Source organism: Aquamicrobium sp. (assembly GCF_023954335.1).
Lineage (GTDB): Bacteria > Pseudomonadota > Alphaproteobacteria > Rhizobiales > Rhizobiaceae > Aerobium.
In genome coordinates, this window is record NZ_JAMLIE010000005.1 from 113,683 (window position 1) to 157,905 (window position 44,223).

41 protein-coding genes, 1 pseudogene and 1 riboswitch (1 of these 43 only partly in view) are annotated in these 44,223 nt (G+C 69.8%); of the genes and pseudogenes, 23 read left to right on the forward strand and 19 right to left on the reverse strand.

Annotation, left to right across the window (positions count from 1 at the left end):
* Together M9945_RS21095 and M9945_RS21100 are read right to left on the reverse strand one after the other, a co-directional pair.
* Positions 1-552 carry the 5' portion of a LysR substrate-binding domain-containing protein gene (locus M9945_RS21095; protein ID WP_367946111.1) on the reverse strand. It extends 417 nt beyond the left edge of the window, so only the first 552 of its 969 coding nucleotides appear in the window; its start codon is at positions 550-552; its stop codon lies off the left edge, out of view.
* Positions 553-668: 116 nt separating this feature from the next.
* The gene (locus M9945_RS21100) at positions 669-1,805 is read right to left on the reverse strand and encodes a CaiB/BaiF CoA transferase family protein (RefSeq protein WP_367946112.1); all 1,137 of its coding nucleotides are present in this window, start codon (positions 1,803-1,805) and stop codon (positions 669-671) included.
* Between the two features lie 263 nt (positions 1,806-2,068).
* Between M9945_RS21100 and M9945_RS21105 the strand changes: the two genes are divergently transcribed.
* The 7 genes and pseudogenes from M9945_RS21105 (at position 2,069) to M9945_RS21135 (ending at position 9,304) form a co-directional block, all read left to right on the forward strand.
* Positions 2,069-2,905 carry a CoA ester lyase gene (locus M9945_RS21105; protein WP_367946113.1) on the forward strand — a complete coding sequence of 279 codons (837 nt, stop codon included), beginning with the start codon at positions 2,069-2,071 and terminating at the stop codon, positions 2,903-2,905.
* Positions 2,906-2,922: 17 nt separating this feature from the next.
* Entirely contained in the window at positions 2,923-4,299 is a 1,377-nt protein-coding gene (locus tag M9945_RS21110) for an MmgE/PrpD family protein (RefSeq protein WP_367946114.1), read from the forward strand.
* Between the two features lie 35 nt (positions 4,300-4,334).
* Positions 4,335-5,504 carry an acyl-CoA dehydrogenase family protein gene (locus M9945_RS21115; protein WP_367928270.1) on the forward strand — a complete coding sequence of 390 codons (1,170 nt, stop codon included), beginning with the start codon at positions 4,335-4,337 and terminating at the stop codon, positions 5,502-5,504.
* 11 nt (positions 5,505-5,515) lie between these two features.
* Complete coding sequence (locus tag M9945_RS21120; protein ID WP_367946115.1) at positions 5,516-6,364, forward strand: MaoC family dehydratase N-terminal domain-containing protein; 849 nt, start codon at positions 5,516-5,518, stop codon at positions 6,362-6,364.
* A gap of 141 nt (positions 6,365-6,505) precedes the next feature.
* Positions 6,506-6,721, forward strand: a pseudogene (locus M9945_RS21125) (hypothetical protein); the annotation flags it as partial.
* The gene (locus tag M9945_RS21130) at positions 6,714-7,814 is read left to right on the forward strand and encodes a hypothetical protein (RefSeq protein ID WP_367928272.1); all 1,101 of its coding nucleotides are present in this window, start codon (positions 6,714-6,716) and stop codon (positions 7,812-7,814) included. The pseudogene M9945_RS21125 and the gene M9945_RS21130, both read left to right, overlap by 8 nt.
* Positions 7,811-9,304: a sugar ABC transporter ATP-binding protein gene (locus tag M9945_RS21135; protein ID WP_367928273.1), complete on the forward strand. Its 1,494-nt coding sequence runs from the start codon at positions 7,811-7,813 to the stop codon at positions 9,302-9,304. The genes M9945_RS21130 and M9945_RS21135 overlap by 4 nt, the downstream gene beginning before the upstream one ends.
* A gap of 252 nt (positions 9,305-9,556) precedes the next feature.
* On the opposite strand, the gene M9945_RS21140 is transcribed toward M9945_RS21135, so the two are convergent.
* Genes M9945_RS21140 through M9945_RS21175 form a run of 8 tightly spaced genes read right to left on the reverse strand, consistent with a single transcriptional unit; the run spans position 9,557 to position 17,895 of the window.
* Positions 9,557-10,225, reverse strand: a complete 669-nt coding sequence (locus M9945_RS21140; protein WP_367946116.1) for a TetR/AcrR family transcriptional regulator — start codon at positions 10,223-10,225, stop codon at positions 9,557-9,559.
* 7 nt (positions 10,226-10,232) lie between these two features.
* A complete protein-coding gene (locus M9945_RS21145; RefSeq protein ID WP_367946117.1) occupies positions 10,233-11,765 on the reverse strand; it encodes an AMP-binding protein in 1,533 nt (510 codons plus the stop codon).
* A 26-nt stretch (positions 11,766-11,791) separates the two neighbouring features.
* Entirely contained in the window at positions 11,792-12,964 is a 1,173-nt protein-coding gene (locus M9945_RS21150) for an acyl-CoA dehydrogenase family protein (RefSeq protein ID WP_367946118.1), read from the reverse strand.
* Positions 12,965-12,980: 16 nt separating this feature from the next.
* Positions 12,981-14,210 (reverse strand): dihydrolipoamide acetyltransferase family protein, encoded by a 1,230-nt coding sequence (locus M9945_RS21155; RefSeq protein ID WP_367946119.1) that lies wholly within the window; start codon positions 14,208-14,210, stop codon positions 12,981-12,983.
* A gap of 1 nt (position 14,211) precedes the next feature.
* A complete protein-coding gene (locus M9945_RS21160) occupies positions 14,212-15,006 on the reverse strand; it encodes an enoyl-CoA hydratase/isomerase family protein (protein ID WP_367946120.1) in 795 nt (264 codons plus the stop codon).
* An 11-nt stretch (positions 15,007-15,017) separates the two neighbouring features.
* Positions 15,018-15,992 (reverse strand): alpha-ketoacid dehydrogenase subunit beta, encoded by a 975-nt coding sequence (locus M9945_RS21165; protein ID WP_367928279.1) that lies wholly within the window; start codon positions 15,990-15,992, stop codon positions 15,018-15,020.
* Positions 15,985-16,992, reverse strand: coding sequence for a thiamine pyrophosphate-dependent dehydrogenase E1 component subunit alpha (locus tag M9945_RS21170; RefSeq protein WP_367946121.1), 1,008 nt, complete (start codon positions 16,990-16,992; stop codon positions 15,985-15,987). The genes M9945_RS21165 and M9945_RS21170 overlap by 8 nt, the downstream gene beginning before the upstream one ends.
* Before the next feature lie 45 nt (positions 16,993-17,037).
* Positions 17,038-17,895, reverse strand: coding sequence for an SDR family NAD(P)-dependent oxidoreductase (locus M9945_RS21175; RefSeq protein WP_367946122.1), 858 nt, complete (start codon positions 17,893-17,895; stop codon positions 17,038-17,040).
* Positions 17,896-18,082: 187 nt separating this feature from the next.
* Here M9945_RS21175 and M9945_RS21180 point away from each other — a divergent pair, with 187 nt between their 5' ends.
* The 7 genes from M9945_RS21180 to M9945_RS21210 all read left to right on the forward strand — a co-directional run bounded on the left by M9945_RS21180 (position 18,083) and on the right by M9945_RS21210 (position 23,998).
* Positions 18,083-19,450 (forward strand): MmgE/PrpD family protein, encoded by a 1,368-nt coding sequence (locus tag M9945_RS21180; RefSeq protein ID WP_367946123.1) that lies wholly within the window; start codon positions 18,083-18,085, stop codon positions 19,448-19,450.
* A gap of 27 nt (positions 19,451-19,477) precedes the next feature.
* Positions 19,478-20,224, forward strand: coding sequence for an SDR family NAD(P)-dependent oxidoreductase (locus M9945_RS21185; RefSeq protein ID WP_367946124.1), 747 nt, complete (start codon positions 19,478-19,480; stop codon positions 20,222-20,224).
* A gap of 134 nt (positions 20,225-20,358) precedes the next feature.
* A complete protein-coding gene (locus M9945_RS21190; protein ID WP_367928284.1) occupies positions 20,359-20,781 on the forward strand; it encodes a YbaN family protein in 423 nt (140 codons plus the stop codon).
* Between the two features lie 47 nt (positions 20,782-20,828).
* Positions 20,829-20,925, forward strand: a riboswitch (TPP riboswitch).
* A 52-nt stretch (positions 20,926-20,977) separates the two neighbouring features.
* Positions 20,978-21,784 (forward strand): hydroxyethylthiazole kinase, encoded by an 807-nt coding sequence (gene thiM, locus M9945_RS21195; protein WP_367946125.1) that lies wholly within the window; start codon positions 20,978-20,980, stop codon positions 21,782-21,784.
* Positions 21,781-22,419 (forward strand): thiamine phosphate synthase, encoded by a 639-nt coding sequence (gene thiE / locus M9945_RS21200; RefSeq protein ID WP_367928286.1) that lies wholly within the window; start codon positions 21,781-21,783, stop codon positions 22,417-22,419. Before thiM ends, thiE begins: the two co-directional genes overlap by 4 nt.
* Positions 22,416-23,216 (forward strand): bifunctional hydroxymethylpyrimidine kinase/phosphomethylpyrimidine kinase, encoded by an 801-nt coding sequence (gene thiD, locus M9945_RS21205; RefSeq protein WP_367946126.1) that lies wholly within the window; start codon positions 22,416-22,418, stop codon positions 23,214-23,216. Before thiE ends, thiD begins: the two co-directional genes overlap by 4 nt.
* Before the next feature lie 17 nt (positions 23,217-23,233).
* A complete protein-coding gene (locus tag M9945_RS21210) occupies positions 23,234-23,998 on the forward strand; it encodes a 3-oxoacyl-ACP reductase (RefSeq protein ID WP_367946127.1) in 765 nt (254 codons plus the stop codon).
* A gap of 24 nt (positions 23,999-24,022) precedes the next feature.
* Here M9945_RS21210 and M9945_RS21215 read toward each other — a convergent pair whose 3' ends face one another.
* Positions 24,023-24,733, reverse strand: a complete 711-nt coding sequence (locus M9945_RS21215; protein WP_367928289.1) for a FadR/GntR family transcriptional regulator — start codon at positions 24,731-24,733, stop codon at positions 24,023-24,025.
* A gap of 41 nt (positions 24,734-24,774) precedes the next feature.
* Positions 24,775-25,611 (reverse strand): sulfite exporter TauE/SafE family protein, encoded by an 837-nt coding sequence (locus tag M9945_RS21220; RefSeq protein ID WP_367946128.1) that lies wholly within the window; start codon positions 25,609-25,611, stop codon positions 24,775-24,777.
* Positions 25,612-25,917: 306 nt separating this feature from the next.
* Here M9945_RS21220 and M9945_RS21225 point away from each other — a divergent pair, with 306 nt between their 5' ends.
* The 6 genes from M9945_RS21225 (at position 25,918) to M9945_RS21250 (ending at position 32,990) form a co-directional block, all read left to right on the forward strand.
* A complete protein-coding gene (locus M9945_RS21225; RefSeq protein WP_367946129.1) occupies positions 25,918-26,982 on the forward strand; it encodes a PotD/PotF family extracellular solute-binding protein in 1,065 nt (354 codons plus the stop codon).
* Positions 26,983-27,066: 84 nt separating this feature from the next.
* Complete coding sequence (locus M9945_RS21230; protein WP_367946130.1) at positions 27,067-28,464, forward strand: hypothetical protein; 1,398 nt, start codon at positions 27,067-27,069, stop codon at positions 28,462-28,464.
* Positions 28,464-29,537: an ABC transporter ATP-binding protein gene (locus M9945_RS21235; protein ID WP_367946131.1), complete on the forward strand. Its 1,074-nt coding sequence runs from the start codon at positions 28,464-28,466 to the stop codon at positions 29,535-29,537. Before M9945_RS21230 ends, M9945_RS21235 begins: the two co-directional genes overlap by 1 nt.
* A gap of 4 nt (positions 29,538-29,541) precedes the next feature.
* A complete protein-coding gene (locus tag M9945_RS21240) occupies positions 29,542-30,405 on the forward strand; it encodes an ABC transporter permease (protein ID WP_367928294.1) in 864 nt (287 codons plus the stop codon).
* Entirely contained in the window at positions 30,405-31,193 is a 789-nt protein-coding gene (locus M9945_RS21245) for an ABC transporter permease (protein WP_367946132.1), read from the forward strand. Before M9945_RS21240 ends, M9945_RS21245 begins: the two co-directional genes overlap by 1 nt.
* 6 nt (positions 31,194-31,199) lie before the next feature.
* Positions 31,200-32,990 (forward strand): gamma-glutamyltransferase family protein, encoded by a 1,791-nt coding sequence (locus M9945_RS21250; protein WP_367946133.1) that lies wholly within the window; start codon positions 31,200-31,202, stop codon positions 32,988-32,990.
* A 275-nt stretch (positions 32,991-33,265) separates the two neighbouring features.
* Here the strand turns inward: M9945_RS21250 and M9945_RS21255 are convergent, their stop codons facing one another.
* From M9945_RS21255 to M9945_RS21285, 7 genes are all read right to left on the reverse strand, one after another.
* Positions 33,266-34,765 carry a malonyl-CoA synthase gene (locus M9945_RS21255; protein ID WP_367946134.1) on the reverse strand — a complete coding sequence of 500 codons (1,500 nt, stop codon included), beginning with the start codon at positions 34,763-34,765 and terminating at the stop codon, positions 33,266-33,268.
* A 105-nt stretch (positions 34,766-34,870) separates the two neighbouring features.
* The gene (locus M9945_RS21260; RefSeq protein ID WP_367946135.1) at positions 34,871-35,755 is read right to left on the reverse strand and encodes an MBL fold metallo-hydrolase; all 885 of its coding nucleotides are present in this window, start codon (positions 35,753-35,755) and stop codon (positions 34,871-34,873) included.
* A gap of 32 nt (positions 35,756-35,787) precedes the next feature.
* Complete coding sequence (locus M9945_RS21265) at positions 35,788-37,248, reverse strand: hypothetical protein (RefSeq protein WP_367946136.1); 1,461 nt, start codon at positions 37,246-37,248, stop codon at positions 35,788-35,790.
* A gap of 7 nt (positions 37,249-37,255) precedes the next feature.
* Positions 37,256-38,323 (reverse strand): DUF1963 domain-containing protein, encoded by a 1,068-nt coding sequence (locus tag M9945_RS21270; RefSeq protein ID WP_367946137.1) that lies wholly within the window; start codon positions 38,321-38,323, stop codon positions 37,256-37,258.
* A gap of 119 nt (positions 38,324-38,442) precedes the next feature.
* Positions 38,443-39,951, reverse strand: a complete 1,509-nt coding sequence (locus M9945_RS21275) for an aspartate ammonia-lyase (RefSeq protein WP_367928301.1) — start codon at positions 39,949-39,951, stop codon at positions 38,443-38,445.
* Positions 39,952-39,988: 37 nt separating this feature from the next.
* Positions 39,989-40,588: a flavin reductase family protein gene (locus M9945_RS21280; RefSeq protein ID WP_367928302.1), complete on the reverse strand. Its 600-nt coding sequence runs from the start codon at positions 40,586-40,588 to the stop codon at positions 39,989-39,991.
* A 68-nt stretch (positions 40,589-40,656) separates the two neighbouring features.
* Positions 40,657-41,370: an aspartate/glutamate racemase family protein gene (locus tag M9945_RS21285; protein WP_367928303.1), complete on the reverse strand. Its 714-nt coding sequence runs from the start codon at positions 41,368-41,370 to the stop codon at positions 40,657-40,659.
* Positions 41,371-41,646: 276 nt separating this feature from the next.
* On the opposite strand from M9945_RS21285, the gene M9945_RS21290 reads away from it, so the two are divergent.
* The 3 genes from M9945_RS21290 to M9945_RS21300 form a co-directional block, all read left to right on the forward strand.
* Complete coding sequence (locus M9945_RS21290; RefSeq protein ID WP_367928304.1) at positions 41,647-42,663, forward strand: ABC transporter substrate-binding protein; 1,017 nt, start codon at positions 41,647-41,649, stop codon at positions 42,661-42,663.
* Positions 42,664-42,697: 34 nt separating this feature from the next.
* The gene (locus M9945_RS21295) at positions 42,698-43,456 is read left to right on the forward strand and encodes an ABC transporter ATP-binding protein (RefSeq protein WP_367928305.1); all 759 of its coding nucleotides are present in this window, start codon (positions 42,698-42,700) and stop codon (positions 43,454-43,456) included.
* 12 nt (positions 43,457-43,468) lie between these two features.
* On the forward strand, positions 43,469-44,223 hold a 755-nt coding region (locus M9945_RS21300), incomplete at its 3' end, for an ABC transporter permease (protein WP_367946138.1).

The window sequence follows — 44,223 nt, forward strand, 5'->3', positions numbered from 1 at the left end:
CTCGCCCGGCGGCGGCAGGTCGGGCTCGTCGGCGTCCACGGCCGGGCCGAGGAAGCACAGCTCCTCCTCCAGGAGGCGCACGGTCTCGATGCCGTGATCGTTGACGTCGCGATAGAGGATAGCGAGGTCGATGCGCGCCTCGCGCATCCATTCCAGCACGAAGCCGCTCATCGCCTCGGCGATGCGGATCTTGATCTTGGGATAGCGCTGGTGCGTCGCGGTGATCAGCGGCACCGACAGCACCTCGCTGACCGTGCCGGGCAGGCCGAGCCGCACCTCGCCGGCCGGGTCGCTCTCATGGCCGCGGATCTCCTCCTCGGCGACGGCGAGCTGGTCGAGGATGATGCGCGCGTTGCGCAGCAGGATCGCGCCCGCCTCGGTCGGCACCACGCCCTTGGGGCTGCGGTGGAGCAGCTGCACCTTGAGGTCCGTCTCCATGTTGCGCACGTGCAGCGAAAGCGCCGGCTGCGCGACGTGGAGCTGAGCGGCCGCGCGCGAGAACGAGCCCTGCTCGGCGATGGCGACGAAATAGCGGAGCTGGCGGATATCCATAAGGGCATTCTATTCTGCGAGGCGGGCTTATATCCGCAGAGTATAGCATTTCGCGGCCGGACGGAACGTCCGGCGTCGCAGAATGCGGCTGGAGAAACAGCCCGGCGGGGCAGGGCTCACGTGTCGGCGGTTGCGAATTCCTCGAGCACGGCGCGCGTGTGCTGGCCGAGCGCCGGCACCGGGCCGGGCTCGTTCGCGGCCCCGTCGAACAGGATGCCCGAGCCGAGCATGGTGACGGGCCCGGCCGGGGTGGCGACCTCGGCGTAGCGGTTCTGCGGGTGGCGGGACAGATCCTCGATCGAGGAGATGCGGCCATAGGCGATGCGCGCCGCCTCCAGCCGCGCGACGATCTCCTCGCGCGACAGCGGCGCGAAGACGGCGGCGATGGCGGCGTCGAGCGCCGGCCGGTTGGCGACGCGGCGGCTGTTGGTGGCAAAAAGCGGGTCGCCCGCGAGTTCCGGCCGGCGCAGCACCTCGGCGCAGAAATTCGCCCATTCGCGCTCGTTCTGGATCGCCAGCAGCACGGCGCGGCCGTCGCCTCCTTCATAGGCGCCGTAGGGCGCGATGGTCGGGTGGCTGAGGCCGGGGCGCGCCGGCTCCTTGCCGCCATAGACATATTGCAGGTAGGGCACGTTCATCCAGTCGGCGAGCGCGTGGAACAGCGAAACCGCGACATGCCGGCCCTCGCCGGTGCGCTCGCGGGCGAACAGCGCCTGCAGCACCGCCTGGTGCGCGGTCATGCCGGCGGCGATGTCGCAGACCGAGACGCCGACGCGCGCCATGCCGTCAGGCGTGCCGGTGACGGCGGAAAGCCCGCTCTCGCCCTGCACGAGCAGGTCGTAGGCCTTGAGGTCGCGATAGGGGCCGTCCTCGCCATAGCCGGAGATCGAGACGGTGATCAGCCGCTTGTGCCGGGCGCGCAGATCGGCCGGGGCGAAGCCGAGCCGGTCGATGGCCCCCGGCGCGAGGTTCTGGATGAAGACGTCGGCACGGGCGATCATCGCGCCGAGCGCGGCGCGGGCTCGTGGCTCGCGCAGGTCGAGGCAGACCGATTCCTTGCCCCGGTTCAGCCAGACGAAATAGGCGCTCTCGCCCTTGACCAGATGGTCGTAGCCGCGGGCGAAGTCGCCCTCCGGCCGCTCGATCTTGATGACCCGCGCCCCGGCCTCGGCCAGCCGCGACGACAGATAGGGCGCGGCGACGGCCTGCTCGACCGAGACGACCAGAATGCCATCGAGATCCCTGCACTTCACCCTGACGTCTCCCGAATCCCGCCGCCCGGATGCGGCCCCGGCTTGGCACCAAGGCGGCCTGATCCCGCGAATTCGGGCGAGGATCGGCCAAAACCGCCATCGCTTCAAATAACTCCTTCATCCATCCTCTATAACGGCGACATATGGCTCGCCGCGTGGGACCGCGCTTCCGCCATCGCATTCGTGTATTGCTGATCGAGTAAATCTCTATTTCTCATTATGGCCGAATTGGCCGATGCTGGCGCGATCAACCGGAACACGCCATGCCGACCGCCAGCCCGGGCGCTGCCCCCGTCGACACCGTCGACCTTCCCCTTTTCGTTCCCGCCGACCGGCCGGAGCGGCTGGCCAAGGCCGTCGCCGCCGGGCCGGACGCGATGATCGTCGATCTCGAGGACGCGGTCGCGCCCGACGCGCGGGACGCCGCGCGCGCGGGGCTCGCCGGGGCGTTCGCCGCGCTGGCGACCGGCATGCCGCTGCTGCTGCGCGTCAACGCCCGCGGCACGGCCTGGCACGCGCACGACCTCGCGGCGGCGGCGGCCCTGCCGCTCGCGGGCGTCGTCCTGCCCAAGGCCGAGAGCGGCAACGACATCTTGCGCGTCGCCGGCGAGACGGGCCTGCCGGTCATCGCGCTGATCGAGACCGCGCGCGGCATCGCCGCGCTCGACGAGATCGCGGCCGCTGCGGCCCGGCTCGCCTTCGGCTCCATCGACTATGCGGCGGACCTTGCCATCGGCCACACGCGCACGGCGCTCGCTGACGCCCGCGCGCGGCTGACGCTGGCGTCCCGCCTCGCCGGGCTGCCCGCGCCCATCGACGGCGTCACCGCGTCCGTCCACGACACGGACCTGCTCGCCGCCGACTGCGCGCATGCGCGCGAGATGGGCTTCGCCGGCAAGCTCCTGATCCACCCGGCGCAGATCGCGCCGGCGCGCGCCGCTTTCCGGCCTTCCGACGGGGAGATCGACTGGGCGCGGCGGGTGCTGGAGGCCGCGCCGGAAAAGGGCGCGTTCATGCTCGACGGCGCCATGGTCGACGCCCCGGTGCTGGCGCGGGCGCGCCAGATCCTCGCCCGCGCGCCGCAGGCCGAAACGGCATGAAGCCCGGAGACGCCGCCATGCCGCCCAGCGAAACGCCCGTCACCGCCACCCTCGCCGCCTTCGCCGCCGGGACGGCGACGGAAGGTGTGCCGCCGCAGGTCTCGGAACGGGCGCTGGCGCTGGCGAGCGACCTCGTCGGCTCGATCGTGCGCGCGGCTGGCGAAGCGGAATCGACGCCGGCGGTGCTGGCCATGCTGCGCCGCATGGGGCTCGACAGCGACGGCCCCTGCACCGTCTTCGGCCTGAACCGCCGCTACGGCGCGGCCGCCGCCGCGCTGCTCAACGGCACGCTCGGCCACTCGCTCGATTTCGACGACACACACGCCGATTCGTCGCTCCATCCCAGCGCGCCGGTCGTGCCGGCCGCATTCGCCGCGGCCGAGCTCACCGACGCCTCGGGCGCCGAGCTTCTCGCCGCCATCGTCGTCGGCTTCGAGGTCGCCTGCCGCCTCGGCATGGCGCTCGACCCGACCGCGCATTACGCGCGCGGCTTCCACCCGACCGCCACCGCCGGCACTTTCGGCGCGGCGGCGGCGGCCGGCCGGCTGTTCGGGCTCAATGCTGCGCAGATGGAATCGGCCTTCGGCGTCGCCGCGAGCCAGGCCTCCGGCTCGCTCCAGTTCCTCGAGAACGGCGCGTGGAACAAGCGCTACCAGGTCGGCGAGGCGGCGATGAAGGGGCTGATGGCGGCGAGCCTCGCCGCCGAGGGTTTTCACGGCGCGTCGCAAGCGCTGGAAGGGCGGCACGGCTTCCTCAGGGGCTACAGCGACGGGGCCGATCTTTCCCGCGCGGTCGCCGGCCTCGGCGAGACGTGGGAGACGCTGCGCATCGGGGTGAAACCCTATCCGGCCTGCCGCTACACCCACGCCGCCGTCGACGGGCTCCTGACGTTGCGCGCGCGCCATAACCTTGCCGCCGCCGACGTGACGCGCATCTCGGTCGGCCTTCACCGCAACGGCATGGCGCTGGTCGGCGACCCGGCCGCCGCCAAGCGCCGCGCCCGCTCCATCGTCGACGGCCAGTTCTCCATGCCTTTCGCCGCGGCGATCGCGCTGACGCGCGGCCGCTTCGGCTGGGACGATTACGACCTGCTCGGCCGGCCGGAGATCGACGCGCTCTGCGACCGCGTCGAGACGTTCCGCGACGAAAGCCTCGAGGGCCTGAGCCATCCCTTCGGCGCGACGCTTGCCGTGGAAGCGTGCGGCGAGCGCCTTTCCCTGCGCATCCCCGACCCCTCGGGCGAGCCCGACACCTTCCCCGACGCCGCCGCGCGCGCCGCCAAGTTCGACGCGCTCGCCTCGCCGGTGCTGAATGCCGGCAGCGCAGCGCTTCAGGCGCGGCTCGCGGCGCTCGCCGGCGCGCCCTCCGTGCGCGCTCATTTCGCCAGACCCTGAAACCCGCCCCTGAAACCCGCATTGCAGGCCGTGCCGTGACCGATTTCACCGACCCCAAGGAAGCCTATCCCGACATCCGCGAGGGCGTGCGCGCGCTGTGCGCGAACTTCCCGCCCGAATATCACCGCAGGATAGACGAGGCGCGCGGCTATCCGGAGGAGTTCGTTGAGGCGCTGACGAAGGAAGGGTGGATGGCCGCCCTGATCCCGGAGGAGTATGGCGGCTCCGGCCTCGGCCTCGCCGAAGCCTCGGTCATCATGGAGGAGATCAACCGCGCCGGCGGCAATTCGGGCGCCTGCCACGGCCAGATGTACAACATGAACACGCTGATCCGCCACGGCTCGGAGGAGCAGCGCCGAAAGTACCTGCCGAAGATCGCCAGCGGCGAATTGCGCCTCCAGTCGATGGGCGTCACCGAGCCGACCACCGGCACCGACACCACGAACTTGAAGACCACCGCCGTGAAGAAGGGCGACCGCTACGTCGTCAACGGCCAGAAGGTGTGGATCAGCCGCGTCCAGCATTCCGACCTGATGATCCTGCTCGCCCGCACCACGCCGGTCGACCAGGTCGCCAAGCGCTCGCAGGGCCTGTCGATCTTCCTCGTCGACGTCAACGAGGCGGTGAAGAAGGGCATGGAGGTCCGGCCCATCCTCAACATGGTCAACCACGAGACCAACGAGCTGTTCTTCGACGACCTCGAAATCCCGGCCGAGAACCTGATCGGCGAGGAGGGCAAGGGCTTCAAATACATCCTGACGGGCTTGAACGCCGAGCGCACGCTGATCGCGGCCGAATGCATCGGCGACGGCTACTGGTTCACCGACCGGATCGTCGATTATGCGAAAGAGCGCACCGTGTTCGGCCGGCCGATCGGCCAGAACCAGGGCGTGCAGTTCCCGATCGCAGAGGCCTATGTCGAGGTCGAGGCGGCCAACCTGATGCGCTGGCAGGCCTGCCATCGCTTCGACGCCGGGCTCGACTGCGGCGCGCAGGCCAACATGGCGAAATACCTCGCCGCCAAGGCGAGCTGGGAGGCGGCAAACGCCTGCCTCCAGTTCCATGGCGGCTTCGGCTTCGCCTGCGACTACGACGTCGAGCGCAAATTCCGCGAGACGCGGCTCTATCAGGTCGCGCCGATCTCGACCAACCTGATCCTGAGCTACGTCGCCGAGCATATCCTCGGCCTGCCGCGCTCCTATTGAGGACTGAGCCAATGACCGGCGCGCTCGACCTGCCGCACCTGAAAAGCTGGATCGGCAAGACCCGGTCGGTCACGGACACGATCACGCCGCGGCTGGCCGCCAGCCTCGCCGCCATCCTCGACGAGCCGGCCGACCTTGCCGAAGGCGACCCGGCCCCGGCCGGCATCCACTGGTGCCTGTCGCCCGACATCGCGCCGATGTCGGGGCTGGGGGCCGACGGCCACCCGGCGCGCGGCGGCTTCCTGCCGCCGGTGCCGCTGCCGCGGCGCATGTGGGCCGGCGGGCGGCTGCGCTTCCACGGGAATTTCCGCGTCGGCGAGCGCATCCGCCGCGACTCGACGATCAAGGACGTGGAAGCCAAGGAAGGCCGCAGCGGCGCGCTGTGCTTCGTCACCGTCGCCCACGAATATCATGGCGAGGCCGGTCTGGTGCTCGGCGAGGAGCACGACATCGTCTATCGCGAGATAACGCCGACCGTGCTGCCGGAGCCGCCGGCCGCGCCGGCGCGCGGCGAGATCCGCGCCGGGATCGAGGCCACGCCCGTGCTGCTCGCGCGCTATTCGGCCGTCACCTTCAACGGCCACCGCATCCACTACGACCGCGACTATACGCGCGACGTCGAGCTCTATCCCGGCCTGATCGTCCACGGCCCGCTCCAGGCGACCTACCTTCTGCGCATGGCGCGCGATACGTTCGGCGCGATGCCCGCCCGCTTCGACTTCCGCGGCCGCTCGCCGCTGTTCGACGGCCAGACCTTCAGCCTCGAAGCCCGCCGCGTCGGCGATGACCGGCTCGCCCTGTGGGCCGCCGCGCAGAACGGCGTCGTCACGCTCGAAGCCGAGGCGTGGCGCCGGGCGTAGGTTCGTTTCACACAGGGGAACATAAGGCGTGGCGCCTTAAGCGAGCCACGGGCCGCAATCCCCATTCCGCAGGTTTGCGCCGCCCCTCATCCGTCACTTCGTGACACCTTCTCCCCGTGAACGGGGAGAAGGGTGCCTTCGAACCTCAACACCGGCTGCATCGTCAAGATGAGCGAGACGGGCGAGATCCTCGACGTGATGTGGGACCTCGGCGGCGAGAACCACCCGATGATCACCGCGATGCGCGAGCATCGCGGCCATCTCTACATCGGCGGCATCCACAACAACCGCATCGGCCGGCTGAAGCTGGACAACGTCGATCCCGACTTCATCGACCTGAAGGTGTCCCATGCTTGAGACTGTCGGACGGATGATCGGCGGCATGTTCGGGCGGCGCTCCAGCCTGTCGGTGCCGATCCTCGACGGGGCGTTCAAGCCCAACAACCTGCTGGAGGAGGCGCAGATCGTCCTCGAGCGCCCGGGCCTCGAAGACATCGCGCTTGGCGCCGACGGAAGGCTGCTGGCCGCCGCCGGCAACGCGGTGCTGCTTGTCGGTGACGGCAAGGCCGAGAAGCTGGAGAGCCATGACGGCGCGATCACCGCGCTGACCGTCCTGAAGGACGGCCGCCGCGCCGTGGCGCTGGGCGACCGCGTCGTCATCGAGGGTGTGGCCGCGCCGGTCACCGAGGCTGCCGGCCGTCGCTTCAAGGCGATCACCGCGCTCGCCCCGGCGGAAAGCGGCGGTCTTCTCGTTTGCGACGCCTCGTCGAAATATTCCGGCGACGCATGGCAGCACGATCTGATGACGAAGGGGCGGGGCGGCCGTGTTCTGGCGCTCGATCCCGCTTCCGGCAAGGCGGAGCTGTTGCAGGACAATCTCGCCTGGGCCTCCGGCGCGATGCAGGGCCGCGACGGCGTTCTGGTCAGCGAAAGCTGGCGCCACCGGCTGCGGCTGGCCGGCAGGAGCGGGAGTGGGGGCGACGCCACGGCGGAGCTGCCCGGCTATCCGGCGCGGATCACGCCGACCGCCGATGGCGGCTTCTGGCTGTCGCTGTTCTCGGGCCGGGCGCAGATCGTCGAGTTCGTGCTCGGCGAGCATTCGTTCCGCCGCGAGATGATGGCGACGGTCGATCCGAAATACTGGATCTCGCCGGCGCTGAGCTCCGGCGAGGATTTCTACGAGCCCCTGCAAAGCGGCGGGGTCAAGCACATGGGCATCCTCAAGCCGTGGGCGCCGCCGCGTTCCTACGGGCTCGCCGTGCGCTTCGACGCCGCCCGCACGCCGCTGATGTCGGTCCACAGCCGCGTCGGCGGCAGGAACCACGGCATCGTCACCACGCTGGAGCGGGGCGGGGAGGTCTTCGCCCTCTCCAAGGGCGCGGGCCGCCTGCTGCGGCTGGACCTTCAGGCCATCCGCGCCGCCAACGGCATCGGAGGGAGCGCGCAATGACGCCGATTCTCGAAATGCGCGGCCTGACCAAGCTCTATGCGCGGGTGCCGGCCGTCGAGGACATCAACTTCACGCTGATGCCGGGCGAGGTCCACGCGCTGCTCGGCGAGAACGGCGCCGGCAAGTCGACGCTCACCAAGATGATCGCCGGCGTGGTAGAGCCGAGCGCGGGCGAGATCCTGCTCGAGGGCAGCCCCGTCCATCTGCGCACCCCGGCCGCCGCGCTCGAGGCCGGCATCGCCATGGTGTTCCAGGAGACGAGCCTCGTGCCGTCGATGACCGTGGCGCAGAACCTGTTCATGGGCAACGAGCGGTTCTTCAACCGCCTGCGCGGCATCAACATCGCCGCGCAGCAGTTCATGCAGTCGCTGAACTTCCAGGTCGACCCGACGGCGATGGTGCAGACCCTCGGCGCAGCCAAGAAGCAGATGATCGAGATCGCCCGCGCCATGCTGTCCAACGCGCGCGTGATCGTGTTCGACGAGCCGACCGCGACGCTGACGCCGGAGGAGAAGAAGCACTTCTTCGACCTCGTGCGCACGCTCAAAGGGCGCGGCGTCGCCATCATCTTCATCAGCCACGCGCTGGAGGAGGCGCTGGCGATCTCCGACCGCATCACCATCCTGCGCGACGGCCGGCACGTGGTGACGGACGCGACCGCGAATTTCGACCGCGCGCGCATCGTCCAGTCCATGGTCGGCCGCAGCCTGTCGGAAGAGCTCTACGGCAAGAAGAAGGATTTCGTGCGCCCGCCGGGCGAGCGCATCCTCCAGGTGTCGAACCTGCGCGTCGGCAACATGGTGCGCAACAACTCGCTGTCGGTGTTCGCCGGGCAGGTGACGGGCATCTTCGGCCTCGTCGGCTCGGGCCGCACCGAGACCTTCAAGGTCGTCGCCGGCGCGATCAAGCGCAACTATCTCAACGGCGGCGAGGTGTTCATCCGCGGCAAGCGGGTGCGCTACCGGGTGCCGGCCCAGAGTCTCAGCGAAAAGGTCGCCTACATCACCGAGGACCGCAAGATCGAGGGTTTCTTCGAGACCATGTCGATCAAGGCCAACATCTTCATCGGCAAGCTGGCCAAGGCGGGCTGGCGCGCCTTCTGGCTAAGCCGTTCGCAGATGAACCGTGTCGGCGAGGAATGGGCGAAGTCGCTGCATATCCGCGCCGTCAGCAAGGACGCCAAGGTGATCGAGCTGTCGGGCGGCAACCAGCAGAAGGTGGTGATCGCCAAGTCGCTGATCCAGGACCCGGACCTCATCATCTTCGACGAGCCGACGCGCGGCGTCGACGTCGGCGCCATCGCCGAGATCCACCAGATGATCAACCGGCTGGCCGACGAGGGCAAGGCGGTGGTGGTCATCTCCTCCTACCTGCCGGAGGTCATGCAGCTCTCCGACCGGCTGCTCGTCGCCCGGCAGGGGCGCGTCGTCGAGGAATTCTCGCCGAAGGACGCCACCGAGGAGAACCTGATGTACGCGGCGGTGCACTAGGCGCGGCGCGCCTTATGTGCATCACCGGCACCGCCCGCGCTGCCCCTCATCCGGCTGCCGCCACCTTCTCCCCGTGAACGGGGAGAAGAGAGCTATCGTCCTTGCTTTCGCCAATCGCAAGCGTGGCAAATAGGACGTGGCGGTGTGGCCCGCATTCCTTCTCCCCGTTCACGGGGAGAAGGTGCCCGAAGGGCGGATGAGGGGCAGCGCGACGGTGGGAGTCAGGTCCCTTCGCGGGCCATCGGCCGCGCCTCAGGCGCCGGCTTCGGGGGAGACCTTGAGGCTGGCGCCGGTCAGCAGGCGGTAGGTCTCGACCGCAGCGTCGCGGAGGGCGCGCCGGGCGGCCATGTCGGGCGCGTAGTGGATCTGCATCGCCGAATAGGCGCGTATGCCGAGAAGCTGGTAGATCAGGCAATCGACCTGCCGCGCGTCGAGGGCGCGCATCCAGCCCTCGCGCATGGCGCGGCCGAAAGTCCGGCGATAGCCCTCGACGATGTTGGCCATGTGAGCGCTGTGCGCGCGCGGCGCGAAGATCTCGGATTCGTAGAGGATGCGGTAGAACCCGTCATTCTCGATCACGTAGTTCAGGAACGCCTCGAAGCGGACGATCTCGCGCTCCATGCCCGAGGGCACGTTGCGCGCGACCCGCTCGACCGCCTCGCGCATGCGCAGGCCCTCATAGGGCAGGAGTTCGTCGAAAAGCGCCTGGCGGTCCTCGAAATAATTGTAGAAGGTGCCGTGCGCCACCCCGGCCTGGTCGGCGATCTTGGCGACGGCGGCGGCGGCGTAGCCTTCGGCGGCGACGACCGCGCATCCGGCGTTGAGCAGGCTGCCGCGGGTCAGGCGGGCCTTCTCCTCCCGGCTCAGGCGGCGGCGCCGGGGCTTGTGGAGCGAGGGTGGCGGGGCTGCGGCGTCGGGCACGTCTTCGTCATCCCTCCTGCGCGTTCAGGGAACCCGAGGCGTCAAGCTCGCGCAGGGTGCGCTTGAGCACCTTGCCCGATGGATTGCGCGGGAGGTTGGGCAAAAGCACCATGTCTTTCGGGCACTTGAAGCCGGCGAGGCTTATCCGGCAATGGTCGAGCAATTGCTGATAAGTCAGCGACTGGCCTTCCGCAAGCACAATCGCGGCGACCGCCACCTCGCCCCAGCGCGGGTGCGGCCGGGCGAAGACTGCCGCCTCGCGCACTGCCGGATGGGCGTAGACCACCCGCTCCACCTCGGAGGAGGCGATGTTCTCGCCCCCCGAGATGATCATGTCCTTCTGGCGGTCGGTGATGTAGAGGAAGCCCTCCTCGTCGAGATAGCCGACGTCGCCCGAGCGCATGAAGCCGTCGGCATGGAAGGTCTCGGCGGTCTTGTCGGGATCACGCCAGTACTCGCGCATCACCTTGGGGCCGCGCATGCAGATCTCGCCCTCCTCGCCGGGCGGCAGCCGGTTGCCGGCCTCGTCGCGGATCTCGATCTCGACGAAGCGCAGGGCGCGGCCGACCGAGCCGATCCTGTCGAACTCGCGGCCCGGCTCCATCAGCGTGTCGCCCGAGACCGTCTCGGTCATGCCGTAGGCATCGATGTAGCGGGCGGAGGGGAAGCGCTCGAAGAAGGCGCGGATGCGCGTCTCGGGCGTGCGCTCGCCGCCGGCGATGCACCAGCGCAGGCTCGACGTGTCCGGCAGGCCGTCCTCGGGCAGCGCCAGTATGTCGTTGGCCATCACCGGGGCGAGCCAGACGCCCTCGATCTTCTCGCGCGCAACGGCCTCCAGCACCGCGCGCGGCTCGTAGTCGCGCAGCACCACCAGCGTGCCGCCGGCGAGATGGACGCCGAGGCCCGGCAGGTCGCTGCCGCCGACATGGTAGAGCGGCCCGACGACGAGCAGCCGCGTCGTCTCATTGAGGCCGAGCGCCAGCACGTGGTCGAAGCATTTCCAGTAGAAATTGTCGTATGTATGGACGACGCCCTTCGGCCGCGACGTGGTGCCGGAGGTGTACATCAGGCGGAAGAGGTCGTCGCGCCCGCGCGGGGTAGCGGGAATGCGCCGCCGCCCGCCTGCCGGGTCGAGCAGCGCCGCGCCGATGTCGGCCTGTGCCGCCGCATTGAGCACGATCGTCGGCAGCCTCGCCCCGGAAGCCTCGGCCTCGAAGATGTCGTCGGCAATGAGGAGCGTCGCGCCGGCATGGTTGGCGATGTAGTCGACCTCGTCGGCCGAGAGGCGGAAGTTCAGCGGCAGCACCACCGCGCCGAGATGGCTGATCGCGTAGATCAGCTCGACGAAGGCGGGGCTGTTCTTCATCATCAGCGCGACGATCGCGCCTTCGCCCACCCCGCGCTCCGAAAGGGCGGCGGCCAGATGCAGCACCCGTTCCTCCAGCGTGCGCCAGTCGAGGCGCTGCCCGCCGAAGACGAGCGCCTCGGCCTCAGGCCGCTGGCGCGCATTGACCGAAAGATGGCCGGTGAGGTTGAACATCGGGACCTCCTCCTTCGCTTCGCGCCTCAATAGGATCGGGGTAGCCCGAGATTCACCGTCGAGATGTAGTTGAGGATCATCTCTTCGGAAACCGGGGCGAAGCGGAACAGGCGCGCGTCGCGCCACAGCCGCTCGGCATGCGTCTCGCGCGAGTAGCCCATGCCGCCCATGACCTGCATCGCCTGCTCGGCCGCACCCGAGGCCGCCTGCGAGGCGATCAGCTTGGCGGCGTTGCTCTCCGAGCCGAAGGGCAGGCCGCGGTCGAAATTCGACGCCGCCTTGAGGTTGAGCAGGCGCGCCGCCTCGAGCTCCGCCCAGCGCTGGGCGAGCGGGAATTGCAGCCCCTGATAGCTGCCGATCGGGCGGCTTCCGAACACCTTGCGCTCGCGCGCGTAGTCGACCGCGAGCCGCAGGGCCAGCGCCCCGGTGCCGACGAGGCCGGAGGTGGTGACGATGCGCTCGCAGTTGAGGATGTCGAGGAGTTGCGGCCAGCCGCCGTCGATGGTGCCGATCACCTCGGCGTCGCTGGCGAAGACGCGGTCGAGATAGACCACCGAGGACGGCAGCGTGTGGGTGCCGAGCTTGTCGATGTCGGTGTGGCCGATGCCCTCGCGGGCGGTGTCGACCATGAACAGGCTGATGCCGTGGGTCTTCTTGACGCCGTCCTGCGGCTGGGTGGTGCGGGCGACGATCAGCATCTTCCTCGAGGCGGCGACGCCGGTGATCCAGATCTTCTGGCCGGAGATGCGCCAGCCGCCCTCGACGCGCTCGGCCCGCGTCGTCATCGCCAGCGAGTTGGTGCCGGCGTCGGGCTCGGTCAGCGCCATGCTGAAGGTGCATGACCCGTCGCACAGGCCCGGCAGCAGGTCGCGCTTCATTTCGTCCGAGCCGTAGAGCGCGATGGCGACGCCGCCGAAGACGGGATTGAGCATGAACACCTGCGACAGGGTCGAGCCCGCGCCGCCCTTGCACAGCTCCTCGATGCACAAAGCGAGGTCGACCAGCCCGAGCCCGAGCCCGCCATACTCCTCCGGGATCATCATCCCGGCGATGCCGGCGTCGCAGATCGCCTGCCAGATCTCGTGCGGGAACTCCTTGGCCGCGTCCTTCTTGCGCCAGTAGTCGAGGCCGTAGCGCTCGCCGATCTGCCGCGCCGTCTCCAGCATCATCTTCTGTTCTTCGGTGATGTCGAAGTTCATCGGTGGGTCCTCGATGTCATGTGCTGGGAGGGCTGCGCAGGAGCGCGAGCGGCGTTTCGAGCAGCCCCGCCAGCGTGGCGAGGAAGCGGGCGGCGTCGGCCCCGTCGATCAGGCGGTGGTCGGCGGCGAGCGTCAGCACGATCTCGCGGCACAGCTCCGGCTGGCCGGCCGCGTCGGGGCGGAAAAGCTGTTGCTCCGCGCCGACGCCGAGGATCATCGCCTGCGGCGGGTTGATGATCGGCGTCAGCGTGTCGGCCCCGTGCATGCCGACATTCGAGATCGAGATCGCGCCGCCCGAGACGTCGGCGCTGGTCAGCGTTGCGGTCCGCGCGCGTTCGAGCAGCCCGCCCATGGCGAGCGCCAGATCGTCGAGCGCCAGCCGATCGGCGCGGTCGAGGACCGGGATGCGCAGCCCCTGCGGCGTCTCGGCGACGATGCCGACGCCGACGGTGTCGAGGGCGAGGATGCCGTCGGGCAGCCAGACGCGGTTGAGGCCGGGATGGGCGGCGAGCGCGAGCCCGGCCGCCTTGACCAGCATGTGCGTGACCGAAAGCTTCGCCCGGCCTGCCTGCGCATTCAGCTCGGCGCGCAGGGCCGCGAGGGCGCGGATGTCGACATGGCGCGTGAGATAAAAATGCGGGATGTCGCGCTTGGCCGCCTGAACGCGGCGGGCCGTGGCCGCGCGCACGGAATCGGGCTGGGCGAGGGCGCTCGGCAGTGAGGGCGACGGCGCGGGGGCGGCCTTCGCGCCCTCGACATCCGCGGCCTTGATCCGCCCGCCGGGGCCGGAGCCGGCCACTTGCGACAGGTCTATTCCCTCCTGCCGGGCGATGCGCCGCGCCAGCGGCGTCGCGATGACGCGCAGCACGTCCTCCTTCATCACCCGCCCCTCGCGGCCGCTGCCTTCGACCACCTCGCGGCTGACGCCGTGCTCGGCCATCAGCTTGCGCGCCGAGGGCGCGTCCTCGCCGCGCGCGGGGGTGGCCGGGGAGGCAGCGGCGGGAGCGGACGCGCCGCCAGCCAGCCGTGCGATCACTTCGCCGACCGGAACCGTCGCGCCCTCGGGAAACAGGATCTCGGCCAGCACGCCGTCGGCGGCGGCCTCGACCTCGTTGGTCACCTTCTCGGTCTCGACCTCGAACAGCACGTCGCCCTGGCGGAAGGGCTCGCCCGGCTTCCGGCGCCAGGCGGCGATCAGCCCCTCGGTCATCGTCAGCCCGAACTTGGGCATCACGATTTCGGACATCTCATTCTCCCCGGAAGTCGGCGGCGCGCTTTTCCAGAAAGGCGGTGCAACCCTCATGCGCGTCGCGGCTGTCGAGGACGAGGCCGATGACCGCCTGCTCGTGGCGCAGCGCCGCCGAAAGCGGCATGTCCGCGCCGTCGATCAGCGTGCGCTTGAGCAGCTTGAGGATCAGGGGCGACTTGGTGGCGAGCTTGGCGGCCATGGCGCGCGCCTCGTCCATCAGGCTCTCGTGCGGCACGACGCGGTTGGCGAGGCCGATCTGCACGGCTTCTTCCGGCCCGATCATCTCGCCGAGATACATGATCTCGCGCGCCCGGCACGACGGCACCTGGCGCAGGATGCGCTGGGTGCCGCCCGCACCGGGGAACAGGCCGAGATTGATCTCCGGCAGGCCGAGCTTGGCCTTGTCGGAGAGGAGGCGCAGGTCGAATGTCAGCAGCAGCTCGGTGCCGCCGCCGAGGGCGAAGCCGTTGATCGCGCCGATCGTCGGCTTGTCCAGCGTCTCGACCCGGCGCAGCGTGCGGTGGATGGCCTCGGCGAACTCGTTGTAGTGGGCGAGCGCCCCGCGCGAGTTCAAGTCGGCGATATCGCCGCCGGCGACGAAGGCGCGGCCGGCCCCGGTGAAGATCACGGCACGGATCGCCGCGTCCGCCTCGATGCGGTCGAGGACGCCGTTCAATTCGGCGAGGACGCCCATGTCGAGCGCGTTGAGCTTCTCGGGGCGGTCGAAGGTGACGACGGCGATCGCGCCCTCGGTCTCGAGGCGGACGAAGCCGGTTTCCTGGTCGGTGCTCATGCGCTTTCCCTTTAGGCCATGAGGCGGCGCAGCGCCGCGAGGATCTTGGGTTCGGAAACACGCCATTCGTTTTCCAGAACCGTGCTGAAGGGGACGGGCGAGAACGGGGCCGCGACCCGCAGGATCGGCGCGTCGAGCTCGTCGAAGCCGATGTCGGCCATGCGCGCGGCGATCTCGGCGCCGACGCCGAACGCCTCGACCGCCTCGTGGACGATCAGCAGGCGATGGGTCTTCGACAGGCTGGCGAGCACCGCCGCCTCGTCCCATGGCTGGACGGAGCGCAGGTCGAGGACCTCGACCGAGATGCCTTCGGCTTCCGCCGCCTCGGCCGCCTTCAGCGCCGGCCACAGCGTCGCGCCATAGGTGACGAGCGTGACGTTCCGCCCCGGCCGGCGGATGGCGGCCTCGCCGATCCGCGCCGGCTGCGGCGCGTCGGGCAGGTCGCCCTTCAGCGCGTAGAGCGCCTTGTTCTCGACCACGATCACCGGGTCGGGGTCGGCTATCGCCGCGCGCAGCAGGCCGTAGGCGTCCTCGACCGTGGCGGGAACCACCACCTTCAGCCCCGGCACATGGGCGAACCAGGCTTCGAGGCATTGCGAGTGCTGCGGCCCGGCCGACAGGCCGCCGCCATGCGGCGTGCGCAGCACCATCGGCACCGAGCCTTGCGCGCCGAACATGTAGCGCGCCTTGGCCGCCTGGTTGACCAGCATGTCCATCGACAGGGTGACGAAGTCCATGAACATGATCTCGGCCACCGGGCGCAGGCCCGACAGGGCCGCGCCGACGGCGATGCCGGTAATCGCCGCCTCGGCGATGGGCGCGTCGAGGACGCGCTCCGGCCCGAATTCCTCGAGCAGGCCCCGCGTCGCCTTGAACGAGCCGCCGGCCGCGGCGACGTCCTCGCCGATCAGGATGACGGACGGGTCGGCCGCCATCGCGTCCTGCAACGCCCGGGTGACGGCCTTGATGTAGCGGCTCTCAGCCATGGCGCGCCTCCGCGGGCGTGTAGACGTCGTCGAGAAGGCCGGCGACATCGGGAAGCGGCGCGGCGAGCGCGGCTTCCAGCGCGGCTTCGTTGGCGGCCTTCACCTCGGCCTCGGTGGCGGCGATCCAGTCCGGCGAGACGCCGAACCCGGCGAGCAGGCGCCGGCCGATGGCCAGCGGGTCGCGCGCCGACATCTCCTCGGCCTCGCCCTCGGGGCGGTAGTCCTGCTTGTCGCCCTCGTAATGGCCGCGCACGCGGGTGGTGCGGCATTCGAGGACGAAGGGGGCGCAGTCGCGGCGCATGCGGGCGATGGCGTCGCGCGCCGCGTCGTGCATGGCCAGCATGTCGTTGCCGTCGGCCTCGGCATAGGCGATGTTGAAGGCGCCGGCGAGGTCCTTCAGCCTGACGGCGAGCTGGCGCTCGGTCGGGCTGAACTCGGACCAGCCATTGTTCTCGCAGCAGAACAGCACGGGCAGGGACCACAGGCTGGCGATGTTCAGGCACTCGTGCACCAGCCCCTCGGCGAGCGCGCCGTCGCCGAAATAGACCACGGCGATCTCGCTTTTGCCGCGCGCCTTCAGCGCCAGCGCGCTGCCGGTGGTGATCGGCAGGCCGGCGCCGACGATGCCGTTGGCGCCCAGCATGCCGAGCCCGAGGTCGGCGACGTGCATCGAACCGCCGCGCCCGCCGCAGATGCCGGTGGCGCGGCCGAGGATCTCGGCGAAGAAGCCGGTGAGGTCGACGCCCTTGGCCAGCGTGTGGCCGTGGCCGCGATGGTTGGACGAGACCGTGTCGCCGGGGGTGAGGAACTCGGAGACGGCCGAGGCGACCGCCTCCTGCCCGATCGACAGGTGGAGGAAGCCCGGCACCCTGCCGTCGAGGAAGAGCTGCTGCAACGCCTTCTCGGCCTCGCGGATGATCGCGGCGCGCCGGTAGATGGTCTTCAGCGCCGCGACTGGCGTGTTCTCGGGCGGGGCGTCTGCTTTTGTCTTGCGGCTCATCGCGCGGCTCTCTTCGTCCCTGTCGCGTTCATCGGTAAGGCGGCTTCAGTGCCGGCGCACGCCGCCGTAGGGCGCCCACGACCCGGCCTGATAGAAGCCCGCATCCACGGCCATCGACACGCCCGTCACCGCCGAGGCGTCGTCGGACAGGAGGAAGGCGGCGACGGTGCCGATCTCCGACGGCTCGACCATGCGGCCGAGCGTCGAGTTGGCCTGAAGCAGCGCGACGTCGCGGTGGCCGAGGTCGATCTGCGCCTGAAGCGCCGGGGTGCGGGTGTAGCCGGGCTCGATGGCGTTGACGCGGATGCCGGCGCGGCCCCATTCGCCGGCGAGGTCGCCGACGAGGTTGGTAACGGCCGCCTTGCCGGGGCCGTAGGCATGGAGCGGCGTCGAGCGCCGCGCGGTGACGGAGCTCAGCGCCACAAGGCTGCCGGCGCGGCGCGGCAGCATGTGGCGCGCCAGCTCGCGCAGCGACAGGAAGGTGCCGCGGAAATTGACCGCGTAGATGCGGTCGAACACCTCCATCTCGAGCTCAGCCGGCGGCTTCGGCGTCTGCACGATCCCGGCCGAGGTGATGCCGCCGGCGATCGGCCCCATCTCGCGCTCGACCGCCGCGACGGCCTCGATCACGCTGTCTTCCTGCGTCACGTCGAGGTGGAACGCCTTGCCGCCGATGCGCTCGGCCACGGTGCGGGCCTGCTCCATGTTGACGTCGAGCACGGCGACCTTCGCGCCGCGCGCCGCCGCGACCTCGGCGCAGGCCGCGCCGATGCCGCTCGCGCCGCCGGTGACGACGACGACCCGGCCGGCGAGCTGACCCTGACCGGTAGGCTGGCCACGATCCCCGGGCCGATCCCCGCCCGCAGGCTGGCCGCCATCCGCAGACTGACCGTGTCGCGACATTCTCACCTCCCTCGTCTTTTCGGCAAGAATGACATAAATGAATTATGAGTCAATTGTCATTTTGTTGACGTCCGCCCTCGCAGGCTCTAGCCTGCATACGGGTGCCGGGTGCAGAAAGGCCATGGAGAGGCCGCGAACGGGACCGTGCGGAAAGGCCCCGGCGGTCGGGCCGACAGGGAGGACGACAATGACCATTCAGGAAGAGCTGGCGCGGTTCACGTCGCGGCTGGAGCCGGCGACCATTCCGGACGCGATCCGGCAGAAGGCCCATGCCTGCCTGCTCAACGGCTACGGCATCGCCATGGCCGGGCTGGCGACCCCTTACGAGCCGGTGGCGCGCGCGGCCGCGCTTTCGATGTATGGCGGCACGGGGTATAGCGGCAGGGGCGAGGCGACGCTGCTCGGCAGCGGCGAGAAGACGAGCGTGACCGGCGCGGCGCTGGCCAACGGCGCGCTGTTCCACGGCCGCGGGCAGGAGGACACCTGCGGCGCGGCGCATCTCGGCGCGGTGATGATCCCGCTCTTGATGGCGCTGATCGAGAGCGGCCGCGGCCGGCTCGACGACCTGATCCCGGCGATGATCGCCGGCTACGAGGTCGGCGGGCTGTTCGAGGAGCTGCTGGCCGGCGACACCACGCCGAAGGGCTTTCGCGCCACGACGATCTACGGCGTCGGCGCGGCGGCGGCGGCCGTCGCCCGGCTCTACCGCCTCGATGCGACACGCACCTCGGCCGCGCTCGGCAACGCCGTCTCCTTCTCCGGCGGCCTGCTCCAGTGCTTCGCCGAAGGCACCGACGAGTGGCGCTATCAGGTCGGGGTCACGGCGCAGGCCGGCTGGAGCGCCGCCGAGCTGGCGCGCGCCGGCTCGGTCTCCCTGCGCGAAGGCTATGAGGGGGCCAAGGGTCTCGCCCGCGCCTTCGCCGGGCGCGGGCTGGACGCGGCGGCGGTCAAGGCGCGGATCGGCCGCGACTGGCAGACGCAGCGCGTGGCGTTCAAGCCATTCCCGGTCTGTGCCTTCAACCAGACGCCGGTGACGGCGGCGCTCGCCTTGCGCGAAAAACTCGGCGGCCGCCGCGTCGAGGCCGCGGTTGTGCGGATGAACCCCTACGAATGCGGCTATGCCGGCATGGACAGCAAGGGGCCGTTCTCGACCATCGGCGGCACGCTGATGAGCATCCCGTTCTGCATCGCCCAGACGCTGCTGCGCGGCGCGCCGTCGATGGCGATGATGACCGAGTATCATGACCCCGAGATCAACGCGCTGGTCGAGCGGGTCGATCTCGTCGCCGACGAGGGCGTGCCGACCCTGTGCTGCCGGATCGAGCTGCGCCTCGAAGGCGGCGAGGCCCTGGCGGAAGCCTGCGACATGACGCCGGCCGATTACGTCTGGAGTTTCGACGATCTGAGGGCCAGACTGGAAAGGACGGCGGCGCAGGAAGATCTGCCGGCCGACTGCATCGCCGGTCTCGTCGCCTTCTGCGCCGACCCGGCGGGCGTCGGGATCGCGGCGCTCAACGCCGCCTTCGACAGGGCGCGGCCGTTGATAAGGCGCTAGAAACACCGGCCGGGGGAGGGGAACAGGATGGGCGACCTCGTCATTGTCACCGGCGGCGCGAGCGGCATCGGCGCGGCCGTCGCCGCGCTGCTGCGCGCGCGGGGCTGTCGGGTCGTCGTCTTCGACCTCGCGCCGGACCAGCCGGGCTTCGCCGGCTGGCTGCGCGTCGACGTCTCGGACGAGGCGGCGGTGGAAGCCGCGCTCGCCAAGGTCGAGGACGGGCTCGGGCCGGTCTTCGGCCTCGTCAACGCCGCAGGCGTCCTCGGCAAGATACACGCGCCGCAGCGATTGCAGATGAGCGACTGGGACCGCGAGATCGCGGTCGACCTGCGCGGCACCTACCTGACATGCCGCGCGGCCGGCGCGCGCATGGCCGCGCGCGGCGCCGGCGTCATCGTCAACATCGCCTCGATCGCCGGCATGACCTCCGGCCCCCTGCACGGCTACGGGCCGGCCAAGGCCGCGGTCATCAGCCTGACGACGACGCTGGCCGGCGAGTGGGGCCCGCGCGGGGTGCGCGTCAACGCGGTCTCGCCCGGCTTCACCCGCACCGAGGCGCTGGAGAAGGGCATCGAGGCGGGCGTGCTCGACCCCGGAACGCTGTCGCGGCCGAGCGCGCTGCGCCGCCTCGTCGAGCCGGGCGAGATCGCCGCCGCCGTCGCCTTCCTGCTCGGGCCCGAGGCGAGCGGCATCACCGGCGTCAACCTTCCCGTCGACGCCGGCTATCTCGTCGGCGTCACCTGGCAGCCCTATGGCGGCCTGCGCGGCGGGTGAGGGGCCGTCGCCTTGCACAAGCCTTGATGTTCTGCCCCGGCGGGCCTTTACCGGAGGCTCCGGCGCGATACCTTTGTCCGGTGCGCGGGCGGCCTGCGCGCGGGAGCCGGTGAAGGAGGCGTTCGCGTCGAACCATGAAGGCGGATGAACCATCGGAGCGGCCGGCGCGCCGCCATCCGCTCGGCGCGGCGCGGCGGGCGGGGCTCGTCGCCCTCGGCTGCCTGATGCTGGCGCTTGCCGTCGTCGGGGCGTTCCTGCCGGTGATGCCGACGACGATCTTCCTCATCCTCGCCGCGTGGTTCTTCGGGCGCTCGTCGCCGCGGCTGGAGGCGTGGATGCTCGGCCACCCCCGCTTCGGCCCGGTGCTGCGCGACTGGCGCGAGCACGGCGCGATGCCGCGCCGGGCGAAGTGGCTCGCCTGCGGCGGCATCGCCCTCGGCTACGGCCTGTTCCTCGTCGGCGCGCGCCCGAACCTCTGGCTCGCGCTCGCCGTCGCCGCGCCGATGATCGCCTGCGCGGTGTGGCTCGCCATGCGGCCGGAACCGAAGGATATCTGAACCAGTTTTCGCGTGACAAGCGCGGCCGGCTCTGCGAAGGTCGCGGCGTTGAGAGACAGGGGCGCTCGCCGCAAGGTGGGCTGAGAAGCACCCTTCGAACCTGAACCGGATAATACCGGCGGAGGGAGTCGCTCGGGGCCTTCGCGCTTATCCCGCCTTTCGCCCCTCGCGTCCTGCTCCGCCCGAAAGGAGCAAGATGACCGACGAAACCCTTAACCCCGCGACGATGCTGACGGCCATGCGGCGCGAGCGGCCGCTCGTCCACTGCATCACCAACTACGTCGCCATGAACATCGCCGCCAATGTCGTGCTGGCGGCCGGCGCGTCGCCGGCGATGATCCATGCCGAGGCCGAGGCCGGCGAGTTCGCCGCCATCGCCGGCGCGCTGACGGTCAATATCGGCACGCTGTCGCCGGACTGGGTGAAGGGCATGCGCGCGGCCGCGACGGCCGCGGCGGCGAACGGCAGGCCGTGGGTACTCGACCCGGTCGCGCACTACGCCACCGGCTTCCGCCGCGAGGCGACGGCCGGGCTGCTCGCCCTGTCGCCGACGATCGTGCGCGGCAACGCTTCCGAGATCATCGCGCTCGCCGGCGCGGCGAGCCGGGGGCAGGGCGTCGACAGCCGCGATTCCGTCGCCGCGGCCGAGGATGCGGCCCGCGCGCTGGCCGGGAGCCACGACACCGTCGTCGCCGTCACCGGCGCGACCGACTTCGTTACCGACGGCAAGCGGGCCGTGCGCATCGAGGGCGGCTCGCCGCTGATGCCGCAGGTCACGGCGCTCGGCTGCTCGCTGACCTGCGTGGTCGGCGCCTTCGCCGCCGCCTTCCCGCGCGATCCGTTCGATGCGACGGTCGCGGCGCTCGCCCTGTTCGCCGTGGCCGGCGAGAGGGCGGCGGCCGAGGCGGAGGGGCCAGGCTCGTTCGGCTGGCGCTTCCTCGACGCGCTCGCCGCGGTCGACGAGGCCGCGCTGGAAGCCGAGGCGAGGATCGGGCAGGCATGAGGAAGCGCTTCGACCTCTCCTTCTACCTCGTGCTCGACCCACCGCTCTGCGGCGCAGCCGGCGTCGTCGAGACCGCGCGCGCGGCCGTCCTCGGCGGCGCGACCATGGTGCAGCTGCGCGACAAGGAGGCGGACACGATCGCGCTGATCGAGATCGGCCTTGCCCTGAAGCAGGCCCTTGCCGGAACCGGGGCGCTGCTTATCGTCAACGACGACGTCGAGGCGGCGCGCGCCATCCGCGCTGACGGACTGCATGTCGGGCAGGAGGACATCGACGTCACTGCCGCCCGCGCCCGCATCGGGCCGGACATGATCCTCGGCCTCTCGGTCGAGACCGAGGCGCTGGCCGCCGCGATCGACCCGGCGCTGGTCGACTATGCCGGGGTCGGGCCGGTCTTCGCCACGGCGACCAAGCCGGGCCACAAGCCGCCCATTGGCCTCGACGGGCTGGCGCGGCTCGTCGCCGCCTGCCCGGTGCCGGCGGTCGCCATCGGCGGGCTGAAGGCCGCCCACGCCCGCCCCGTCCTGGCGACGGGAGCCGAAGGGCTCGCCGTCGTCTCGGCCGTGTGCGGGCAGCCCGACCCACTCGCCGCCGCGCGCGCCATCGCCGCTGCCATCGCGGAGGCACGGGCATGATCGCCAACGTTCTCAGTATCGCCGGCTCCGACCCCTCGGGCGGGGCGGGCATCCAGGCGGATCTCAAGGCCTTCTCGGCGCGGGGCGTCTACGGCATGGCCGTGATGACCGCGCTGACGGCGCAGAACACGCAAGGCGTTTCCGGCGTCCACCTCGTGCCGGCGGAGTTCGTCGCCCGGCAGATCGAGGCGGTGTTCGCCGACGTGCGCGTCGACGCGGTCAAGATCGGCATGATCGCCACGGCGGAGATCGCCGAGGCCGTCGCCGACGCGCTCGCCGCGCACCGGGACGTGCCCGTGGTGCTCGACCCGGTGATGGTGGCCAAGGGCGGCGCGGCGCTGCTCGATCCGGCGGCGGTGGACGCGCTCACGCGCCGCCTGCTGCCGCTCGCCAGCGTCCTCACCCCCAACCTGCCGGAAGCGGCGGCGCTGCTCGGCGCGCCCGTCGCAACAAGCCGCGCCGAAATGGCGGCGCAGGCCGCGAAGCTGCGCGCGCTCGGCGCGGGGGCGGTGCTCATGAAGGGCGGCCATCTCGACGGCGACGACAGCCCCGACGTGCTGGCCACAGCGGGCGAGCCGCTCTGGTTCGAAGGCCGCCGCCTCACGACCCGCAACACCCACGGCACCGGCTGCACCCTGTCGAGCACGCTGGCGGCGGAGCTGGCGAAGGGCAGCCCGCTGCCCGAGGCCGTGTGCGCGGCAAAAGCCTATGTCGCCGAGGCCATCGCGAATGCGGAGCGGCTCACCGTCGGCTCCGGCCACGGGCCGGTCCACCATTTCCATGCGCTCTGGCGTTAGACCGAAAGGAACATCTCATGTCACGACCCATCGAGGCGCAGACGGTCCTCATCACCGGCGCCGGGCGCGGGCTCGGCGCGGCGATCGCCGAGGCGTTCGCGCGGGAAGGGGCGAAGGTCGCCATCAACTACCGCGCCAGCCGCGATGGCGCGGAGGCGCTCGCCGCGCGGCTCGGGCCGCGGGCGCAGGCCTTCCGCGCCGACGTGCGCGAGGCCGACGAGGTCGAGCGGCTGGTGGCCGAGGTGACGGAGGCGCTCGGCGCGCCGACAACGATCGTCCACAACGCGCTGGCGGATTTCAGCTTCAACGGCGACGCCCGCGCCCGGATCGAGGCGCTGTCGTGGGAGGACATGGCCTCGCATCTCGGCACCGCGGTCCGGGGCGCGCTCAACCTGATGCGGGCGGTGCGCCCGGCGATGGAAGCGGCCGGCTTCGGCCGCATCGTCACCATCGGTACGAACCTCTTCCAGAACCCGGTCGTGCCCTATCACGACTACACCGCCGCCAAGGCGGCGCTGCTGTCGCTGACCCGCACCGCCGCGACCGAGCTCGGGCCGCTCGGCATCACGGTCAACATGGTCTCCGGCGGCCTGCTGCGCACGACGGATGCGAGCGCGGCGACGCCGGAAGCGGTGTTCGACCTCATCGCCGCCAGCACGCCGCTGCGCCGGGTGACGACGCCGCAGGAGGCGGCGGACGCCGTGCTGTTCTTCGCCTCGCCATGGGCGCGCGCCGTCACCGGGCAGAACCTCGTCGTCGACGGCGGGCTGGTCTTCAACTGATCCGCGCCGCGGGCGCAGGACGGATCAGGTCTGGGGAGGAGAGCCGCCATTGTCGGCACGCGAGAGGCGGAAGCTCGCGGTGTGGACGTGCTCGCGCATCCGTTCCTCCGCCGCCTGCGGGTCGCGCTCCTCGATGGCGGCGACGATCCGCTCGTGCTGGTCGAGCAGCTCGGCGGTCAGCGTCTGCGAATAGGACTGCTCGCGCGCGCTCAGCCATTTCTGCTCGGCGCGCACGCCGTTGATCAGCTCGAAGACGCCGCGGAACAGCTCGTTGCGCACCGTCTGGGCGATCTTGGCGTGGAAGGCGCTGTCCCAGCGCTCGTACTGCTTGCCGGTCTGGGCCTTGCGGCCGCGGACGATGAACTGCTTCATCTGCTCGATGTCGCTCGGCGTCGCGCGCATCGCGGCGAGCTTGGCCAGGACGGGCTCGATCTCGAGCCGGACCTCGTTGATCTCCTGCGGGCTGGTGTTGCTGGTCAGCGACGACATGCGCGCGACCTTCGGCGCCGACGCGCCGATGAAGGTGCCCATGCCCTGCCGGCGGTAGAGCAGGCCCTCGTCCTCCAGCGCCTTCAACGCCTCGCGGATGGTGCGCCGGCCGACGCCGTAGAAATCGACCAGGGCGCGCTCGGGCAGCAGGCGCCCCCCGGAGAGGATGTCGCCCTCGCCGCTTTCGATGATCGCGCGCATTTCCTCAATTATCGATTGCTTGTCTGGCATGGGTTTGTCGAGCATGCACTTTCCGCGGCCGGTCGTGGGAACAGGGCAGGATACCGTCAGATGAGGTCATAGAACATGCGCAGCGACGACGCAGCAAGAAAGACCGCGAAGCAGACCTGCAACGCCCGGCGCGGGATCGAGTGGGCGAGCCGCGCGCCGAGGGGCGCCATCGCCATAGTCAGCGGCACCAGCACCAGCGCGCCGGCCCAGTTCAGGTAGCCGAGCGAGAAGGGCGGCAGGTCCGGCGCGTTCCAGCCGGAGATGATGTAGCCGAGCGTTCCCGGTATCGCGATGATGAAGCCGATGGCCGCGGCCGTGCCGACGGCGCGGCGGATGTCGAAGCCGAAGGCGGACAGGATCGGCACGGAGAGCGTGCCGCCGCCGATGCCCATCAGCGCCGAGATCAGCCCGACGAGGATGCCGGTCAGCCATTTGGCGAAGGCGTTGGGGAAGCCGTAATAGAAGGCCGTCGCCTTGCCGCTGAGCATCATCCGCACGGCGACCAGAAGCGCCACCACGGCGAAGACGAGGCTCAGGACCCTTCCGTTGACGTAGCCGCCGATGATCGTGCCGCACACGACGCCGACGAGGATCGGCAGCCACCACATCCGCAGCAGCGCGTCGTCCACCGCCCCGCGCCGGTAATGGCTGCGGATCGACACCGAGGAGGTGGCGATGATGGTGGCGAGCGAGGTGGCGACCGCGACCTTCATGCGGATCGGCTCGGCGACGTCGACCGCGGAGAAGATGTGATAGAGCACCGGCACGATGACGATGCCGCCGCCGACGCCGAGAAGGCCGGCGAGCAGCCCGCCGACGGTGCCCGCGAAGCCGACGGCCGCGAACCAGAACAGATAGGTGCCGGCGTCGGCTCCGAACATCTCCATCGACATGCCCGCTTTCCCTCCGAGTGATCGGCGAAATCCGTACCATTCGCAAACCTATGATGCAATGATACAGAATGAACAAAACCACGGCACTTGCCTGAAATACGGAACCGGATTGCCGGAACGAGCAATTTTGCTGCAAATTCGCGCTATGCGGCCTTGACAATCTGCGCATGCGCTGAAACAAAATTCACATTCCGGCAAAAGCTGGTCCCGGAACGCAGCAAGAAATAATCGAACCAATATAAAATTGGTTCATTCAGATTATCGGCGCATCCAGCGTCCGCATCGTGTGAAGCAATGGGGAACCCAATGAACAAGCGTGAATTTCTGAAGCTCGCCGGATCGACGGCCGCCGCCGCGGCCGTGCCGGGTTCGCTCGGCGCGGCCTTCGCCCAGGCCAATCCCGCCAGCATTTCCATGATGACCTGGGGCGGCCTGTGGGGCGACGGCATGGCGCAGAACGTCGACACCGCCTTCACGGCGGCCACCGGCGTCGGCGTCACCCAGGATCGCGGCTCCAGCCCGGTCGAGCGCGTGACCAAGCTGAAGATCGGCCTCGACAACCAGATCTACGACCTCGTCCAGCTCCATGACGGCGTCGTGCCGCTGGCCGAGGCGCAGGGCGTGCTCGAGGAGCTCGACCCGGCGTCGGAGAACCTGGGCTACCTCGCCGACATCCCGGACCGCTTCCGCCGCAAGGGCTGGGTGGCGATGATCTATTCGGCGCTCGGCATCATCTACAATCCCGACCTCGTCAAGACGCCGCCCAAGAGCTATGCCGACCTGTGGAGCGAGGACTATCGCGGCGCGATCGTCCTGCCCGAGATCAGCCACTCCATCGGTACCTACATCATCCCCATCGGCGCGCTCGCGGCCGGCAAGGACATCAAGGACACCGAGGCCGGCTTCGAGAAGCTGCGCGAGATGGTCGACCTCGACCCGATCTGGGCCAAGGACACCGACACCATCATGAGCTCGCTGATCAATGGCGACGCGGCGGTGGGCCTCCTCTACAAGTCGCAGACCTATACGGTGCTGGAGCGCGGCGGCAAGGTGGAATGGGTGTTCCCGGAAGAGGGCGCGATCTCCTATCTCTCCGGCACCGGCATCGCCAAGAACACCAAGAACAAGGCGCTGGCCGAGAAGTACGTCAACCTGACGATCGACCCCTCGCTGCAGGGCTGGGTGGCCAAGACCTTCAACTATGCCGGCACCCATCCCGACACGCTGGCCACGCTGCCGGTCGAGCTGCAGGAGCGCGTCCAGTTCTCCGACGCCGAGGTCGCCCGCATCATCGACCTCGACCAGGAGTTCATGTCGGCGCAGCGCGGCGACTGGACCGACCGCTGGAACCGGATCGTCGCCGGCGGCTGATAGCCAAGCCCGGGGCCTGCCGTCCGCCGGCGGGCTCCGTCCTTTCCTTCCCACGGGTGACAGGCCAGAGGGTAACCGGCAGACATGGCGCTTCTTGCTCTGAAAGACCCCGGCCCCTTCGGCGGCGGGGTGTTGACGTTTGTGAACCGGTGCCGCGCGCGCGGCCTCGCCGTCGCCGAGACCGATTCCGGCTTCGCCGTCCCGGCTGAGGCGACCCCGGCGCTGCGCGCGCTGGGCCTCGGTGATGCCGCCAGCGACGCGGCCGCCGGGGAAGCACTGGCCGACGGCCTGCCGCGCATCGCCATCTACAACGGCGCGGCGGTCGGCTATCCCTACTGGGCCTACTACGCCCACGCGCTGCTCAGCCTCGGCCTGCCATACGTGCCCGTCGATGCCGGGGCGGTCGCCGCCGGCGCGCTCGACGGGGTCGACCTTCTCGTCATGCCGGGCGGCTTCGCCACATGGGGCCTCGACCGCGCCGAGGGTATTCCCGGCATCGACGCGGCGATCCGCGCCTTCATCGCCCGCGGCGGCGCGCTGATCGGCTCGTGCGGCGGCGCGTTCTACGCCAGCGAGGGCCGGCCCGGCTGGCTCGGCCTCGTCGACGCCATGCCGCGCTTCACGCAGGAATATCTCCTGACCGGCGCGGCCATGCTGTCGATCGAGGTCGGCGATCCGGCGCTCGGGCGCGGCCTGCCCGAGACGATCGAGGTGCCCTACTATCACGGCCCGGTCTATCGCGACGGCACGCGCGGAGCGCGCGCCTGCGGCGCCTTCGCCGGCTACATCGCCCCGGCCCGGCTGTTCATCGACAACCCGCTCGACAGGGACCTGTTCGAGGCCGAGATGCGCGGCACGCCGGCGATCCTCGCCGCGGCCGACCCGGCCGTGCGCGCCATCCTCTTTTCCCCGCATCCCGAGATGGGCGAGTTCGTGCGCAAGGGCATGGCGCTCGCCGGCGGCGGCTACGCGCGCCGCTACCTGCCGATCCGCGGCCACAAGGTGATGGACGAGACGCTGCGCTTCTACATGAAGGACGATTGCGCCGGCTTCCGGCTGATCCACAACGCCGTCGCCGCGCTCGGCCTGTTCGCGCTGCCGCAAGCGGTGCCGGCAAGCAGTGCCCCGGCGCGGCCGCTGGGGGCGGTGCTCACCGACCTCGACGCCGCGATGGGGCCGGCCTTCGCCGGCCTGCGCGAGCTGGCCGGCAGGGAGGACGCGGCCATGCAGCGCCTCGCCGGCGCCGAGATCGACCGGCTGGAGGGCGAGTGGACGGCGGTGCTGGCTTCGCTTCGGCAGGACGAGGCGGGCGCCGACCCACTCGTATCCGGCGCGCTGGCGAGCGTGCTCGATGAAGCGATCCCCGATCTTGCCGCGCCGCGGGCGCTGGCCGAGAAGATGGTGGTGAGCGAACTGCCGCTGCGCCTGTGCGCGGCCGCGCTGCGCATTCTCGTTACTGACAAGGCCCTGGAGACCTGTTGATGCCATCCGCCGACAAAACCCTGGAAACGGACGTCCGCTTCGTCGGTGTCGAGAAGGCGTTCGGCCCGGTCACGGCGCTGCATTCGCTCGATCTCGATATCGAGCGCGGCTCGCTGTTCTCGCTGCTCGGCCCCTCGGGCTGCGGCAAGACGACGACGCTGCGGCTGATCGCCGGCTTCGAGCAGCCGACGAACGGCCACATCTTCATCCGCGATCGCGACGTCACCGGCGTCCCGGCCTACAAGCGCAATTTCGGCATGGTGTTCCAGAGCTTCGCGCTGTTCCCGCATCTGAGCGTCGCCGAGAACGTCGCCTTCGGCCTGAAGACCCGTAAGGTGGACGGGGCCGAGATCGGCCGCCGCGTCCGCGACGTGCTCGACCTCGTCGAGCTCGGCCGCTTCGCCGACCGCTATCCGCGCCAGCTCTCCGGCGGCCAGCAGCAGCGCGTGGCGCTGGCGCGCGCCGTCGTCTTCGAGCCCGACGTCCTCCTGCTCGACGAGCCGCTGAGCGCGCTCGACAAGATGCTGCGCGAGCAGATGCAGGTCGAGATACGCCGCCTCCAGCGCCGGCTGGCGATGACGACGATCTTCGTCACCCACGACCAGGAGGAGGCGCTGACCATGTCGGACCGGGTGGCGGTGATGCAGGACGGCCGCATCCAGCAGGCCGGCACGCCGAAGGAGATCTACAACCATCCCCGCACCGAGTTCGTCGCCACCTTCCTCGGCGCCAGCAACATCGTAACCGCCACCGTCCGCGGCCATGACGGCGACAGGACGGCGGTCGAGTTCGCCGGCCGAACGCTGACGGTCGGCCGGCTCGCCGCCGAGCCCGGCGCGACGGTGAAGTTCGCGCTGCGCCCGGAGAAGATCGTGCTGAGGAAGGACGCGCCGGTGCAGGCGACGGTGCGCGAGGCGATCTATCGCGGCGCGCAGACGCATCTCTACGCCGAGGTCGCCGGCGTGCCGCTCAACGCCATCGTCGCCAACTCCCGGTCCGAGCCGCTGTCGCTCGAGCCCGCCGCCACGGTCGGGCTGGACTGGGAGGATTCCAGCTTCGTGGCGCTGGACTGAGCCGATGCGGCACGTCGTTTCCCCGCGCGCGCTCGCCCTGGCAGTGGTCATCCCGCCGCTGGTCATCCTCGTCCTGTTCTTCGTGGTCCCGCTCGCCTACCTGCTGTTCATCAGCTTCATGACCAACTCGTCGACGGACCTGTTCGACCTGACGCCGACGCTCGCCAACTACACCGAGCTGTTCACCGATTCCTTCTACCTGCTCATCATCCAGCGCACGCTATTGTCGACGGCCGCGGTGCTGGCGCTGTGCTTCCTGCTCGGCTACCCCGTCGCCTTCTACCTGTCGCGCATCCCGGCCCGCCGCCGCCTGCTGATGCTGATGGTGCTGATGGTGCCGCTGATGATCTCCAACGTCGTGCGCGCCTATGGCTGGATGGCGATCCTCAGCCGGCAGGGGCTTGTCAGCACCTCGCTGGTCAAGGCCGGCGTCATCGAGCGGCCGATGCAGTTCCTCTACTCGTTCGAGGCGATCACGCTCGGCCTCCTGACCATCCTCCTGCCGTTCATGATCATCTCGCTGACCAATTCGCTGACCACCATCGACAAGAGCTATGTCGAGGCCTCCGAATCGCTGGGCGCGGGGCCGTGGCGCACCTTCTTCAAGGTGACGCTGCCACTGTCGGCCCCCGGCATCGCCTCCGGCCTGATGCTCGTCACCTTCCTGACGCTGAGCGCCTATGTCGCCATCGCCCTTCTCGGCGGCCCGCGCTACAAGCTGCTGGTCAGCCTCGTCTTCGACAGCGTCACCACCTTCCGGTGGCCCCGCGCGGCCGCGCTCTCCTTCGCCCTGCTGTTCATCGCCCTCGTCATCGCGGCGCTGATCCAGATCGTCGTGCGGCCGCAGAGAGTGCAAGGAAAAGGCTGATGAGCATCGGTTCGCTTCTGCTGCGTTTCGTCGTCCTGATCGCGATGATCCTGATCCTCGCGCCGATCGTCATCGTGCTCGTCGTCGCCTTCAGCGCCGGCGAGAGCCTGTCCTTCCCGCCGCAGGGCTTCTCGCTGCGCTGGTTCGTCGCCTTCTTCCAGATCTCGGAGATGCGCAACGCCTTCATCCTGTCGATCGGGCTCGCCCTCGTCTCGGCCTGCGCCTCGACGCTGCTCGGGCTGATGGGCGGGGTCTATGTCACGCGCCACCGCAACCGCTTCGCCACGCTGCTGGAAACGCTGATCATCGCGCCGCTGGTGTTCCCGGCGATCATCCTCGGCCTCGCGCTGCTGCTGCTGTTCCGCTCGGTCAACATGGGCATCCTGCCGGGCCTGTTCATCGCTCATGTCGTCATCTGCCTGCCCTACGCGTTCCGGGCGATCACGACCTCGCTGCACAGCTTCGACACCACCTACGAGGAGGCGGGGCAGAGCCTCGGCGCGGGGCCGATCCGCTCCTTCATCCAGATCACCCTGCCGATCATCTGGCCGGGCGTGCTGTCGGGCTGGCTGTTCGCCTTCATCGTCTCGTTCGGCGAGCTCAACACCGCGCTGTTCCTCACCGGGCCGGGCGTGGTGACGCTGCCGATCGAGATGTTCAGCTATCTCCAGTTCCAGGGCAACCAGCTCGTCGTCGCCGCGGCGTCCGCCCTTCAAGTCTTCATCATCGTGCTGGCGCTGCTGCTCGTCGAGCGGTTCGTCGGCGCCAGGCAGCTCGTCCAGAGGTAGCGCATCATGGCACCCTTCACCACGCGGCCGGAGCTCGCCGGCACCTTCGGCGCGGTCAGCTCCACCCACTGGCTGGGCACCGCGGCCGGCATGTCGGTGCTGGAGCGCGGCGGCAACGCCTTCGACGCGGCCGCCGCCTGCGGCTTCGTGCTCCAGATCGTCGAGCCGCACCTGAACGGCCCCGGCGGCGAGGTGCCGATCATCGTCAAGAGCGCGGCGGCGGACGAGCCGGTCGTCATCTGCGGGCAGGGCGTGTCGCCGGCGCTCGCCACGGTCGAACGGATGCGCTCGCTCGGCCTCGACATGGTGCCCGGCACCGGCCTGCTGCCGGCGACGGTTCCCGGCGCCTTCGACGCCTGGATGCTGCTGCTGCGCGACTACGGCACCATGACGGTCGAGGAGGTGCTGGGCTACGCCATCGCCTATGCCGAGAACGGCTTTCCGCTGATGGAGCGCGCGGTGCAGTCCATCGTCCCGGTCGCCGACCTCTTCCGCGACGAGTGGCCGACATCGGCGGCGGTGTGGCTGCCGGGCGGGCGCGTGCCGCGCCCCGGGCGCCTGTTCACGATACCCGCCACCGCCGCGACCTATCGCCGGCTCGTCGCCGAGGCGAAGGCCGCGAGCAGTGACCGCGTCGAGCAGATCGAGGCGGCGCGGCGCGCCTTCTACAAGGGCTTCGTCGCCGAGGCCATCGACCGTTTCTATGCAAGCCAGGAGCTGTTCGACACCACCGGCCGGCGCAATGGCGGCCTCCTGCGCTACGACGACATGGCGGGCTGGTCGGCGAGCTACGAAAAGCCGCTCTCGGCCGAATTCCACGGCGTCACCGTCCACAAGACCGGGCCGTGGGGGCAGGGGCCGGTCTTCCTCCAGCAGCTGATGCTGCTGAGGAATTTCGACCTCGCCGGCATGGACCCGCTCGGCGCCGACTTCGCCCACACCATCGTCGAATGCGCCAAGCTCGCCTTCGCCGACCGCGAGGCGTTCTACGGCGACCCGCTCGCCTCGGATATCCCGATGGACGTGCTGTTATCGGAAGACTATGCGCGCAAGCGCGCGGGGCTGGTCGATCCGCGCCATGCCTCGCTGGAGCTCGTCGCCAGCCATCTGCCCGGCGCGGCCGACAGGCTTGCCACCATCGCCGCGCGCGCCGGCAGCGAGGAGCCGCAAGGCCCCGGCGGCGGCGAGGTCACCTTCGCGCCGCTGCCCGCCATCGAGGGCGACACGGTCCATCTCGACGTCACCGACCGCTTCGGCAACATGGTGTCGGCGACGCCGAGCGGCGGCTGGCTGCAAAGCTCGCCGGTGATCCCCGAGCTCGGCTTCCCGATCTCCACCCGCTCGCAGATGTTCTGGCTCGACGAGGACCTGCCGTCGACGCTGCGCCCGCGCACGCGGCCGCGCACGACGCTGACGCCGACGCTGGTGACGAAGGCGGGCGCGCCCTTCCTCGCCATCGGCACGCCCGGCGGCGACCAGCAGGACCAGTGGCCGCTCACCGTCCTCGTCCGCCACCTGCTGCACGGCTATGGCTTGCAGGCCAGCATCGACGCGCCGATGTTCAACAGCCGCCACTGGCCGGGCTCGTTCTACCCGCGCGAATACTATCTCGGGCAGGTGCTGATCGAGGACCGCTACGCCGAGGGCGTGCGGGCGGATCTCACCGCGCGCGGCCACCGGCTCTCGGTGCTCGACGCCTGGTCGCTCGGCCGCGTCTGCGCCGTCGAACGCGCCAACGGCATGATGTACGCCGCGGCGACCCCGCGCCACATGCAGAGCTACGCCATCGCGCGCTAAAGGCGCGTTGGGTCTTGTCCGCTCCGAAGGAGCGCGATCTTCGAGCGCCCGCGCCGCCCCTCATCCGCCCTTCGGGCACCTTCTCCCCGTGAACGGGGAGAAGGGATGCCGGCCGCACCGTCACATCCTCTTTGCAACGTCTGCGATTGGCGAAAGCAAGGGCCGCAGCTCCCTTCTCCCCGTTCACGGGGAGAAGGTCCCGGCAGGGGGATGAGGGGCGGCGCGAGCGGCGGCGGTGATGCACACCGCACGCCTTGGCGCCGCTCCTGTCCCGCCTAGCCATACAGATCGCGGTACTGCCGGCGCAGCTCGGCCTTCTGCACCTTGCCCATCGTGTTGCGCGGCAGTTCGGGAACGAGGATGATGCGCTTGGGCAGCTTGAATTTGGCGAGGCGGCCGGCCAGCGCCTCCAGCATCCCGGCCTCGCCCGGCGCGAAGCCTTTCGCGGCGACGGCGACGGCGGTGACCGCCTCGCCGAAATCGGGATGCGGCACGCCGAACACCGCGCTCTCGATAATGCCGTCGAGCGCGTCGATCTCGGTCTCCACCTCCTTGGGATAGACGTTGAGGCCGCCCGAGATGACGAGGTCCTTGCCGCGGCCGACGATGCGGACATAGCCGCGCGCGTCGAGGGTTCCGAGGTCGCCGGTGATGAAGAAGCCATCGGGGCGGAACTCCGCCGCCGTCTTCTCCGGCAGCCGCCAGTATCCGCCGAAGACGTTCGGCCCCCGCACCTCGATCATGCCGATCTCGCCGCGTGGCAGTTCGCGCCCGCTCTCGCCGTCGACCACCCGCACCTCCGTTCCCGGCAGGGCGAGGCCGACCGTGCCGGCGATGCGCGCGCCGTCATAGGGGTTGGAGGTGTTCATGCCCGTCTCGGTCATGCCGTAGCGCTCGAGGATGGCGTGGCCGCTGCGCGCCTGCCATTCGACATGGGTCTCGGCCAGCAGCGGCGCCGAGCCCGAGGTGAACAGGCGCATGTGGCGCACGAGGCCGGGCGTCAGCCGCGCATCGGTGAGGAGGCGGGTGTAGAAGGTCGGGATGCCCATCATCGTCGTCGCCCGCGGAAGGGCCTCCAGCACCGCGTCGATGTCGAACTTCGGCAGGAAGATCATCCGCCCGCCGGCCATCAGAAGCACGTTGCAGGCGACGAAAAGCCCGTGGGCGTGGTAGATCGGCAGGGCGTGGAGCAGGACGTCGTCGCCGGTGAAGCGCCATTCCTCCATCAGCACGCGCGCGTTCGAGCCGAGATTGTCGTGGCTCAGCATCGCCCCCTTCGGCTTGCCCGTGGTGCCGGAGGTGTAGAGGATCGCCGCGAGATCGTCCGGCCCGCGCGCGACCACGTCGAGGAGCGGCGCGCCCGGCGCGTCGGTCAGCGAGCCGCGCCCGGCCTCGTCCAGCGTCAGGATCGCCGGCTGCGCCGGTTCCGCCGCGGCGCGCACCGCCTCGATGCGCTCCGGCGCGCAGACGACCAGCCGCGGCTCGGCGTCGCCGACGAAATAGCCGACCTCCTGCATCGTGTAGCCGCTGTTGAGCGGCACGAACGCCGCCCCGCGCTGGAGGCAGGCGAGATAGAGCGCGAGCGCGGCATGCGACTTCTCGACCTGCACCACGACCCGGTCGCCCGGCGCGACGCCCGCTTCGCCGAGCCGCCGGGCGATGCGCCCGGCAAGGGCGGCGAGTTCGCCATAGGAAATCGCGGTCCCGTCCGCCAGCACGAGCGCGCCGCGCCCGTCGCGCTCCGCGAGCCTGAATGCGTCGAAAAGGTTGCTCACGGCATGTCTCCGGCTGGAGCAATTCCAGGAAAAGCGTGAAGCGGTTTTCCGTCCGGAATTGCGTGAAAACAACGATCTATGCGCTGAACGGGCGGGCGGCGTGTCTCACTCATCCCACGGCGCGCCTTCGAGCAGGTCGAGCGGGATCTTGAGGTAGCGCCGGCCGTTGTCTTCCGGCTTCGGCAGGCGGCCGCCGTCGATATTGACCTGAAGCGCGTGCAGGATCAATCGCGGCATCGGCAGGGTGCGGTCGCGGGCCTCGCGCGCGGCGACGAACTCGGCCTCGGTGCGGTAGCGCGCCATGTGGGTGTTGCGCGCCTTCTGCTCGGCGACGGTCGATTCCCACAGCGGCGCGCGTCCCTCCGGCTGGTAGTCGTGGCCGGTGAACAGGCGCGTCTCGTCGGGGAGGGCGAGGATCGCCTGGATCGACGCCCACAGGGCCCTGGCGCTGCCGCCGGGGAAGTCGGCGCGCGCCGTGCCGGAATCGGGCATGAACAGCGTGTCGTGCACGAAGGCGGCATCGCCGATCACAAAGGTGACGGACGACAGCGTGTGGCCCGGCGAGAACATCACCCGCGCCGGGATGCCGCCGATGGCGAAGCTGTCGCCGTCGGCGAACAGCCTGTCCCATTGCGAGCCGTCGGCCGGGAAATCGGGCCAGTTGTAGAACCCCTTCCACAGCTTCTGCACCTCGGTCACCTTCTCGCCGGTGGCGGTCGGCGCGCCGGTCTTGCGCTTGAGGTAATCGGCGGCCGAGAAATGGTCGGCATGGGGGTGGGTGTCGAGGATCCACTCGACCGCGTAGCCCTTGTCGGCGACGAAGGCGAGGATGGCGTCGGCGTTCGCCGTCGCGGTCCAGCCCGACTTCTCGTCAAAGTCGAGCACCGGGTCGACGATGGCGCATTGTCCCGCCTCCGGGTCGGCGACCACATACTGGATCGAGCCGGTGCGCTTGTCGTAGAAGCCGGCGACTTCGGGCCTTGCTGGCATGGATGCGTCCTTTCTTCTCGTCGGCCGGCCGCCTACTGCGCCCAGTCGAGCTGCATGGTGACGAGGTCGAGCTGCGCGCTGCCGCCGCCGAAATTGAACATGCCGGGCGTTTCCTCGAACTCGATGTAGAACGGCGTCAGGTCGGGCATGGCCTGGATCGGGCTGGCGGTGCCGCCGAAATGCATGGGGCCGTAGGAGATGTCGCGGCCGAGCCCGTCCCACGCCTCGCTGAAGCGCGGGACGTAGCCGTCGCGATTGTCGTCCGAGAATTCGTCGACCGGCGTGCGCCCGGTGTTGGGGTCGTCGCCGACCTCGGCGATCCGGAAGGCGAGGATGTCCCACTTGGCCGACGGACGGCCGCCGGCGACGCGGTGAAGATAGAAGGAGGGATCGAACGCCTCCTTGCCGTTCCAGCCGAAGAACCGTTCGGCCGCGCCCGTCACCGGCCAGGCGGGCGGCGTGCACATGGCGTTGGCCTCGGTGCGGACCGGCGCGGGCGGCTCGCATTCCTCGCCCTCGAATTCTTCTCGCGTCAGCCAGATCGCGGCGAAGGAGGAATAGAGGATGTCCTTGGCGCGGAACTCCATCGGGTGCCGGTTGCGCAAATGGTCGAGGAACGGCCGCAGCGGCTCCTCGACCGCGGCGGGAAGCGGCCTTCCGTCGAAGACGGTGTTCATCAGCCGCGAGATCGCCGGCGAGCGCCGGCTCTCCTCGGCGCTGTCTCCGAACAAGGCGAGCGCGACGAACTCGCGCCCCTTGACGCGGTAGGGTTCGGGCACGCGCACGGTGAAATGGTGCTCCAGCGGAAAGCCGGTCTTGTTCGACAGCGGCCACTGCGCCTGCGCGATGCCGCGCGGCAGGCCGCAGCACCAGCCGTCGGGCGCGGCCGCGCCGCGGCGCAGGAAGCCCGGCACGATCCCGACGTCGAAGGCGAGCGCCGGGCGCGGCAGCGGCAGGGGCCGCTCGGGATAGATCGCGTCCGGGTCGTCGGCGCGCATCCGCGTCACCCGCCCGTGGCCGATCTCGACGAACAGGGTGCCGCCGGTCTCCAGCGGCATCGAGCCGAAGCGATAGGGGTAGTTGTCGCGCGCTTCGCTGAGCGCGAGAGCGGGGAAGGCGCGGACGACCTCCTCCTCGGGCATCAGCATGCGCAGGCCCGCGAACGGCGCCTGCGGGTCGAAATCGAAGGCGTAGGCGAGCGAGCCCACCCGGCCGTCGCGATCGAGGCGGGCGGTGAAGCGATGACGCTCGTCGAGATAGCGCACCCAGCCGGCTTCTTCCGGCGTCGGCTCGCGCCACCACGCGCCGGCCGCTTCGGCGAGCTTCTCCTTCGGATCGCCGGGGCGAAGCCGCGCCAGCGCCGCGGTGTCGGGTTCGTCGTTGCCTTGGGACATGGCACCTCTCGGAACAAGCGGGAAAAGGCCGAGCGCCACCGCCGCGCCGCCGAACAGCGCGCGGCGCGTCAGCGCGGGGCGAAGGGCGGGTGCCGTCATCGCCGGGTCACGTCTGCTGGTAGACGGCCACCACCTCGTCGAACCGGTGCTTTTCGAGATGGTCGCGCCGGATCAGGAAATAGATCGTGCCCTCGACGAAGCGCGCCTGCATCCAGTCGCCGATGTCGATCTGGAGCAGCAGCGTCCAGTCATGTGCCTTGAGAAGCACCTCGTCGCGGTGCTCCAGCCATTCCTCGCCCGACAGGTGCTGCTTGCCCCATCCGGTGACGACGACGGCGTCGTAGCGCGGATCGTCCTGCTCCGGCATCGGGCTGCCGAGAAGCTGCTGGCGCTGCCACGTCTCGGCCGGATAGCGGTCGCCGAATTCCTCCAGCGCCTCCTCATAGGCGGAGAACAGGTCCTGAAGCATGGGGTCGTCGCTCTCGCCCCTGGCGACGGCGGCGAAGTCGGGCATGGCCGCGATCTCGAGCGCGTGCGGATCGGGAAGCCGCCACGCCTGCCGCAGGGTCATGGCCCGGGCCGGCGCGCCGTAATTCGTGCCGCCCCCGGCATCCTCGTCCACGTCCTCGTCCCCGTCGCCGAACTCGGCGGCGATCGCCGCCCGCTCCTGCGCCTCGCGCGCGGCGGCCGCGGCAAGGTCGTCCGGCACGGCGAGCGGGCGCAGCGCATCGGCGGGCGAGCGCTCCCAGATCACCCGGGCGACGCGCGTGCCGGTGTCCCACGGGCCGATGGCGAGATCGTAGAAGAACAGCAGCCGCCCCTCGGAAGGAAGCGCCGAAGCGGCCGGCCCGAGCGCGGCGGCCTCAGTGAGGTCGACCTGCGCGATGAACGCATAGGGCAGGTCGAGCGCCATGTGGGCGCGCATTTCCCGGCCCGCGTCCTCGTTGCCGCGCCGGGCGATCTCGTCGGGATCGTCGGGCCGCGCCGGGCGGGGCCAGACGAAGCCGGCGGGCGCGTCCGGCGTGCCGCCGAGCCGCGTGCCGCCGATGGCGATTCCCGACGCCGCCGGATGGAAGATCGCCGCCGGCACCAGCGCCTCGACGACGATCTCGACTCGCGGCCGCTCGAAATAGGCCAGCAGGGCATCGGCGGCATCGGCCGGGCTGTCGAACATGAAACCTCGCGAACGCTCTCTTCGTCACCGCTGAGGCTAGTATGAAAACGGCGCGCGCAAAAGCCGGCAATGCCGGCCGTGGCGGGACGATGCCGTGACGCCTGCCGGGGAGGGGCGGTTCAGGAGGCCGTTGCCGCCACGCTCCGGCCGGAGGCGCGCGGCGCGGTCATGACCTCGATCCGGAGGAGGTCGTCGAGCTCCGGCCCGGTCAGCAGGCCCTCCTCGCGCACGAGGTCCGCCACGCGGCGCCCTTCCGCATGGGCGCGCCGGGCGATGCGCGAGGCGGCCTCGTAGCCGAGGCGCGGCCCGAGCGCGGTTATCAGGCCGATCGAATTCTCGACCTGTGCGAGGCAATGGTCGGCGTTCGCCTCGATCCCGCCGACGCAGCGCAGGTTCAGCGTCTCGATCGCCGCCGTCATGTGCCGCAGCGACGACAGCAGGCAGTAGCCGATGGTCGGCTCGAAGGCGTTGAGCTGCAACTGGCCGCCTTCGGCGCACAAGGTGATCGTCAGGTCATGGCCGATGACCATGAAGCACACCTGGTTGACCACTTCCGGGATGACGGGATTGACCTTGCCCGGCATGATCGACGAGCCGGCCTGGGCGGCGGGGAGGCGGATCTCGCCGAGGCCCGCGCGCGGCCCGCTCGACAGCAGGCGCAGGTCGTTGCATATCTTGGACAGCTTGACGGCGATCCTCTTCAGGATGCCGGAGAACAGGACGAACGCGCCCATGTCCGACGTCGCCTCTATGAGGTTGGCGGCCGGCACCATCGGCTGGCCGGACAGGCGCGCGAGCTCCTCGACGGCGAGCGCCGCATAGCGGGGATCGGAGGTGATGCCCGTCCCGATCGCCGTGGCGCCGAGATTGACCTCGCGGAACAGGGCCGCGGCCTCGCGAAGGCGCGACACGTCTTCCTTGATCGTGGCGAAGAAGCCGTCGAACTCCTGGCCGAGCGTCATCGGCACCGCGTCCTGGAGCTGGGTGCGGCCGATCTTGAGGATGCCGGCGAACTCCACCGCCTTCGCCTTGAAGGCGAAGGCCAGCTCGTTCAGCGCGTGGACGAGGGGCTCGGTGGCGAAGATGACGGCGAGGCGCAGGGCGGTCGGATAGGCGTCGTTGGTCGACTGCGCCCTGTTGACGTCGTCGTTGGGGTGAAGCGCCGCATAGTCGCCCCTGGCACGGCCCATCGTCTCCAGCGCGAGATTGGCGACGACCTCGTTGACGTTCATGTTCGTCGAGGTGCCGGCGCCGCCCTGGACGGCGTCGACCACGAACTGGTCGTGCAGCCGGCCCTCGCGGGCGATCATGTCGCAGGCCTTCTCGATCGCCGCGCATTTTTCGGCGGAAAGGTGCCCGAGCCGCCTGTTCGCGCGGGCCGCGGCGGCTTTCACGAGGACGAGGGCGCGCACGAAGTCGGGAAACCGCCCAATCGGCACGCCGGTGATGGGAAAGTTCTCGACGGCGCGCAGGGTATGGATTCCCCAATAGGCGTCGGCCGGGATATGCGCCTCGCCGAGGAGATCCTGCTCCGTGCGGGTCCGCGCGCCGGGGCGCTCCGCCTGCGGGGCGGCCGCGACGTCCTGCGCGGAGGTTTCGTCGCTGGTTTCTGCTCGCTTGCGTGTCATGATCCGGCTTTCGTCTGGGGAGCCCGGCGCGAAAGGGCTAGAGGTCGAACTTGTCGCGCGTGCGCGTATAGGCGCGGCCGGTCAGGCGGCCGACGGCGTCGAGCGCGTCGCCGTTCACCCGCATGCGCTCGAGATCGAGGATGTCGCCCCGGTAATGGGCATGGACGATCCTGCCGATGACGATGTTGCGCGAGCGGCTGACCGCGAAGGTGATGAACCGGCGGCATTCGAAGGCGGCCGGCGCTTCCAGGATGTAGGGGCTCGACACCTTCTTTCCGGGCGCGGCCGTCAGTCCGGTCTGGGCGAGCTCGTCGACCTCGTAGTCGAAATCGCCGGCGCAGGCCGCCATCGCGCCGGCGATGGCATCGGAGACGATGTTGACGGTGAACTCCTCGCGCGCCTCGATGTTGTGCGCCGTGTCCTTGGTCGTCCCGTCCGGCCGGTTCTCGAGGCCGAGCGCGACGAGCGGCGGGTCGGCGGACAGCACGTTGAAGAAGCTGTAGGGCGCGGCATTGGCGATGCCGGGTGCGGAAACGGTGGTGACGAGCGCGATGGGGCGCGGCACGATCGTGCCGGCAAGCAGCTTGTAGGCCAGCTGCGCGTCGAGCGCCTCGAAGTCGATCTCAACGTGCGGCATCGCGGCCCCATGCGGTTGCGCGGCGTTCGCCGGCCCTCCAGACCGGCCATCCCGGCCGCGCGCCGGTTTCATGTCCGGTCCTCGCGCGGCTCGCCGGTGCAATGGGCGATGCAGGCCGAGACCAGCGCCGCCGTCGCGTCGACCAGCATGGGCGCGCGCCGCGAGTTCGCCAGCGCCACCGGGATTTCGGTGCAGCCCATGACGATCCGCGTTGCCCCCCGGGCGACGAGGGCGTCGATCGCGGCCTCCAGCAGGGCTCTCGCCCCGGCTACGTCGCCGGCCTTGACCAGCCCGATGGCCGGCTGGACGAATTCGTCCTGCTCGGAGGCCGTCGGGAGGACCGCTTCGTAGCCCCGCGCGGCGAGGGGAGGCTGGTATATGCCCGCATGCAGCGTTCCCGTCGTGGCGAGCAGCCCGACCTTCGCCACCGGCCCGCCCGCCGCCCGCAGCGCCTCGCACGCGCTCTCGGCGATGTGCAGGATCGGGACCCGGCTGAAGCGGGCGAGGTCGGCATGCCAGTAATGGGCGGTGTTGCAGGGGATCGCTATCACCGACACGCCGGCGTCGACGAGCAGCGAGACTCCCTCGATCAGCATCGGCAGCGGCGAGGGCCCCTGTCCCATGATCGAGGACGAGCGGTCCGGCGTGCGGGTCGCCGAGTAGATGACCGTCTCGATATGGTCCTGATCGCGCTCCGCCTTGCTGGCCAGCGTCAGCTTGTAGAAGAAATCGGCGGTGGCCAGCGGCCCCATGCCGCCAAGCACTCCCAGTTTCTGGCTCATGCCGGCTCCCCGGATCGATTCAGGCGGTCCATGAATCGATCCGGATCGGCCGGGCGTCTAATAATCAGATGGCAGCCGACTATTCCGCTTCCTTATCGTCCCGCCCGGCCGGGGCAGGCGGGACCGCGATTCCGGCAGGCTCTCGCCGGCGACGGCAAGGCTCGGAATCTATTCCGATTCATAATACTAAGCCGCCAATTTTTATTCGATCGCTTTGTGTGCCGCCGCTACCGTGAAATGGCAGGGAACACAATTCATCGACAGGAGGATGTCATCATGCGTACGTTCGACAGGCTGATAAAGAAGCATATCGTGGCGCTTTCGATCTTTTCGGCGGCGTCCGCCATCTGTGCCCCCACCGTGGCCTCGGCGCAGCAGGCCGTCCACTTCATGATGGACTTCCTGCCGTCGGGCGAATACGCGGCCTACTATTCCGGCTGGACCAAGGGCTTCTGGAAGGAAGAGGGCATCGACATCACCATCAGCCGCGGCTACGGCAGCAGCGATACCGTCTCGAAGATCGCCAACGGCGCGGCCGATTTCGGCGTCGGCGACATCGGCGCGGTGCTGACGGCGCGCTCGCGGGCCGGCGCGCCGGTCAAGGCGATCAGCGCCCTCTACACCTATTCGCCCCATTCCTTCTTCGTGCTCGAAAGCTCGGGCATCGACACGCTGAACGATCTGGAGGGCAAGCGCCTCGGCATCACGCCGGGCAACAGCCACCGCATCTACTTCCCCGAGGTCGCGCAGCGCATCGGCTTTCCCGAGGATTCGGTGACCTGGGTCAATGTCGACGCGACCGCGATGGGCACGCTGCTGATCCAGAAGCAGATCGACGCCGCGCCGCTCTACTCGATGCACTATTACTACAACAACAAGGCGGCGCAGAGCGCGGGCGAGTCGATCAAGGTCCTGCCCTACGTCGAGACCGGCTTCAAGATCTACTCGAACGCCGTCTTCGCCTCCGACAGCACCATCGCCAGCCGCAAGGAGGTCGTCGAGGCGTTCCTGCGCGGGCTCCAGAAGTCGCTCAACTGGGCGAAGGACAACCAAGAAGAGGCGTGCAAGCTGCATATCGAGCACGTTCCGGGCCTGCCGCTCGACGACTGCATGGGCTCGCTCTCGGTGATGCTCGAGCACGTCTTCAACGAGGATTCCGAGCGCGACGGGCTCGGCCGCTTCAATCCCGACCAGCTCGCCTTCACCTACGAGACCGTGGCCAAGGCGCAGGACCTCGACCCGGCGTGGGACCCGCAGCAGGCGCTGGACACCGGCATGCTGCCGCCGCGCTGATCCCATCAGGTGACACCGGCGTCGGAGGGCCATCGTGACCAGCATCGAAATCAACAACGTATCCAAGATCTACACGTCTTGGGATGGCTCGGAGATCGCCGCGTTGAAAGACGTGAGCCTGAGCATCGAGAAGAACGAGTTCATCGCTCTGGTCGGGCCCTCCGGATGCGGGAAGTCGACTCTCCTGCGGCTCATCGCCGGCCTGTTCGGCGTCTCGGCGGGTGAAATCCTGATCGACGGTCTGGCGGTCAGGGAGCCGCGGCGCGAAACCGGCATGGTCTTCCAGAAGCCCACCCTGCTTCCCTGGAAGACCGTGATGGAGAACGTGCTCTTCCCGTTCAAGCTGATGCGGCGGAGCGATCCGCCGCGCGAGAAGGCGCGCGAGCTTCTGGCGCTCGCCGGGCTCGAAGGGTTCGAGAACCGCTACCCGGACGAGCTTTCGGGCGGCATGCAGCAGCGCGCGGCGATCTGCCGGGCGCTGACGCCCGACCCGCAGGTGCTGCTGATGGACGAGCCGTTCGGCGCCCTCGACGCGCTGACGCGCGAGGAGATGTCCATCGAGCTGCTGCGCATCTGGACCGAGCAGCCCAAGACGATCGTCTTCGTCACCCACTCGATCTCCGAGGCCGTCATGCTGGCCGATCGCGTGGTGGTGCTGTCGGCGCGGCCCGGGCGCATCGAGGAGATCGTCCCGATCCCCATTCCGCGCCCGCGCAGCTTCGATTCGGAAGCCCTTCCCGAGTTCAACCGGTGTGTCCGGCATATCCGGTCCCTGATCACCAGCAGGCATTGAGGAGCGCCGGTCATGATGTTGCGCAAGTTCTGGCACTACGGCCAAGACGTCATTCTCCCGACGGCGGTCTTCGCCTTCATGCTTCTGGCGTGGGAGCTCGCCGTCAAGGCGTTCAGCGTGCCGCAATATCTGCTGCCCGCCCCGTCGGTGATCTACGCCGCGACCGTGGCCGAGGGCCCGGCCGTCATGTTCCATACCTGGGCTACGATCCGCACCGTCCTTGCCGGGTTTCTGCTGTCCGTCGCGGTCAGCATCCCGCTCGGCTTCACGCTGGCCTCGTCGCGCTACGCCTCCAACGCCATCTATCCGCTGCTGGTGCTGACGCAGGCGATCCCCAAGGTCGCGCTGGCGCCGATCCTGGTCATCGCCCTCGGCGCCAACGAGATGCCGCGCATCGCGGTGACATTCCTGGTCGCGTTCTTCCCGCTGGTGATCTCGGTGGCGACCGGCCTGATGTCGACCCCCTCGGAGCTGATCGAGCTCGGCCGCAGCTATCGCGCCGGCCGGCTGCAGGAGTTCTTCAGGATACGCATACCCTTCGCGATCCCGTTCATCTTCAGCGGCCTGAAGTCGGCCATCACCCTGTCGGTCGTCGGCGCGGTGGTCGGCGAGTTCGTCACCTCCGACCGCGGGCTCGGCAACCTGATCCAGACGTCCACCGCCTTCTTCCAGGTGCCGCTGGCGTTCGGGGCGGTGACGATCCTGGCGATACTGGGCATCGTCCTGTTCCAGATCATCACCGCGATCGAGCGCGTCTTCTTCCCGTG

What these genes read in the sequence shown, in the direction of transcription:
- M9945_RS21105 (WP_367946113.1), top strand. Translation starts at nt 2,069, where the DNA reads ATGCCGACCGCCAGCCCGGGCGCTGCCCCCGTCGACACCGTCGACCTT.
- M9945_RS21110 (WP_367946114.1), top strand. Translation starts at nt 2,923, where the DNA reads ATGCCGCCCAGCGAAACGCCCGTCACCGCCACCCTCGCCGCCTTCGCC.
- M9945_RS21120 (WP_367946115.1), top strand. Translation starts at nt 5,516, where the DNA reads ATGACCGGCGCGCTCGACCTGCCGCACCTGAAAAGCTGGATCGGCAAG.
- M9945_RS21130 (WP_367928272.1), top strand. Translation starts at nt 6,714, where the DNA reads ATGCTTGAGACTGTCGGACGGATGATCGGCGGCATGTTCGGGCGGCGC.
- M9945_RS21135 (WP_367928273.1), top strand. Translation starts at nt 7,811, where the DNA reads ATGACGCCGATTCTCGAAATGCGCGGCCTGACCAAGCTCTATGCGCGG.
- M9945_RS21145 (WP_367946117.1), bottom strand. Translation starts at nt 11,765, where the DNA reads ATGTTCAACCTCACCGGCCATCTTTCGGTCAATGCGCGCCAGCGGCCT.
- M9945_RS21150 (WP_367946118.1), bottom strand. Translation starts at nt 12,964, where the DNA reads ATGAACTTCGACATCACCGAAGAACAGAAGATGATGCTGGAGACGGCG.
- M9945_RS21155 (WP_367946119.1), bottom strand. Translation starts at nt 14,210, where the DNA reads ATGTCCGAAATCGTGATGCCCAAGTTCGGGCTGACGATGACCGAGGGG.
- M9945_RS21160 (WP_367946120.1), bottom strand. Translation starts at nt 15,006, where the DNA reads ATGAGCACCGACCAGGAAACCGGCTTCGTCCGCCTCGAGACCGAGGGC.
- M9945_RS21165 (WP_367928279.1), bottom strand. Translation starts at nt 15,992, where the DNA reads ATGGCTGAGAGCCGCTACATCAAGGCCGTCACCCGGGCGTTGCAGGAC.
- M9945_RS21170 (WP_367946121.1), bottom strand. Translation starts at nt 16,992, where the DNA reads ATGAGCCGCAAGACAAAAGCAGACGCCCCGCCCGAGAACACGCCAGTC.
- M9945_RS21175 (WP_367946122.1), bottom strand. Translation starts at nt 17,895, where the DNA reads ATGTCGCGACACGGTCAGTCTGCGGATGGCGGCCAGCCTGCGGGCGGG.
- M9945_RS21180 (WP_367946123.1), top strand. Translation starts at nt 18,083, where the DNA reads ATGACCATTCAGGAAGAGCTGGCGCGGTTCACGTCGCGGCTGGAGCCG.
- M9945_RS21185 (WP_367946124.1), top strand. Translation starts at nt 19,478, where the DNA reads ATGGGCGACCTCGTCATTGTCACCGGCGGCGCGAGCGGCATCGGCGCG.
- M9945_RS21190 (WP_367928284.1), top strand. Translation starts at nt 20,359, where the DNA reads ATGAAGGCGGATGAACCATCGGAGCGGCCGGCGCGCCGCCATCCGCTC.
- thiM (WP_367946125.1), top strand. Translation starts at nt 20,978, where the DNA reads ATGACCGACGAAACCCTTAACCCCGCGACGATGCTGACGGCCATGCGG.
- thiE (WP_367928286.1), top strand. Translation starts at nt 21,781, where the DNA reads ATGAGGAAGCGCTTCGACCTCTCCTTCTACCTCGTGCTCGACCCACCG.
- thiD (WP_367946126.1), top strand. Translation starts at nt 22,416, where the DNA reads ATGATCGCCAACGTTCTCAGTATCGCCGGCTCCGACCCCTCGGGCGGG.
- M9945_RS21210 (WP_367946127.1), top strand. Translation starts at nt 23,234, where the DNA reads ATGTCACGACCCATCGAGGCGCAGACGGTCCTCATCACCGGCGCCGGG.
- M9945_RS21215 (WP_367928289.1), bottom strand. Translation starts at nt 24,733, where the DNA reads ATGCTCGACAAACCCATGCCAGACAAGCAATCGATAATTGAGGAAATG.
- M9945_RS21220 (WP_367946128.1), bottom strand. Translation starts at nt 25,611, where the DNA reads ATGTCGATGGAGATGTTCGGAGCCGACGCCGGCACCTATCTGTTCTGG.
- M9945_RS21225 (WP_367946129.1), top strand. Translation starts at nt 25,918, where the DNA reads ATGAACAAGCGTGAATTTCTGAAGCTCGCCGGATCGACGGCCGCCGCC.
- M9945_RS21230 (WP_367946130.1), top strand. Translation starts at nt 27,067, where the DNA reads ATGGCGCTTCTTGCTCTGAAAGACCCCGGCCCCTTCGGCGGCGGGGTG.
- M9945_RS21235 (WP_367946131.1), top strand. Translation starts at nt 28,464, where the DNA reads ATGCCATCCGCCGACAAAACCCTGGAAACGGACGTCCGCTTCGTCGGT.
- M9945_RS21240 (WP_367928294.1), top strand. Translation starts at nt 29,542, where the DNA reads ATGCGGCACGTCGTTTCCCCGCGCGCGCTCGCCCTGGCAGTGGTCATC.
- M9945_RS21245 (WP_367946132.1), top strand. Translation starts at nt 30,405, where the DNA reads ATGAGCATCGGTTCGCTTCTGCTGCGTTTCGTCGTCCTGATCGCGATG.
- M9945_RS21250 (WP_367946133.1), top strand. Translation starts at nt 31,200, where the DNA reads ATGGCACCCTTCACCACGCGGCCGGAGCTCGCCGGCACCTTCGGCGCG.
- M9945_RS21260 (WP_367946135.1), bottom strand. Translation starts at nt 35,755, where the DNA reads ATGCCAGCAAGGCCCGAAGTCGCCGGCTTCTACGACAAGCGCACCGGC.
- M9945_RS21265 (WP_367946136.1), bottom strand. Translation starts at nt 37,248, where the DNA reads ATGACGGCACCCGCCCTTCGCCCCGCGCTGACGCGCCGCGCGCTGTTC.
- M9945_RS21270 (WP_367946137.1), bottom strand. Translation starts at nt 38,323, where the DNA reads ATGTTCGACAGCCCGGCCGATGCCGCCGATGCCCTGCTGGCCTATTTC.
- M9945_RS21275 (WP_367928301.1), bottom strand. Translation starts at nt 39,951, where the DNA reads ATGACACGCAAGCGAGCAGAAACCAGCGACGAAACCTCCGCGCAGGAC.
- M9945_RS21280 (WP_367928302.1), bottom strand. Translation starts at nt 40,588, where the DNA reads ATGCCGCACGTTGAGATCGACTTCGAGGCGCTCGACGCGCAGCTGGCC.
- M9945_RS21285 (WP_367928303.1), bottom strand. Translation starts at nt 41,370, where the DNA reads ATGAGCCAGAAACTGGGAGTGCTTGGCGGCATGGGGCCGCTGGCCACC.
- M9945_RS21290 (WP_367928304.1), top strand. Translation starts at nt 41,647, where the DNA reads ATGCGTACGTTCGACAGGCTGATAAAGAAGCATATCGTGGCGCTTTCG.